49 protein-coding genes (2 of these 49 cut by a window edge) are annotated in these 57,671 nt (G+C 41.2%); 9 read left to right on the top strand and 40 right to left on the bottom strand.

Translation table 11 applies throughout. The annotated features are described in order from the left end of the window. The 3 genes in view from thrC to thrA are tightly spaced (each overlapping or abutting the next) and all read right to left on the bottom strand, a layout consistent with a single transcriptional unit that may run on beyond the window. On the bottom strand, positions 1 to 536 hold the 5' end (the start) of the coding sequence (thrC, locus tag Q8W26_RS01340) for a threonine synthase (protein WP_101213093.1). 742 nt of this gene lie to the left of the window's left edge; the window shows 536 of its 1,278 coding nt (coding positions 1-536); it begins with the start codon at positions 534 to 536; its stop codon lies off the left edge, out of view. Then, entirely contained in the window at positions 523 to 1,485 is a 963-nt protein-coding gene (gene thrB / locus Q8W26_RS01345) for a homoserine kinase (protein ID WP_101213092.1), read from the bottom strand. The genes thrC and thrB overlap by 14 nt, the downstream gene beginning before the upstream one ends. After that, positions 1,486 to 3,957, bottom strand: coding sequence for a bifunctional aspartate kinase/homoserine dehydrogenase I (gene thrA / locus Q8W26_RS01350; RefSeq protein WP_101213091.1), 2,472 nt, complete (start codon positions 3,955 to 3,957; stop codon positions 1,486 to 1,488). A gap of 523 nt (positions 3,958 to 4,480) precedes the next feature. On the opposite strand from thrA, the gene aceK reads away from it, so the two are divergent. Then, on the top strand, positions 4,481 to 6,214 hold the full coding sequence (gene aceK / locus Q8W26_RS01355; RefSeq protein WP_101213090.1) for a bifunctional isocitrate dehydrogenase kinase/phosphatase: 1,734 nt from the start codon (positions 4,481 to 4,483) through the stop codon (positions 6,212 to 6,214). Positions 6,215 to 6,267: 53 nt separating this feature from the next. Continuing rightward, the gene (locus tag Q8W26_RS01360; protein ID WP_101213089.1) at positions 6,268 to 6,753 is read left to right on the top strand and encodes a peptidylprolyl isomerase; all 486 of its coding nucleotides are present in this window, start codon (positions 6,268 to 6,270) and stop codon (positions 6,751 to 6,753) included. A gap of 100 nt (positions 6,754 to 6,853) precedes the next feature. Here the strand turns inward: Q8W26_RS01360 and Q8W26_RS01365 are convergent, their stop codons facing one another. From Q8W26_RS01365 to Q8W26_RS01375, 3 genes are all read right to left on the bottom strand, one after another. Further along, a complete protein-coding gene (locus Q8W26_RS01365; RefSeq protein WP_101213088.1) occupies positions 6,854 to 7,423 on the bottom strand; it encodes a DUF4136 domain-containing protein in 570 nt (189 codons plus the stop codon). Between the two features lie 23 nt (positions 7,424 to 7,446). Next, complete coding sequence (locus tag Q8W26_RS01370; RefSeq protein WP_101213087.1) at positions 7,447 to 7,920, bottom strand: hypothetical protein; 474 nt, start codon at positions 7,918 to 7,920, stop codon at positions 7,447 to 7,449. A gap of 132 nt (positions 7,921 to 8,052) precedes the next feature. After that, positions 8,053 to 9,069, bottom strand: coding sequence for an extracellular solute-binding protein (locus tag Q8W26_RS01375; RefSeq protein WP_101213086.1), 1,017 nt, complete (start codon positions 9,067 to 9,069; stop codon positions 8,053 to 8,055). A gap of 99 nt (positions 9,070 to 9,168) precedes the next feature. Between Q8W26_RS01375 and Q8W26_RS01380 the strand changes: the two genes are divergently transcribed. Continuing rightward, positions 9,169 to 11,568 carry an EAL domain-containing protein gene (locus Q8W26_RS01380; RefSeq protein WP_305471979.1) on the top strand — a complete coding sequence of 800 codons (2,400 nt, stop codon included), beginning with the start codon at positions 9,169 to 9,171 and terminating at the stop codon, positions 11,566 to 11,568. Positions 11,569 to 11,607: 39 nt separating this feature from the next. Here the strand turns inward: Q8W26_RS01380 and Q8W26_RS01385 are convergent, their stop codons facing one another. Further along, positions 11,608 to 12,075 (bottom strand): GNAT family N-acetyltransferase, encoded by a 468-nt coding sequence (locus Q8W26_RS01385; RefSeq protein ID WP_370694250.1) that lies wholly within the window; start codon positions 12,073 to 12,075, stop codon positions 11,608 to 11,610. A 280-nt stretch (positions 12,076 to 12,355) separates the two neighbouring features. Between Q8W26_RS01385 and Q8W26_RS01390 the strand changes: the two genes are divergently transcribed. Both Q8W26_RS01390 and Q8W26_RS01395 read left to right on the top strand, forming a co-directional pair. Beyond that, a complete protein-coding gene (locus Q8W26_RS01390; protein ID WP_101213084.1) occupies positions 12,356 to 13,591 on the top strand; it encodes a NupC/NupG family nucleoside CNT transporter in 1,236 nt (411 codons plus the stop codon). A gap of 114 nt (positions 13,592 to 13,705) precedes the next feature. Beyond that, a complete protein-coding gene (locus tag Q8W26_RS01395) occupies positions 13,706 to 13,906 on the top strand; it encodes a hypothetical protein (RefSeq protein WP_305471982.1) in 201 nt (66 codons plus the stop codon). 4 nt (positions 13,907 to 13,910) lie between these two features. On the opposite strand, the gene Q8W26_RS01400 is transcribed toward Q8W26_RS01395, so the two are convergent. Further along, the gene (locus Q8W26_RS01400; RefSeq protein ID WP_305471984.1) at positions 13,911 to 15,032 is read right to left on the bottom strand and encodes a hypothetical protein; all 1,122 of its coding nucleotides are present in this window, start codon (positions 15,030 to 15,032) and stop codon (positions 13,911 to 13,913) included. 95 nt (positions 15,033 to 15,127) lie between these two features. Continuing rightward, on the bottom strand, positions 15,128 to 18,715 hold the full coding sequence (locus Q8W26_RS01405) for a hypothetical protein (RefSeq protein WP_305471987.1): 3,588 nt from the start codon (positions 18,713 to 18,715) through the stop codon (positions 15,128 to 15,130). A gap of 574 nt (positions 18,716 to 19,289) precedes the next feature. Between Q8W26_RS01405 and Q8W26_RS01410 the strand changes: the two genes are divergently transcribed. Next, positions 19,290 to 21,968: a DUF5666 domain-containing protein gene (locus tag Q8W26_RS01410; protein ID WP_305471989.1), complete on the top strand. Its 2,679-nt coding sequence runs from the start codon at positions 19,290 to 19,292 to the stop codon at positions 21,966 to 21,968. A gap of 352 nt (positions 21,969 to 22,320) precedes the next feature. After that, a complete protein-coding gene (locus Q8W26_RS01415) occupies positions 22,321 to 24,504 on the top strand; it encodes a S9 family peptidase (RefSeq protein ID WP_101213079.1) in 2,184 nt (727 codons plus the stop codon). 83 nt (positions 24,505 to 24,587) lie between these two features. On the opposite strand, the gene Q8W26_RS01420 is transcribed toward Q8W26_RS01415, so the two are convergent. After that, positions 24,588 to 25,502, bottom strand: a complete 915-nt coding sequence (locus Q8W26_RS01420; protein ID WP_101213078.1) for a phospholipase A — start codon at positions 25,500 to 25,502, stop codon at positions 24,588 to 24,590. Positions 25,503 to 25,618: 116 nt separating this feature from the next. On the opposite strand from Q8W26_RS01420, the gene htpX reads away from it, so the two are divergent. Next, the gene (htpX, locus tag Q8W26_RS01425; protein ID WP_101213077.1) at positions 25,619 to 26,488 is read left to right on the top strand and encodes a protease HtpX; all 870 of its coding nucleotides are present in this window, start codon (positions 25,619 to 25,621) and stop codon (positions 26,486 to 26,488) included. 129 nt (positions 26,489 to 26,617) lie between these two features. After that, positions 26,618 to 27,343 carry a paraquat-inducible protein A gene (locus Q8W26_RS01430; protein ID WP_101213076.1) on the top strand — a complete coding sequence of 242 codons (726 nt, stop codon included), beginning with the start codon at positions 26,618 to 26,620 and terminating at the stop codon, positions 27,341 to 27,343. Here Q8W26_RS01430 and maiA read toward each other — a convergent pair. The 30 genes from maiA to Q8W26_RS01580 all read right to left on the bottom strand — a co-directional run. Continuing rightward, positions 27,340 to 27,981 (bottom strand): maleylacetoacetate isomerase, encoded by a 642-nt coding sequence (gene maiA / locus Q8W26_RS01435; protein WP_305471993.1) that lies wholly within the window; start codon positions 27,979 to 27,981, stop codon positions 27,340 to 27,342. The two genes, Q8W26_RS01430 and maiA, sit on opposite strands and share 4 nt — an antisense overlap. A gap of 53 nt (positions 27,982 to 28,034) precedes the next feature. Next, entirely contained in the window at positions 28,035 to 29,594 is a 1,560-nt protein-coding gene (gene tyrR / locus Q8W26_RS01440; protein ID WP_101213075.1) for a transcriptional regulator TyrR, read from the bottom strand. Positions 29,595 to 29,733: 139 nt separating this feature from the next. Beyond that, positions 29,734 to 30,684, bottom strand: a complete 951-nt coding sequence (secF, locus tag Q8W26_RS01445) for a protein translocase subunit SecF (RefSeq protein ID WP_101213074.1) — start codon at positions 30,682 to 30,684, stop codon at positions 29,734 to 29,736. A 10-nt stretch (positions 30,685 to 30,694) separates the two neighbouring features. Continuing rightward, a complete protein-coding gene (secD, locus tag Q8W26_RS01450; protein ID WP_101213073.1) occupies positions 30,695 to 32,527 on the bottom strand; it encodes a protein translocase subunit SecD in 1,833 nt (610 codons plus the stop codon). A gap of 14 nt (positions 32,528 to 32,541) precedes the next feature. Continuing rightward, positions 32,542 to 32,871, bottom strand: a complete 330-nt coding sequence (gene yajC / locus Q8W26_RS01455) for a preprotein translocase subunit YajC (RefSeq protein WP_101213072.1) — start codon at positions 32,869 to 32,871, stop codon at positions 32,542 to 32,544. A gap of 54 nt (positions 32,872 to 32,925) precedes the next feature. Continuing rightward, entirely contained in the window at positions 32,926 to 34,050 is a 1,125-nt protein-coding gene (gene tgt, locus Q8W26_RS01460) for a tRNA guanosine(34) transglycosylase Tgt (RefSeq protein ID WP_101213071.1), read from the bottom strand. Positions 34,051 to 34,179: 129 nt separating this feature from the next. After that, entirely contained in the window at positions 34,180 to 35,226 is a 1,047-nt protein-coding gene (queA, locus tag Q8W26_RS01465; RefSeq protein ID WP_101213070.1) for a tRNA preQ1(34) S-adenosylmethionine ribosyltransferase-isomerase QueA, read from the bottom strand. 149 nt (positions 35,227 to 35,375) lie between these two features. Further along, positions 35,376 to 35,774 (bottom strand): DUF2802 domain-containing protein, encoded by a 399-nt coding sequence (locus tag Q8W26_RS01470; RefSeq protein ID WP_101213069.1) that lies wholly within the window; start codon positions 35,772 to 35,774, stop codon positions 35,376 to 35,378. A 29-nt stretch (positions 35,775 to 35,803) separates the two neighbouring features. After that, the gene (locus Q8W26_RS01475; protein WP_101213068.1) at positions 35,804 to 36,295 is read right to left on the bottom strand and encodes a chemotaxis protein CheW; all 492 of its coding nucleotides are present in this window, start codon (positions 36,293 to 36,295) and stop codon (positions 35,804 to 35,806) included. A gap of 29 nt (positions 36,296 to 36,324) precedes the next feature. Next, on the bottom strand, positions 36,325 to 37,080 hold the full coding sequence (locus Q8W26_RS01480; protein ID WP_101213067.1) for a chemotaxis protein CheW: 756 nt from the start codon (positions 37,078 to 37,080) through the stop codon (positions 36,325 to 36,327). A gap of 24 nt (positions 37,081 to 37,104) precedes the next feature. Beyond that, on the bottom strand, positions 37,105 to 37,887 hold the full coding sequence (locus Q8W26_RS01485; RefSeq protein ID WP_101213066.1) for a ParA family protein: 783 nt from the start codon (positions 37,885 to 37,887) through the stop codon (positions 37,105 to 37,107). Between the two features lies 1 nt (position 37,888). Then, complete coding sequence (locus Q8W26_RS01490) at positions 37,889 to 38,860, bottom strand: OmpA family protein (protein ID WP_101213065.1); 972 nt, start codon at positions 38,858 to 38,860, stop codon at positions 37,889 to 37,891. After that, a complete protein-coding gene (locus tag Q8W26_RS01495; protein WP_101213064.1) occupies positions 38,850 to 39,602 on the bottom strand; it encodes a flagellar motor protein in 753 nt (250 codons plus the stop codon). The genes Q8W26_RS01490 and Q8W26_RS01495 overlap by 11 nt, the downstream gene beginning before the upstream one ends. Continuing rightward, complete coding sequence (locus Q8W26_RS01500; RefSeq protein ID WP_101213063.1) at positions 39,595 to 40,728, bottom strand: chemotaxis response regulator protein-glutamate methylesterase; 1,134 nt, start codon at positions 40,726 to 40,728, stop codon at positions 39,595 to 39,597. The genes Q8W26_RS01495 and Q8W26_RS01500 overlap by 8 nt, the downstream gene beginning before the upstream one ends. A 47-nt stretch (positions 40,729 to 40,775) precedes the next feature. Continuing rightward, the gene (locus Q8W26_RS01505) at positions 40,776 to 42,977 is read right to left on the bottom strand and encodes a chemotaxis protein CheA (protein WP_101213062.1); all 2,202 of its coding nucleotides are present in this window, start codon (positions 42,975 to 42,977) and stop codon (positions 40,776 to 40,778) included. Between the two features lie 13 nt (positions 42,978 to 42,990). Further along, positions 42,991 to 43,728: a protein phosphatase CheZ gene (locus Q8W26_RS01510; protein WP_101213061.1), complete on the bottom strand. Its 738-nt coding sequence runs from the start codon at positions 43,726 to 43,728 to the stop codon at positions 42,991 to 42,993. Between the two features lie 20 nt (positions 43,729 to 43,748). Next, positions 43,749 to 44,135 (bottom strand): chemotaxis response regulator CheY, encoded by a 387-nt coding sequence (cheY, locus tag Q8W26_RS01515; protein ID WP_101213060.1) that lies wholly within the window; start codon positions 44,133 to 44,135, stop codon positions 43,749 to 43,751. 38 nt (positions 44,136 to 44,173) lie between these two features. Continuing rightward, positions 44,174 to 44,896, bottom strand: coding sequence for an RNA polymerase sigma factor FliA (locus Q8W26_RS01520; RefSeq protein ID WP_101213152.1), 723 nt, complete (start codon positions 44,894 to 44,896; stop codon positions 44,174 to 44,176). Beyond that, entirely contained in the window at positions 44,886 to 45,728 is an 843-nt protein-coding gene (locus Q8W26_RS01525) for a MinD/ParA family protein (RefSeq protein WP_101213151.1), read from the bottom strand. The genes Q8W26_RS01520 and Q8W26_RS01525 overlap by 11 nt, the downstream gene beginning before the upstream one ends. A gap of 36 nt (positions 45,729 to 45,764) precedes the next feature. Continuing rightward, a complete protein-coding gene (flhF, locus tag Q8W26_RS01530) occupies positions 45,765 to 47,306 on the bottom strand; it encodes a flagellar biosynthesis protein FlhF (protein WP_101213059.1) in 1,542 nt (513 codons plus the stop codon). A 13-nt stretch (positions 47,307 to 47,319) separates the two neighbouring features. Continuing rightward, entirely contained in the window at positions 47,320 to 49,425 is a 2,106-nt protein-coding gene (flhA, locus tag Q8W26_RS01535; protein WP_101213058.1) for a flagellar biosynthesis protein FlhA, read from the bottom strand. 318 nt (positions 49,426 to 49,743) lie between these two features. Then, on the bottom strand, positions 49,744 to 50,874 hold the full coding sequence (gene flhB / locus Q8W26_RS01540) for a flagellar biosynthesis protein FlhB (protein ID WP_101213057.1): 1,131 nt from the start codon (positions 50,872 to 50,874) through the stop codon (positions 49,744 to 49,746). Positions 50,875 to 50,904: 30 nt separating this feature from the next. Beyond that, positions 50,905 to 51,690 (bottom strand): flagellar biosynthetic protein FliR, encoded by a 786-nt coding sequence (gene fliR, locus Q8W26_RS01545; RefSeq protein ID WP_101213056.1) that lies wholly within the window; start codon positions 51,688 to 51,690, stop codon positions 50,905 to 50,907. Between the two features lie 2 nt (positions 51,691 to 51,692). Beyond that, complete coding sequence (fliQ, locus tag Q8W26_RS01550; protein WP_101213055.1) at positions 51,693 to 51,962, bottom strand: flagellar biosynthesis protein FliQ; 270 nt, start codon at positions 51,960 to 51,962, stop codon at positions 51,693 to 51,695. A 24-nt stretch (positions 51,963 to 51,986) separates the two neighbouring features. Beyond that, positions 51,987 to 52,721: a flagellar type III secretion system pore protein FliP gene (gene fliP, locus Q8W26_RS01555; protein ID WP_305472006.1), complete on the bottom strand. Its 735-nt coding sequence runs from the start codon at positions 52,719 to 52,721 to the stop codon at positions 51,987 to 51,989. Beyond that, positions 52,721 to 53,137: a flagellar biosynthetic protein FliO gene (fliO, locus tag Q8W26_RS01560; RefSeq protein WP_101213053.1), complete on the bottom strand. Its 417-nt coding sequence runs from the start codon at positions 53,135 to 53,137 to the stop codon at positions 52,721 to 52,723. Before fliO ends, fliP begins: the two co-directional genes overlap by 1 nt. After that, positions 53,097 to 53,483, bottom strand: coding sequence for a flagellar motor switch protein FliN (fliN, locus tag Q8W26_RS01565; protein WP_101213052.1), 387 nt, complete (start codon positions 53,481 to 53,483; stop codon positions 53,097 to 53,099). The genes fliO and fliN overlap by 41 nt, the downstream gene beginning before the upstream one ends. Before the next feature lie 12 nt (positions 53,484 to 53,495). After that, positions 53,496 to 54,521, bottom strand: coding sequence for a flagellar motor switch protein FliM (fliM, locus tag Q8W26_RS01570; protein ID WP_101213051.1), 1,026 nt, complete (start codon positions 54,519 to 54,521; stop codon positions 53,496 to 53,498). Positions 54,522 to 54,600: 79 nt separating this feature from the next. After that, entirely contained in the window at positions 54,601 to 55,143 is a 543-nt protein-coding gene (fliL, locus tag Q8W26_RS01575; RefSeq protein WP_101213050.1) for a flagellar basal body-associated protein FliL, read from the bottom strand. A 71-nt stretch (positions 55,144 to 55,214) separates the two neighbouring features. Next, a protein-coding gene (locus Q8W26_RS01580; RefSeq protein ID WP_101213049.1) for a flagellar hook-length control protein FliK crosses the window boundary here: on the bottom strand, positions 55,215 to 57,671 show its 3' portion. 138 nt of this gene lie beyond the right edge of the window; the window shows 2,457 of its 2,595 coding nt (coding positions 139-2,595); its start codon lies off the right edge, out of view; it ends in the stop codon at positions 55,215 to 55,217.

Consider the following 57,671-nt stretch of genomic DNA (forward strand, 5'->3'; position numbering starts at 1 on the left):
GCGTAAGTATGAATGTTTTTACCTAAGGTACAGAATAACTTTTCTTGGAGAACGCTAATCTTCCCTTTCGGGTAAAGTACCGCAACATTGATATTATCTAGCCCATAAAAAGCATGCGCAACAGCAGCACCGGTATCACCAGAAGTCGCCGTTAAGATCGTCGCTTTCTCATCTTTGCATAAATGATTTAAACACTGAGCAAGAAAACGAGCGCCAAAGTCTTTAAACGCTAATGTCGGGCCATGCGTTAATTCTAATGCATAGGTTTGATCTTTAACTTTTTCGACCGCCAATGGGAAATTAAATGCGCTGCGTACCATGCTTTCAACAGTATCACTGCCTAGTTCATCACCTAAAAAGGCATCTAAAATATCAACACTTCGACTAACAAAGTCTTTAGCTAATAGCTCATCAATATTACCTAACGTAGGAATATGGCTTGGAAAGAATAAGCCTTGATTGTCTCCTAATCCTAACTTAACTGCTTGCGCAAAAGTTACACGTTGTTCATTCTTTTTTAAATTATACAGTTCCACGTAACGCCTCCCTACGGGCACCTAGAGTATCTAGTTTACAGATATGGCTAAAGCCATCATCATTTTGAATATAGTTTTGTTGTAAATAATCTTGTAATTGCTGTGCTTTAGCTAAATCTGTTGTTACCGCAAACAGTGTTGGACCACTACCACTGATTCCGCTGGCCATAGCGCCTAATTCAAGCATCGCATTCTTACTTTCGACAAAGCCTGGGATTAATGGGGCACGCACTGGCTCAGCGATAATATCCACCAGCAAGCTCGCTGCCAAGTCACTATTACCTCGGTGGCTGGCGTCAATAAATGCCGCTAAGTTTTGACCAAATTTAAGTGCTGTTTTTAACTCCACTTGGTTTGGCATTAATGCACGCGCCTCAGCGGTTGAGACTTTCGCACCGGAAAAAGCCACAACCCAATACCAATCATCGAAGCTTGGGATAGTTGAACATAATACATCATCACGTTCTACCATCAGCTGTAAACCACCAAGGTAACTTGGCGCGACATTATCAAAGTGAACGCTTCCGCTGATTTGTCCTTCTAATTGCCCCATCAGTAACAATAATTGGTTTTTAGATAATGCGTTATCATAAAACTCATTAAGGCCATAAAGAGCCGCAACCACAGAGGAAGCGCTAGAACCTAGACCACTGCCAACAGGAAGTTCTTTCTCTAGCACAAGGCTAACGCCTTTAAATGGTTTACCTAACTGAGTTAGCTCTTTTTGGTAAGCAACGGCACAATCGTACAAAATATTTTGCTTCGGGTCGCTTGGCAACTTATGCGCAAACTTACCAATGGTGCTTACCTCAATACCTTGCTCTACCTCGGCCAAGCTAACGCAATCCCCCAGCAAGCTACCATCAATTGGCGCTAATGCGCCGCCAAGAACATCAAAGCCAACACTGACATTGCCCATTGATGCTGGCGCATAAACTCTAATAGTCATTTAAACCTCTCGTTGCCACGCTAAAGTACGTAGCATATCAGCAAAAACTCCTGCTGCTGTTACCGCGTTGCCCGCGCCATAGCCACGTAACACATAAGGAAGTGGTTGATAATAACGTGAATAAAATGCCAGCGCATTTTCGCCCCCTTTAACACCATATAATGGCTCATCACTCGCCACTTCCTGAATTTCTACTTTACAGACACGTGTCTCATCTTCGCCTTCAATACTACCGACATAGCGCAGTACCTTGCCCTGCTCTTTTGCTGCTGCAATTCGCTTAGCGATCATTGCATCAGCTTGCGGAAGGTTAGTCATAAACTCCGAGATAGAACCCGACGCGTCAAAGTCAGCAGGTAACACAGACTCTACTTCAATGTCTTCAAGTTCAAGTTCCATGCCTGACTCACGGGCAAGAATAAGGACTTTACGCGCAACGTCCATACCACTTAAGTCGTCACGAGGATCGGGTTCTGTAAAACAATTCTCTTTAGCGATGGCTGTTGCTTGCGATAACGTCATTCCCTCATCAAGTTTGCCAAAAATAAATGATAATGAACCAGACAAAATCCCACTAAAGCGATTTAGCTCGTCACCTGCACTTAGTAAGTTTTGCAGGTTATCAATCACTGGCAAACCAGCACCGACGGTTGTCTCATATAAAAAGCGACGACGCTTAACCAGTGCCGCCTTGCGTAATTGGTGATAGTAATCCTGTGAAGCTGTATTCGCCTTTTTATTTGGCGTCACCACGTGGAAGCCAGCTTCTAATAACGAAACATATTGATCTGCAATCGTTTGACTACTTGTACAATCAACCACTAGCGGGTTAAGCAAGTGATTTTCTTTAGCAAAACTAATCAGCTTATGCACATCATAGCCTTGCTCAGTTGCACTTAGCTGTTCTTGCCATGATGCGGTGTCTATACCTTCCGTTGTTAATAGCATTTGACGTGAGTTAGCCAAACCACATACACGAATTGCGATGTTCTTTTTCGCCAGGTACGCCTGCTGATTATGAACCTGCTGTAATAGTTCTTGGCCAACGTTGCCACAACCCACTAAAAATAAATCGATGTACTGTAGTGAGTTAAAGAAGCGTTGATGACACGCTTTGATGGCACGAGGACAGCGATGTTGGTCGACCACTGTCGAAATTGAACGTTCAGAAGAGCCTTGTGCAATAGCAACCACATTCACACGCGCTTGAGATAACGCTTGGAAAAATTTAGCTGCAACCCCTTGCACCGTTTTCATTCTGTCACCGATTAGCGAAACGATAGCCAACTGGTGACGAATTTCAAGCGGTTCGAGTAAATCACTACGCAATTCTAATTCAAACTCAGCTTCTAATGCATTTTTAGCCACTAAGTGATCTGACGACGGTACACAAAAGCTAATACTATATTCGCTTGACGATTGGGTGATAAGGCTAATTGAAACACCCGCTAAAGAAATAGCTTCAAAAATACGACTCGCCATACCGACCATGCCTTTCATGCCTGGCCCTGAGACGCTGATCATTGAGATATCATCAAGGTTAGAAATCGCTTTCACTTGATTCTCATCATCTTGACGTGTTGCTGAAACGAGTGAACCCGGCGCATCAGGGTTAAAGCTATTTTTAATTAAACACGGGATATGATATTGAGCGATTGGTACAATTGTTTTTGGATGCAAGACTTTAGCACCGAAATAAGATAGCTCCATTGCTTCTTGGTAGCTTAGTTGCTCGATTAACTGAGCATCTTTAACTAAACGCGGGTCGGCATTATAAACACCATCGACATCAGTCCATATTTCACAACAATCTGCGCGCAAACACGCCGCTAAACAAGCTGCTGAATAATCTGAACCGTTACGACCTAAAGTGACAACTTCACCTTCACTGTTGACCGCGGTAAAGCCCGGCATTAACCAGACACGAGCCGTTGATAAATCTTTAGCGTCCATAGTGGCACGAGATGCTTCGATATCAACTTGAGCTTCTAAATAATTCGAGTCAGCATGCATAAACTCTTTTGGGTCAAGGATGTCAGTTGATACGCCACGAGCGGTTAATAGCTGAGCCATTATTGCAATTGATAAACGCTCACCAACAACTAATAACTGTGCGCGAATATTATCAGGGCATTGTGCCAGTAATTTAACACCGCTTAAGCTGCGAGTTAATAATTCAGACTCTTGTTGCCACACGGTATCAACCGCTGTGCGGTCAAAAGCGTCATACTTATCGGCAAGCCCAGAAACAATCCCCTGAAAGGTAGACTCGACACGCTCGAGCGCTTGAGAGTCAGACTCACCAGCACTGTTACGGTCAACCGCCTCAACAATGTTATTGGTTGTTTTACCCGGTGCTGATAGCACCACAGCTAATTGATCTTTGCTACAACGTTCAACCAATATGTCGGCTACACGCTCAACTCTTTCTAGGTCGGCTAAACTCGAACCACCAAACTTCATCACTCGCATGTCATCTCTCCCAAGACGTATCCCATCAGTGCCTTGCTATGCAAGTTACTCACTTAAAATTTCTACAACAGTAAAAAACTAATCCAATAAAGATAAAAAAACCCGCGTCTGTTAGGGCGCGGGTTTAGCTGTGTTTAATGTGTTATAAACGCGCTCACCCAACCCGCCGGATAATAATTCCGGTGGTAATGATAATGTGGGTGGTCAGGTTACGTAACATATTAAAAACACTTTCAAAAACGATTGGCTATAGCATGGCTATAATACGCCGGAGTGTCAATCACATTTCATTAACAAATATGACGACTTTAGTCTAAACAAAATACACATACTGAAACATCAACTAAATATTCGATTTATTTAGGATAAAATCAATCAGTTTACTCATAAGATTCATCCTAATTTAGGATTTAAATCCTCGTAAGTATCATTCATAGTAAGGAATTTGACGAATGTCGATTGCATTTGAGCACTAGACATGAGACAAATTAAAACAGCTGTTTAGTTAAACCAAGGAATTTTCATGGCCATCATCGAAGCCACGTTACTCGCCGATACGATTCTCAAAGGATTTGAGCAAAGTTATCGTAAGTTCGGTCAAATAACCCAAGACTCCCAACATCGCTTTGAACAAGCTGATTGGCATGGGGTTCAACATGCTTCGAAACAACGTATTACTGCCTATGACTCGATGATATCTGATTTATCCTTGCATTTATGCTATCAATTAGAGCAGCCTGATGTGTCAACCGAATTCTGGCAAAGTTCTAAAGCTCATTATAGTAAGCTAATCAAGGGACACCCGCAGGCTGAACAAGCAGAAACATTTTTTAACTCCATATTCTCACGCCTATTTCGGCATCGTGGTATAAGTGAGCGCCACCTTTTCATTAAAACGAGCTGTCAAAATACGCTCCATTACGACCGTAATTCGCTTTGCCACATCGTGCCTGTCGAACAAATCATTTCAACGTGTTTATTGCAGTTAGTTGATAAGTTCAAGTTTAATCTTCCTTGGGAGGATTTAGACCGCGATATAACCCTGATCAGGAAACAATTACAACCTTTTGTGAAAAGCTGTGAGTTTGACAGTATCGAATTAATTAAAGCTGTTTTTTATCGTAACAAAGCGGCATATCTTATCGGCCGAATGCGTGGAAAAAGAGACCGACCTTTTGTGCTTTCGATATTAAATAACGAGAAAGGTGCGCTCTATTTTGACGCTCTTTTAACAGACTGGGATGATATTAGTATCATCTTTGGTTTTGCCCGGGCTTATTTCATGGTCAACCATCCAAAGCCATCACAATTAGTAGCTTATCTACACGAACTGATGCCACACAAGCCAATTTATGAATTATGGGCTTCATTGGGTATTCTTAAACACAGTAAGACAGAGTTTTATCGTCAATATATTGAACACTTAGAGAATAGTGACGACCAATTCGTACTCGCTGAAGGGATTAAGGGCATGGTGATGTCGGTGTTTACCCTACCTTCCGCTGATATTGTGTTTAAAATTATTAAAGATAAGTTCGAACCGCCAAAAACCGTATCAAAGAAAATTGTTAAAGAGAAATATCAACTCGTTAAGGAACATGACCGCGTCGGGCGAATGGCCGATACGCAGGAGTTTAGTAACTTTAGTTTTCCACGAGCCCGTTTTTCTCAAGAGCTACTCGATGAGTTGCTCAAGGTTGCGCCGTCAATTGTGGAATTGACCGATGAACAAGTTATTATTAAGCACCTATATACTGAGCGAAGAATGATCCCGCTCAATATGTTTTTACGAAAAGCCAACGAACAACAAATCACTAAAGCGATTGATGAATATGGTAGTGCCATAAAGCAGCTCGCCGCTGCAAATATCTTTCCCGGAGACATGCTGTTCAAAAACTTTGGCATGACACGTCACGGCCGCGTTATCTTTTATGATTACGATGAAATATGGTACATGAGTCAATGTAACTTTAGAGAGATCCCCAAGGCTACGACCTATGAGCAAGCTATCTCAGATGAGCCTTGGTACAGCGTGGGTGAATTCGATGTATTTCCTCAAGAGTTTGCTCATTTTATGCTAGGGCGTAAAGAAGTTAAAAAGAGTTTTATGAAGCGTCATCCTGAGCTACTCGACCCTGCCTATTGGCGTAAACTCCAACAAAATATTGCGACAGGTACCTACGCCAGTGTATTGCCATATCGTCGTCGCCAACGATTAAGTCGAAAATCAAAGCGAACAATGATAAACGCTAGTTAAACGGGCTCAAATTAAGGTAAACTTACGAGAATATTTACTTTAGAGAAAATCTCATGCAAATCGAAAAAAATATCGTGGTGAGCATCCACTACCGTTTAACAGACGACAACCAGCAGGAAATTGAAAACTCATTTGGTGACATCCCAATGAGTTATCTGCACGGTCATAACACAATGATCCCTGGGTTAGAATCTGAGTTAGAAGGTAAACAAGCTGGCGATAAGCTAAATGTTACCGTAACACCAGAAAATGGTTATGGCGAATACAGCGACGGTTTAAAGCAACAGGTTCCTGCTGATGCTTTTGCTGGCCTAGATCCAGAGCCAGGCATGCAGTTTACAGCAGACACTGACCAAGGCCCAATGCCTGTGACAGTGGTGGATGTAAATGAAGAGTTTGTTACTGTTGACGGGAACCACCCATTTGCTGGTCAAACATTGCACTTTGAAGTTGAAGTTGTTGAATTACGTGACGCAACACCAACAGAAATTGAACACGGCCACTTACATGGCCACGGTGATTGCGATCACGATCACTAACCTGATTCAAGCCACAAAAAATGTGGTAGAGAACGCAATAAAAAAACCTTGCTGACGCAAGGTTTTTTTATTTAAAAATATCGTTCAGCCTTTCTATTAATTACTGGAATTGCGGCGGGAAGTTAACCAGTACTTTTTGTACCGCCTCATTAATTTTTTGCTCACGTTTTAACGGTGTTGATTTTTCACTTAGACGCGATTGCTCGGCCCCGCGCCAAATCAGTTCTTTGTTAGCTGAAATGAAATCAACAATCAATGTACCCGCTTTATACTCTCTTTGAGCACTATTTAAGTTCATGTGCCAATTTAAATGCGAGTGATGATAGCCATAACCAAAGCTCCAATAATAAGGATGGGTTGTCGTTAAATCGCGTTCACGTTTCGTATCTATCACTGTTTGATAGTTCACCATCACATCAGCTTCGTTGGGTGCAACCTTTCGAAAACCTTTACTCTGTAACTCCCTGTCTATCGCTGTAACTATCCTTTTTTGGTTAATATCACTGGTATAAAAATTATCACCATTATCCTGCGATTTTGACTCTACCACCCATGCATATGTGTTAATTTTTTCAAAATTAACACTACGATCATAATCATAGTTTGGTGTTGATTTACAACCAACCAACATTAAAGCAACTATTATAAGTAACCATTTAATCTTAATCATTTTTTATTTAACCTCTATACCTATTAAACCACAGGGTAACTTAACTGACGCTGTATATCGACTATAGCCGGATAGCGTCCAATATATCCTTTGTCAATATCATCTTCAAAGGGAGCTCGATGTAATCCCCCCTTGTCACCGTATTGCCGAGCCAGCCAATGATTAACTTGCCTAATCGACGGATACAGTAATGGTGTAAAATTATGATGGTTTTTGACCAACAATTGACAGTGATGTTCAGGCTCTCCCGTTTCAGCATTCCATTGTGGTTGATGAGATGAATTTGCAACTCGTAGTAAAGACAAAAAGCCAATACCGTGACCATGAATACTGTTAAAGGTAGGTGCGACAATCGTTGCACCTTTACAAGTGAGAAACACAACCTCAGAGTCTGTGACTTTTAAGACTTTTTTAATATGACTTCGAGAGTGACCCGTTTGATGTAGAACTTTATTAACTAAAGCAATCCAGTCCCGAGCATGAAACTCTTGATGCATAAGAGACTCCTAACCTTTCTTTTACTGCATTAATCATAGTAATGCGTTATATCGATAATGTAACATATTATCTAAAAGAAATAGGGGCTTAGATCATTATATTTAATGTTATCGCTCTGGGTAACTTCACGTTTACCAATGACTCTTACTAATCATTTCATTAGCCAATTGATGATATTTGGTTAGATGTAACACAGCATCAGCATCGCCAGAGAGCGCTCCCCAAGATGATAGCAATCCATTAGGGTTAACCCCTTGCCTAATTGGGTACTCATAATTTAATTTAGCGTAAAGCGCTTGCACTCGTTTTGTTGTTAGAAATTCGATAAACTGCGTGGCATTTTTTTTATTTTTAGCAGCCTGAGTTATCGCGACACCACTAATGTTAATATGCGTTCCAAAGGCATTATCTCGCGGAAAAATAATGCCGACATTAGCATAGGCTCTACGGTCAGCAGGTTTCTTACTGGCAGACAGCATCCCATAATAATAGCTATTGGCTATCGCGAGATCACATTGACCATTACTGACCTTTCGTATTTGATCTCGATCCCCACCGTGTGGGCGCATGGCTAAGTTCTTCACAAACATTTTAATCCAATTCTCACTCCACGCTTTACCGTAGTTATAAATGAAACTTGCGACCAAAGAACGGTTATAAAAATGTCCTCCTTGGCGAGCACAAATTTTACCTTGCCATTGAGGGTCTGTTAAGTCTTGATAACTCGTAATAGCATCAATAGCCACTCGCTCCTTCGAATAGAAAATTGCTCTTGCTCGTACTGACAATCCTACCCAGTGGCCGTCAGGATCTCTTAATTGCTTAGGTACATTTTCTAGGATATTGTTCGATGGAATAGGCTGTAATAAATTGAGTGTTTTTGCGCCCTCTAATCGGGCAACATCCGAAGTCAATAGCACATCAGCAAAACTATCTTCACCGTCTTTGATTAATCGCTGCAATAGAACGTCTGCCTTTCCGCTAACAACATTCACTTTAATGCCCGTTTCTTGGGTAAACTGCTCAATAATAGGGTTAATTAATTCAGCCTGACGAAATGAATAAACATTGACTACCTGATCTTTGGCCATACTAAAACGAGGCAATAGTGCCCCCATCAACAACCCAACACATACTAATCGATACATTAAAAACCAAAAACACAAATGATAATAGTTTGCATTTAATCATTTTTACTTTATGATGTACAGCATTGATTTTCGGTCACATCAAATGCAGGAGAATGAGTGATTGTAAATAAGTGGATGTCTCTGTTGAGTCGTTATTACGTAATATTATTAATGTGGATATGTGGTTCTGCATTATCTTTTTCTGTATTTTGGACCGTTATTTATTATGAGTCTCAATATAACTATCATGTATTTGAAGCCTCTTTCGAAGATAAAGTAACAAACCTAAATCGCTCCATTTACGCTATCGAAAAGATTTTCTTAGCGACGGATAGTTTGCTCACTATTGCCCCAGATCTTAGCAAAGAGAGTTTTGCCAAGCTCATTAATACCGAAATGCTAACTAATACAGGGTTAGAAGGCGTACAGTGGGCTCCTTTAGTCAAAGAGTCTGAACTAACACAGTTTGAACAAAGTGTTCGGTCAAGTGGTATTTTTGACTATCGTATTCATTTCCCCTCTGCGCAAAGTGCTTGTGATGACCTAAGAACATCACAAAGATTTCCTGTTTTATACTCCGAACCTCAAGATAGTTTAGGGCATGAGTTAGGGTTACAACTTGGTCATAGCTGTTCAGTTTCAGTCGCCATGCAAAATGCTTTACACACTCATAGCATGGTGAGTTCAAGTTTTAAGGATAAAAATGACGATATTGGCGTTAGATTATTAAAACCTATCTTCGATAGTTCAGGCGATCATCGAGGCTATATCAGCGGTATCATCATGCTCAATCAGTTCATTGATACCTTGTTTAGTGAGTTAACGCTTTCTCATGATTATCGGCTCGTTATCTATAGTGATCAAAATAAGCAACACTTACTATATGACTCTTCTTGGTACCAAACATGTGATACCTGTACTAACCATGAGATTAGCCAAAACTTAAAGAAAACCGTACCTTTTGCCAACCAACTTTGGCATATCGAGTTTTCCAAGCACAACGTTGATTCGAGAGCTAACGCCTATGCACTAAGCGGGGCGAGTGTCGTGATTTTTTTAACCCTGTCATTAAGCTTCTATGTCTGGATGAGTCTTAACAGAGTCCGCTGGGCAAACCAGCTTGTTAGCGAGAGAACTAAGTCTTTACGTTATCAAGCAAACCATGATGAACTGACACAGCTCTATAATAAGCAGGCACTAAGTCAAATTTTGCAACAGCGATTACACGGTGTAAAAGAGCAAGAATTTACTACTTTTAGCGTGCTATTCATAGACCTAGATCACTTTAAAAAAGTTAATGACACCATGGGGCATTTAGTTGGTGATCGCTTACTACAACAAGTAGCTGATCGCTTACGAAACAGCGCTCGTGAATTAGATGATATTTTTAGATTTGGTGGTGACGAGTTTGTGTTAATCATTCATGGTCATCACTTTCCCAATGAAATAACAAAGATTGCACAACGCATCCTTAACAACTTAATTAAGGAATATATTATCGATCAGCGACAATATTGCGTTGGTGCTAGCATTGGTATTCTTGAAAATATCAAACCTCATACAAAGTATGATGATGTCTTAAGAAATGCCGACATCGCGATGTATGAAGCCAAAAGACAAGGTCGCGGGCAGATTATTTCTTATACCAATGAAATGTACAGACGATTGGTTGATAAGCAGCAATTTGAAACGAGTCTAGCCAAAAGTATAAAACATAATCAACTTGAACTTCACTTCCAACCCATTGTTTCAGCCCAAGAGCAACTATGTGGATTTGAGGCTTTATGCCGCTGGCAGCACCCAAAGCATGGTTTAATAATGCCAAATCATTTTATTGAAATTGCAGAAGAAAACGGTTTTATTCATCAATTAGGCTCATGGGCAATTAGCCGCGCGTGTGAAAAGCTAGCACACTGGATTGAAGAGTATGGGGAAGATCATTGCCCTTATATCAGCTTAAATGTCTCACCGTACCAGTTGACTAAACCACACATTGTTACACAAATAAAACAGGCTCTTCACAGACATCACATACCCGCAAACTTACTTGCAATTGAACTGACTGAATCGGCACTTATTGAAAATAAAGAAATGGCCAAACAGCACCTGCTAGAGATCCGTCAACTGGGTGTCAAAGTGTTACTTGATGACTTTGGTACCGGGTTTTCTTCGTTATCATTATTACAGGATTTTCCCATCGACGTATTAAAAATTGATCGGAGCTTTATACTTGGCATTATCAGTGATAACCATGAGTCAAAAAAATTGGTTAGAGCGATTATTAAGATGGCAACGGCACTTAATATGACAACAATTGCTGAAGGAGTCGAAGACTCGGTCACTATCGAGTGGCTCGCTAAAAACGGTTGTGAACTAACACAAGGTTATTACCACGCCAAGCCGCTTGATAGCACAAACTTAGCCCAGTTTATGAGCCAACGTCATTCAGCTAGAACAAAAAATATAAAGAAAACGCCTTGCTTTAGCACATGCCTGCAACCATTACCAACAAGCTAATTGACGTGGCTTTTAAAATACCCCGTTCTGATTAACCGATTATGTCGACATTGCTATATGGGGAATATCATCTTCTAAATATTCCTCTGATACAGGGTTAAAACCGTGTTGCTGATAAAAGGATTGCAAATGTGTCTGTGCAGAAATCTTCACTTGTAGCTTTGGCCAATGCTTGGCAGTTAAAAGTAAAGACTCCTTAATTAACTCATGCCCCACTCGCTCACCTCTTACGCACGCTTTAGTGACCACACGACCTATACTGGCGTGCCCGTCATAAGATACTCCCGGAGCCAGAACTCTGCTATAAGCACACAATGTTAACTGCCCCCTTTCATCTGATTGGTAGCCCAACAGGTGAAGCGTTGAGTCGACAGTGTCTTTGTCATCCAAGTCCTGGTAAAAACATGTTTGTTCCACAACAAAAACTTCCGCACGCAACTGAAGTAATTGGTAAAGTTGATGTGTAGTGAGTTGCTCAAACGTAAATACTTGCCATTGAATAGCCAAAGTGCTTCCTTAATTTTATCATTATAAAACGGTGTTACTGTAACATACTCCAATGCACTTTTTCCGACACAGTATTTAACAAGTTCGGAGTGTATTTTTGTGAAGCTATTCAAGGATTCATCAATAAAAAAGCAGATAGTCAGATTTAAATTGTATAAGTGGTTACTATAGCCAGCGCACCTAATGCTAAATAAGGCAATTTATTGCTATCTAATAAACAAACAGGCATTATCTGCGCCACATTTTTTATAACTAAACTCAAACCCACGGGGAATATTGAATGAGTGTTTTAATGGGCATTATTGGCATCATCAGCTTAATAGCAATTGCCATACTCCTTTCGGAAAACCGTAAAGCAATTAATCTAAAAACCGTCATAGTTGCTTTTCTCATTCAGGCAAGTTTAGGTGCATTCGTACTATACATCCCTGCTGGGCAAAGTGTACTCGAAGGAATCTCTGGCGCCGTACAAGCGGTTATCGATAGCGCTCAAGCTGGCTTAAATTTCCTCTTTGGTGGATTAGTTAGTGGCAAAATGTTTGAGCTATTTGGTGATAACGGCTTTATTTTCGCGCTTCGAGTCTTACCTATTATCATTTTTTTCTCATCGTTTATCGCTGTACTTTATTATTTAGGCATCATGCAAAAGGTTGTGCAAATTTTTGGTCGCTTACTACAAAAAGCGCTTGGCACTAGCCGCACAGAGTCACTTTCAGCAACAGCCAATGTGTTCGTAGGCCAAACAGAAGCGCCATTGGTAGTGCGTCCTTACATCGCAGGCATGACGCGCTCTGAACTATTCGCCGTCATGGTTGGTGGCTTAGCGTCAGTAGCAGGGTCGGTTCTCGCTGGTTACGCCTCGCTAGGTGTCGAATTAAAATATTTAGTTGCCGCCTCTTTTATGGCTGCGCCGGGTGGTTTATTAATGGCAAAATTAATTGTGCCTGAAACCAAAACGCCTAAAGATGAATATAAAGAAGATGAACAAGAAGAAAAGCCTGCCAACGTAATTGATGCAGCGGCCTCTGGCGCGGCGTCAGGCTTACAGTTAGCGCTCAATGTTGGCGCAATGTTACTTGCCTTTATCGGTTTGATTGCCTTAATGAATGGTATGGTCGGGTACGTAGCGGGATTAATGGGCCATGAAGATATCACTATCCAGTTATTGCTTGGTTACGTGTTTGCGCCATTAGCTTTCTTAATTGGTGTTCCTTGGCACGAAGCTGTCCAAGCGGGTAGCTTCATTGGACAAAAGCTAGTGATCAATGAATTCGTTGCTTATATTGACTTTATGAATATGCGAGAGTCATTGTCGCAACAATCACAAGCAATCATTACCTTTGCATTATGCGGTTTTGCTAATTTATCTTCGATTGCCATCTTACTCGGTGGCTTAGGCGCTATGGCACCGAGTCGTCGTAAAGAAATTGCAACCTTAGGTTTAAAGGCAGTTGCAGCGGGTAGTCTGTCGAACCTGATGAGTGCAACACTAGCAGGTTTATTCTTAGCGTTATAATAACGCTTAGCAAGTATAATTTCACTTAGGGAGCCTCGGCTCCCTTTTTAATTCTTTCCACCGATTAAAAACTCGCTATAATGATAACTCCTTGCTTTAAAGAGCTTAAACATTATGAAGTCTATTTTATTATCGCTAACTACCATTATCTTCCTTGCTGGCTGTGCCAGTACTGCCGAAACAACAGATACCATCGTCGATAAGACACAATCGGAGCACTGTAAGGCGCTACGTAAAAAAATTGATGACCTCAAAGGTAACCCTGTGCGCCGCACAACGGCGAGAGAGTATTACCAAAAAGACTGTTTACAATAAGCACCTACCATCGAAAAGCCAATTGGATTGCTAACTGCATTGTTTGTTCGATGTTTAGCCGGTTGGCTTTAAGTAACAGATCCCATCTAGCCGTTTGATACATAATTGTCGGCGTCTGATACTTCATATCATAAAGTACTGAAAAATTACCTATTCCCAGCGCTGTACTCAACCCAAACTCATAAAAATTTAAGTCTCCCTGTACTTTGGCATTCAATAAATAACTAAACCGCTCTCCTTGATAAGCGGCCGCGAACAGCACTGTTTTTGGTAGCTGATAACTAACATTCTTTTCTAGTTCAACACCACGATACAGTGGTAAAAATGATTGATAGCCTTGATCATTAACATAAACATTATCAGTACTGACTCGCCCTTGGCTAAAACCTAACTGATTAACTTTATATTTTGAGTACAAATCGTTAATTGACAGCGTTAGGTCGATAGGGCTCAATGGATTCCAAAAGAAACTTATGTCGGTAGTAACGCCTTTTCCTCGTTCCTGCCAATCATCATTGTTTGGACGCTTTAGTAAATTGTTATGAGAGTAAACCTCGTCGAGATGTAATTGGCCATTAATCTCATCGTTCAAATTCAGCTCAACTTCTCCTGATAATCGACTACGCCTTAAAGCATCTAACGACCATAAACCAACGTCAACGGTAACTCGAAACTGATCATCACCAAAGGTATAGCCCCCAAACACACCAGTAGCTTGCAATTGCTCCATTTGTAAAGATACTGGAAATCGTTCTCGATGAGGAGCTTGTTGTTGCTCGATAAAATAGTAAGCATCGCTTGTTTGTTTAGTTGTTGAGAGAAAATAGTCTAGGCGTTTAGCAACACCAATATGATAATGTTTCGCCTGGTATGCCAGACTCATACTATTTTGGCTAAAAGCTTGATCAGCCCGAGACTGAGGCTGCTCTTTCCACTCATCCTTAAACAATTGGCTCACCGGAACAATATTACTGAACGAATGGCTCGTCAACGCCAACTCAAAGCGAGGCTCTTCAAACATTAGCCATTGCTGTTGAGTCATTTTAGGGTTAGCGGCTTTGGCATCATTTGGCGAACCAACAAAAAAAACTAAACTGCACAGTATAAAAATAACAAGTCGACTCACTAACCACTCCTTTTGATAGAGACAATAAAAAAGCTGCCATTTACAAAGAAATGACAGCTTACTCTAATAATTTATTTTAATGCAAATTTAGCAACTTACAGGCTTTCAACTGTGCCATTAGCATAAATAACTAATAGCAACTTACCTCGCATGACCACCTCAGCGGCTTCTTCACCATTAACGGTAATGATACCTAAAGTCACTTGCTCATCAGCGTCCGTTTGCTCAGGGACAGTTAAGACTACAGAAGTTCCTTGCTCATTAGCAATTGTCACTTGTTGTTGCTCTGTTGTGATATAACTGATCGTAAATGTACGCTGTGCATCTTCACCTGGGAGCTGGTAAGTCGCCGTTAGATTTAATTCACCATCTTCAAGAGCGGTGCGTTTACCATTGAGGGTCAAATTAACGTCATAATCGGCCAATGTTACACCAACCGACAATGCTGCATTAACATTTAAAAACTGATCTTCTGACTCTAAGCCTGATACCTGATCCGGCTCAGTAATCCAAGCATCAAAGGTATGGCTAGAGCCGGCAACCACATCATCCGCATTAATATAACCTTCGGCAACTCCAACACCTTGGAGATATGTTTGAATTGATGACCAGTTATATATGTGATTAGCGACAGTCAACGCTGAAGAGATTTCATATGGACTCATGTAATGTAAGTAGTTGTCATTACTAAAGGCATTATCAAAACTATCAGTGGTGTAGCAGTTATCTTGCTGCGGTATCACTAAATCACCATCGTAATCAATTAATAATCCATCTGCATTAAAGTCATCGCCCCACAAATCACACACTTCAACACTATCTGCTGACGAATCAGCATCTATACTCAGAGGGGTGTAAGTAACCACTCTCGCAAAATACGGCATATGGTAGGTAACTGTAACCCTATCATCCTTTAAACCAATATCATCTGTTTGTGATTTAATCGTGCTAAGCTCTAGCATCTCATTATAATCGTTGCGCATACGTTGGGTTAACAAAAAGTTAGCAGGCGACTCTAAGTCCAACTGCAAAGATGAGACTAAACTTTGCTCTAAATTTAATGTGATCTCATTGGCATCAGCACTCACATCTAGCTGATAAGCATCAGCTAAAAGCTCTTCACTCAAATACGTATTCAGCGTCAATGAATCTCCGTTAGATAAGCTACTTAATTGCTGATAATCATTAACAGATAAGATGCCAAAGTCACCATTATATAATGAGCGGCCACTGGTTCGGCGATCTTTAAACATTGACAAAGATGAAGTCACATCCATCGGTGCATTACCATTTAGGAATTGATTTCCTGCAAAATAATCATTTGCTGTCGCATAAGTTGAGAAGTCCTCCTCAGAAAACGACACCATCTCTCCATCTGGATATTCAAACTCCCAAGTATTGGTGAAGCTTGGAATAGGCTGATTATCATCAGTCATCGGACTGTTTTTGTCATAAGAACGACTAATCGTATAGGCTCTATATTCGTTAGCAACGCCATCGTCTGTGCTATCAATTGGGCTAACTTTTTGACTATAGATATAATCAGTGTCTTGATGGGATGAATGGTAAGCATAAATGTATTCATCGCCTAAAGCGGTACTATTAGTTCGGAAAGATAATGTCCTTTCAAACCCTTCACCATACCGTGCTTTTGGATTCTCATCAGTGATGGTTAACATTTCATCCCAATGACCCGCATTAGCTCCGGGAGTAAACGTATAAGTAAAAGTTTCACCGCCCTCTAGCGATTCAACAATACTTCGACCATCTTGTGATACCGTCACTTGATAGTTTTGCTCAAATTTACGACCGTAATGGGCCAGGCCAGCCGCTTGGTACCCTTGTGCATTATCACTATCAATTGTTAATGTAGCAGAGATCCTATCACCTGCGAGTGAACTGAACTCACCACTTAGAGAGATATGTTTTGGGAGAATGTCATATTCTTCGATGATTTGACTTTCGCCCTCACCTACTTGCCATTCTGAAACAACTTTTGGTACTAAAACAGGCATTACTTGAGTTGATACTTTACCCGTGAAGCTCAATGGGTTAGTGACTATTTCTGTAGCTAACTGCGTTAGCGTCACTTCAAGTGAAACCTCTCCCGCTGACGGCATTGGCACTTCACCCATTTCTAGCTGTGCTTTCGTTACAGCCTCATCAAATGACACTTTTAGCATACTGCCTGTTGCAAGAGTAAGTTTAGCCCCTGTGCTTTCAAGTTCACCACTGAGGTTTAAACTCACTGACAGTTGATCTTCACTTTGCTCTAGTACAATATCAAGCGTCGCTTTTTCGCTACCTTCTGTCGCATTAACCATAAATTGATAGTTTTCAGGATCAAAGGTTACTGTACCTGTTGCACTTGATGTTGTACCTGTTAACCAGTCTGCTAATTGAAAAACCGTACCAGTAGCCGTACCTGCATCCATTGCCATCTGAATATTTGAGATCGCAACACCGAGAGTCGACACTAAAGTAAATTTCTCTACTTCAGCATCAACCATCAGAGAAGCGTCTTCTGAAAGCTTAATTGCTGCCTCTCCTTTAGTGTCAACGTCTTGACCACTTGCTTTGTTTAAATCAAATAAATTAGCAAATACTCGAATGTCCTCAATTAATCCAGCCGCAATATCAACGTTACCACCTTCAATAATTTTATCTGAGATCGGTGTAATACGGCCATCGTCATTCGCTTGTTCTTGCTTTACAACAGCCTCGTTAGTCAAGTTAGTCGCACGTTGGCTTAACGATTCAACCAACGCAGTTGTTTCAGCGTTATCAAAATCTTTTTGAATATTTGCAACCATATAATGTGCTAATGAACTGGCCAAAGACAGCACATCACTTAGCGCCAGTTCAAAGTCATCATCGTCATCTTGATTAACTAAAAATTCACCATCATTATCTACTAAATCTTGAGCAGCCTGAGCTAATTTCTGAGATTGTGTTGCTCCGTCACCTCCAGCAAATAAAGAGCTAGCGATAGCCGCATTAATTAAGCCATATTTCAGTTCATTTTCATTATCCTCATCAACAATATCTTGGGTACTGTTAATATTTGTTGGGGCTAATGTATTAATATCACCGATGATACCTAAGGTGTTACCAACCTGGGATAGTGTTGTTGTAATCGTTGATGCATCAATAGTTTCTTTCGACTCGATTAAAGATGAAGCAAGGTGAGTTACAGCAGAAACGTTAAGCCTTACCGGCTCAACCACATCCTTATCAATATGTGAAATAGCGCTTAAACTAAAGTCTGGGTCATTCGTACTTAAATTAATCTTCCCACCGAATTCAACCTCACCACAGCCATCTTGAACATCACATAGCATTTCAGTCGGAGTTGTCCCTCCGGTAATCGGAGAAATAACGACTTTAAGAGGACCATCGTAATCAAGTAAAGTCACTGTGTAATTTCCATCTGCGTCAGTGATTATTTCTGCATCTTCTAACTCATCCTCAGTCAACATAACCGCTTCATTATTCACAAACTTATAAGGTGTTACACGAGCATTGCTCAGTACACCTTTTATTGCAACACCAGTAACAACTGTTTTCACAGGCGCAGGCCCTTGATCAGGCTGTGATGTTACCACATCTTTTTTATCAGAATCTCCACACGCAGAAAGCGCAGCAGAAATGGCGAGACAAACTAAGGCTTTTCTAAACTTCATTTCACTTTTCCCTAAACTGAATTAAAACACAGTGTATTTTATCGAAGTGCCAAAAGTGGCTGGATTTCGAGCTTAGCAATTTTAATAGACAATGAAAACAGTTTAAAAACAAATCAACTTGTAGTTTATTTAATCTAACTTTTTGAGAATGGCCCAGAGGTATAATTAACGCACTTCAACCACGATAAAAGCCGGCCTCATTAATTATCAAATAGTTACATATCACTACATAAAATCAGACTGACTCATGCTAAAACCAACGATTGCTCAATGAAAGAAAAGGCAGCGCACTAAAACCTAATTGGATAAACCAGCAAGATCAACTATCTCTTTCTTTTTTCAACGTTAATCACACTGGCACCGTCATATATCTGCAATAAAACTGTCACAAAAAGATCATAATTATTCCCTTTACACCTGACCTCCCCTAGACATATTATGTCGCCGACTCTAGACATATTATGTCTTGGCAGTGAAATAATATAGAGCTATATCCATTTATGATGGGTGGATATAGCTGTTTTTATTTCGAGGTGAACACACATATTATGCGCACCTCCCTTTTGGAGTACTTATGAAAAAGTATAGTAAGAAATACTTAAGCCTAGTCACTGCAGGCAGCCTTTTGTTAACCGCTTGTGGCGGTGGTTCTGACTCAGATAATAACCCCACAGAACCAGAAAAAGGCTCTCTTTCAATTGCCATTAGCGGCCTTCCGACCAATACATTAGCTAATATTGAAATATCGGGACCAGATAGCTTTAAACAAGTCATTACTGCAACAACAACAATCCCTGAACTAGCCCCGGGTACCTACACGATTAAAGCATTAGAAGTCAGTAATGATAGCTTACGTTTTATTACCGCCGAAGCCGGTACGACTATCGATGTCCGTAGTAACCAAACCACACAAGAACTCATACAGTATGGCGTTCCACAAATAAGCCAAGGTGTCGTGTCGGGTTTTGGTAGTGTCTATGTCAACGGTACTCGCTATGACACCAGTGAAAGCAAATTTACCCACAATCATCAAGCGTCTGCTGAAGCAAGCCTCAATGTGGGTATGCAGGTAACAGTGACTTCTTTAAAGGCTGATGATAACACCAGCCCGATGGCAACATCGATTGAATACTTGGCGCATGCTCAAGGTGGCGTAACTCATATCGACCTTTTCAATAACTCTTTTGTTATTTTAGGGCAAACATACATTGCTAATGAGTTAACGGTATTTGAAGATATTACATTTGATCAAATCAACCTAAACTCAATACTAGAAGTGAGTGCGACAGAAAATGCTGACGGACAATTTATTGCCACTCACATAGCCTCGAGTTCTGAACAAGATGAGCAGCAGGTACAAGGCACCATAACCAACCTTGACTCGATTAAGACGACCTTCACATTGGGAGCATTAACTGTTGACTATAGTCAAAGCGAGATCGACGGTGAACTCGCTAATGGTGCCATCATTGAGGTAAAAGCCACCAACTCACCAGTTAATAATATACTGATTGCTGATGATATTGACGTTAACGAGCAAACAACACAAGCTGGCGAACTCCTTGATATCACAGGTATCGTCAAAGCCTTGTCAGCTCAAAGCTTAACCGTAGGACAATATCAACTTAGCTTTAATGATGACACTGAATTTACTCATGGCGAAAAAGAAGAGCTGACTGTCGGTACTAAAGTAAACCTGATAGCGGTAACTTCAGGCGATAACAGTGCTGTGATTAAAAAAATTCAACTTGATGAACTTACCGAGATCGAAATCAGCGGACACGTTGAACTTACCTCTGACGATTCATTTACCCTTGCAGGCCAAAATTTCACAGTCAATAGCTTTACTCAGTATGAAGACGACTACCTCAACAATCGTCAATTTAACTTTAAAGACATTACTATCGGAGACTATCTAGAGGTTGATGCCTACCAAGTCACCGATGGTCTCCTTAGCCAGTCGATTCAACGTAAAGCGATAGAGACTAATACACTAGACATTGATGGAGCCGTTGATAGCTTTACTGAAACAACTATTACCATCAATAAAATTACGATAGCGACCAGTAACCTGTCCGAGTTTGAAAACTCCGCAGGCCGAGAAATCACACAGCAACAATTTTTTGAACAACTTAACAAAGGGCAGCAAGTTGAAATCGAAGCGGCGAGCATCAATGGTGAGTTAACAGCGATTGAAATTGAAATGGAGTCATCTCAACTTGATGAAATCATTTCATTTGAAGGCGTAATCGACACATTTGACTCGAGCGAACACTTTACGGTCAACGGTCATTCGCTAACAACCTCAACGCATACACAATATGACGACGGTGTAAAATCGGATCTCATACTAGGGGCTCAGGTTGAAATCAAGGGGCGAAAGAATAATGATGGAGTAATCTTAGCGACAGCAATTGAGTTTGAGTCTGATGCAAGCGACCTTGAGATTGAAGGCGCTATTGATTCATTAACCGAGCAATCTTTAACGGTTGCTGGCAATGAGATTACTATCAATGACTCAACGATCTATGAAGATGGCCTTCGTGGTGACCTTGCAATTGGAAAATACATCGAAGTAGATGTTGCTGTTGAAGCGTCCGGATTACTAACAGCCACTAACATTGAATTTAATCCGCAAGATGAAGATGTTGTTGTAGGCTTTATCACTGAAACTCAAGGTGAGTACCAATTTACTATTGGCCAACAAGTGGTGACCTTCGATGCTGAAACTGACTTTGACAATGGCGTTAACACCCAGCTTGCAGTCGGCTTAAAGGTTAAAGTGTCAGGTTCATTGGATCAAGAAAACATCTTAGTTGCTGAAGAAGTTGAGTTTGAACAACTTCAACAGCAAACAGTTGAAGGGGCCGCTAGTAATTTTGCTCAAGGTAATCATTTCTCTATCGGCAACCAACAGGTTGAAGTAAACAGTCACACTCAATATATTGGCGGCGGTTTAAGTAATATTGATAACGGTGTCGTCATAAAAGTGGAAGGTTTTATTAACGTTCAAGGCTCTGTGACTGCTGAAAAAGTAACCTTTGAACAAGAGCAATTAGTAAAAATCGATGGCATCGTCAGCAGCTTTACTGATACAACAAGCTTTAGCATTGGCACCCAAGTTATCATAACTTCAGCTGAAACCGAGTTTGATGATGACAGTAACTCATTCACCCTAGGCAGCAACCTATCTATCGAAGGTTATTTAGATAATTCTAATGTCCTTCATGCCACCAAGGTTTCTGTCAACTAAACAGTAACCGCCAAGCGCAAGCCTGTAGCAACAGGCTTGCTTATGCTCCAAAATAAACTGATGCCGATACATTCGGCCGCACCACACCTCTTTTTGTTAAACTCACAAAAAATCGATGCTCATGGCCTCTAAAGGTTAGTCTTTAATAACAATCCCCCACTTTAAGCTTGCCTAGCTCGAAACTCCCACTTAGTGGCAGTGAATCATCAAGCTTAGTTTTTGAATGTAATCGCAGAAAATGAGATCAATGTAAGCAAATTTATTACAAAATATTACAGTTGCTCAGATTTAGTTTTTTACTACCAATCAATAGCGTACACTGCCTTATGTTTAGTCATAAAAAGAGTTAACAATGAAAACAACAATAACAAAATTAAGCTTACTAATGGCGCCGCTATTAGTTTTAAGTGGTTGTAATATTAACGACAGTCAAAGCCAAACAACCCAACAAGTCACTCAGGGAAGTATGAGTCAATTACAGGCGAATATTAAAGCGCCTGTTGCCAAGAAAGTGTCGCACCCAATGGAAATTCACGGTCATAAGCGAAATGACCATTACTATTGGATGCGTGATGATGAACGTAAAGATCCTGAAATTTTAGCGCATTTAGAAGCTGAAAATACTTATACTAAGCAAATGTTAGCTCACACAGAGTCGTTACAAGCGCAACTATTTGAAGAAATTAAAAGCCGCATTCAAAAAGATGATAGCTCTGTGCCCGTAAAACATGGCGGTTACTATTACTCATCAGAAGCATCTGGCGATAGTGAATACAGTAATCATGTGCGTGCGGACGATTTTAAGGGTACTAATAAAACCATTTTACTCAACGTCAATGAAATGGCCCAAGGCCACGAGTATTACGCAATTAGTGGGACAACGATCAGCCCAAACGATCAACTACTAGCATACGGTGAAGATACCGTAAGCCGCCGTATCTATACGTTGAAATTTAAAGATTTATCTACGGGTAAATTACTAAATGATGAACTCAAAGGAACGAGTGGCAATATCGTATGGGGCAATGATAATAAAACCGTCTACTACATTAAAAAAGATCCGCAAACACTGTTAGGTTATCAAGTATTTCGTCATACCTTAGGCACGAGTCAAAGCAAAGATGAACTGATTTATGAAGAAACTGACCTGTCATTCTATACTTACTTAGCTAAATCAAAAGATGGCTCAACTATTTATATCTATCATGATAGTACCGAATCTAGTGCCGTATCACTAGTTGATGCAAACAACCCTAAAGCAATGCCACAGCCATTATTAGCCCGTGAAAAATCTCATGAATATTCGGTGGAAAAGTTAGGTGAATGGTTCTACATCAACACCAACTGGCAAGCGGTTAACTTTCGCTTAATGAAAGTACACCAAGATAAATTAAACGACAAATCACAATGGCAAACGGTTATTCCCGCCAATGACAATGCCAAACTCGATGACTTCACTTTGTTTGATGATCACCTAGTTTACGAACAACGTGAAGATGGCCTAACCCGTGTCACGGTGCGTCAATTATCGACAGGTAAAGAGCATAAATTATCTTTCAATGATCCTGCGTTTCGTCTAAGCATGTATGGTAATAACCAACATGATGCATCAACACTACGCTTATACTACTCAAGCATGACGACGCCAGCTTCTCATTACGATTACGCATTGACTTCTGATGATCGGACACTATTAAAGCAGACTAAAGTGTTAGGAGACTTCAATCCCGATAATTACCAATCTGAACGAATTAGTATCACTGCCAGAGATGGTGCAAAGGTTCCCGTTTCTATTGTCTATCGTAAAGATAAATTTAAGCAAGATGGCACTAATCCGTTACTTCAGTATGGCTATGGCTCTTATGGCACCACCATTGATCCTAGTTTCTCATCTGCCCGCTTAAGCTTATTAGATCGCGGATTTGTATACGCTATCGCACATGTTCGTGGCTCTCAGATGCTAGGGCGTCCATGGTATGACGACGGTAAGAAGTTAACCAAAATGAATACCTTCAATGATTTTATCGACGTAACTAAAGGTCTTGTTGCACAAGGCTACGGAGATGAAAAGAATATCTTTGCCTCTGGAGGTAGTGCCGGTGGCTTACTCATGGGTACAGTAATCAATATAGCCCCAGAGCTATATAACGGTATTGCAGCAAGTGTCCCTTTTGTTGATGTGGTAACGACCATGTTAGATGAAAGTATCCCCCTAACCACTAATGAATTTGATGAGTGGGGCAACCCAAAAAATAAAGCCTATTATGATTACATGCTTGCATACTCGCCTTACGATCAAGTGAAAGCACAAGACTACCCGAACATTCTAATCACGACAGGCCTACACGACTCTCAAGTTCAATACTTTGAGCCGATGAAGTGGGTAGCAAAACTACGTGAGTTTAAAACTGATGATAATGTTTTGGTATTTAAAACAGATATGGAATCAGGACACGGCGGTGCATCAGGCCGCTTTAAGCGCATCCATAAAGCTGCATTACAGTACTCTTTCTTCCTAGATCTAGTGAAGAAGTAATCACTGATAAAGCCTAATAAATTGGTAGAAACTAAAAAGGCTCGAAGGGTTCACCCTTCGAGCCTTTTTCATGCTCAGTATCGTTATAACCAGTGAGCTACTGCAACACCTAAGCTAATGGTTTTATTCTTTTGGTTGTAATCGATCAAGCTTTCACCATAACCATCAAAATATTGTACATAACCTCGTACGTTATCACTCCAACGTAGTGGAAAACTGTAATCTAGCGAAATGCCATGGCGGCTATTTCCTGAGAGAATATTACGCAACTGCAACGATACTTGGTGAGGGCCAGATTGATAAATCGCAGTCACATCCCCATGCCCCATGTAATCGATCAAATCAGGATTATCATCTTCATCAGCATCTTCACTTAAGCGACGCCATAAGCGAAAATCTACAGCAAGTTTTTGATCATCCGATAGCACTTTCTTTAATTGCGCAGAGCCGATAATCCGGTTCCAGCTTCGTGACAGGAGTTCACCACGGCCATTAGATTGATGATTAAATCCTGCACTCACTTTACTGATGTGCCAACCGTCATGCCCAGCACTGACAAAACTTTTCTCAAACCACACTTCAGGCTCATAATTGCTTTCACGAAAGGGGGAGGAGTTTTCTGTATTATAAAGCTGCCAAAAAGATTTTTGAGTATAAGCAAACCACACATCAACATCACTTGAAAAAACATCTAAACGAATCGGGTGTTTAAAACTAAACTGAAATTTAGCTTCCGTTTTGTCAGCGTCAAGACCTGTATCGATACCAGTGACTAATTGATCAGCACGGTTTTTATTATAAGAAAACAGCATAAAATAGTTTGGCTTATACGTTTTTAACCCCCCAGCAAATAAAGTAGCTCCTTGCTGGCCCTGCTTATCAAAACAGGCAAGGCGCTTACTATCTTTGATTATTTTCTCGCAATCGTCTTCAGCGGCAACCCCCACACTGATACAGCTCAGTACAGTTGCGAGTAATATCGAGCAATACTTTCTCATTAATTATCCTAATTGAAAAAAAATCTCGCGCAGTATAGCAATATTTTCAACTAGCTACTTGAAAAATAAAATTACGGACATATTATGTCTACATCTCTTATTTTTGGAAATTTAAAATGAAACGTATAGGTTTATTTCTCTTAACCAATATTGCAGTAATGCTGGTACTTAGTATCGTGTTAAGCATTATCTTCAGTGTCTTTGGTCTAGATCGGTCAAGCATGGGTGGTTTACTGGTTCTTGCCTGTGTCTTTGGTTTTGGTGGTTCATTTATTTCACTGTTAATGTCGAAATGGATGGCAAAAAAGTCAACGGGCGCTGTTGTTATCGAAGAGCCTCGTAACTCAACAGAACATTGGTTAATTGAAACCGTCGCTAAACAAGCAAAACAAGCCGGCATAGCTATGCCAGAAGTAGCCATCTATCCAGCCGAGGACATGAATGCATTCGCTACTGGGGCTAGTAAAGACAAAGCGCTTGTTGCTGTAAGTACGGGCCTGCTAGAACAAATGTCCCAAGATGAAGTGGAAGCCGTTTTAGCCCACGAAGTCAGTCATGTTGCCAACGGCGATATGATCACACTGGCATTAATTCAAGGCATCGTGAACACCTTCGTTATCTTCGCCGCGCGTCTAATTGCAGGCGCAATAGATAGCGCAACTAAAGATGAGAACGGTGAAGGCGGTTTAGGCACCTTTGCTTATATCGGTGTTGTATTTGTACTAGAAATGCTGTTTGGTGTATTAGCAAGCGGAGTCGTTGCTTACTTCTCTCGAAAACGTGAGTTTAGTGCCGACGCTGGTGCTGCAAAGTTAACATCAGCAAGTCAAATGCGTGCAGCTTTAGAGCGCTTAAACCGAGGAAACGAGAGCCAAATGAATTCAACCATGATGGCATTTGGTATCAATGGAAAACGCAGCTTTGCTGAGTTTTTCATGAGTCACCCTCCAATTGAAAAGCGAATTGCAGCTTTAAACAATCTATAAAAAACGAACAATCGAACATTGTCTAAAAGCGCCTGATATTCAGGCGCTTTTTTGTTGCACTGTGACTACACTCACTTTCCTTAATGTGTCACACTAAACTCATTATTTACAGATTAAAGGCTTGGTCTAATGAAGCGAACATGGCATGTGGGATTAAACTTCCTTTGGCTTGGCATTACTATAATGCTGTTCATCGGTATCACTCAACCAATGTTCACCTTTACTCATTTCTATTTTTTCGATGACACCTTCTCTTTATTTAATGGTATTTTCCATTTGTTAAAACAACAGGAGCTTATCCTTTTTTTCCTTCTCTTCGCTTTTAGTATCGTGATGCCAAGTTTAAAAATGTTGCTACTGCTTTATACAATAAATGCACGCTCATTATTTAACATCAAACAGCAGCGCCGCTTAAATAAAATTGCACTAGTTGGCAAGTGGTCAATGCTTGATGTTTATGTGATTGCAATGATTGCAGTGACGGTAAAGTTAGGCATGATTGCCACTGTCACCATTCATTCAGGCTTGATTATTTTCACCACAGCGGTGGTGTTGAGTATGATATTACCCTTACTCATTAGCTATGCCTTCATCCACAATAAAAGTTCTGATATTTCTCAGTTAAAGGTGATTAACGAGAGAAGTGAGCACTTACAAATAAAATTAACCGAGCCGCAATTAACCGAATTACTAAGTACGAATAAGTTAGAGAATTTACCTCGTGAGGTGATACTGCATGCAGATAATTTAGTGGATGTTTTTGATCATCAACACCAGTGGCAAGCGAAGGGTAAAGTCAGCGTTGGTCAGGATCAACGCTGCTATTTAGCACTTTACGCTAATCGAGTTGATTAACTCGCATCGGCTTGATTTTCCGGAACCGCTAGGTCGAATGCGCTCAATGCCAAACAATTTTTTTCTATACGCTCTAATGTAGGAAATGCACTAAGATCTAAGGAAAAACGGCGTGCATTATACATTTGAGGGATCAAACAGATATCCGCCAGAGTCGGCTTATCACCGACACAAAATTGCCCTGCCGTTTGCTGCAACTTCGACTCTAGCGCTTTAAAGCCAACCCCCATCCAGTGATTCATCCACTGGGCTTTATCATTCGCATTAAACTCAGCTTGATGGCCTAAATGCTGGACCACGCGTAAATTATTAAGCGGGTGAATATCGCAGGCAATATCTTGTGCTAACGCGCGAATTTGGGCACGTTTTTCTAAGCTTGAAGAAAGCAATTGGTGTGAACCATATTTCTCATCGAGATATTCGATAATCGCTAACGATTGTGAGAGTATCAATTCGTCATCAATTAACGTTGGTACCAGATGAGTTGGGTTTAACGTTACATAATCGTCATGGTGCTGCTGGCCGCCATCTTGGACTAAATGAACGCTATGATGCTTATGCTCTAAGCCCAGTAAGTTTAACGCAATACGTACTCGATAAGCAGCACTAGAGCGCCAGTAACCATACAATGTAATCATTGATTTCCCTTATTATAATTCTAATCAATTCACTAATTAACAAGCTGTTAATATCAGTTATTTTTTGTTTTACTTATCCCATATTCACGAAGCTTGTTCGCAATCGCAGTATGAGAAACCCCTAGCTTTTTAGCGAGCAGACGAGTACTCGGATAAGCGGGGTATAAGCGTTTTAACAATGCAGCTTCAAATTGTTTGGTTGCACTGTCTAACGTTCCTTCAAACTCACCGTCAAAATACCCAAAATCACTGCTATATGATGGTAGATTCAGATGCTCAGGTTGTAACTCACTAATTTGCTGTGATTGGCTAACAGCACGATAAATAATATTCTTTAACTGTCGCACGTTACCCGGCCAACTATATGCCTCAAGTTGCTCTTTAGCGCTAACAGATAAACGACACACCAATGAAGATAGCTTAAGTGCATAATACTCTAAAAACATCTCGGCAAGAGGTACGATATCTTTACGTCGTTGAGTTAATGGTAAAATTCTAAGACTCAGCACATTAATTCGATAGTAAAGATCCTCTCTAAAGCACCCTTCCTGCGTTAAGGCTGCGAGATCTTTTTGTGATGAACAAATGATGCGTATATTAACCTTTACTTCATCATCGCCACCCACACGGCGAAAACTGCTCGATTCTATTAATCGCAAGATCTTAACTTGCATTAATGGAGTCATCTCGGCAATTTCATCAAAGAATAACGTGCCACCATCAGCCTGCTCCACTAAACCAGCTTTCCCTTCAACTCTCGTTCCCATCGAGTTGGCCGCGTAACCAAACAATTCAGACTCTGCAACCTCATCGGGAATAGCCGCACAGTTTATCGCGATAAATGGCTTCTTGTGGCGAGGGCTCTGGTCATGACAAGCCCGAGCGATAACTTCTTTGCCGGTTCCCGTTTCTCCCTGAATGAGTAAGGGTGCATCAAGCATGGCATGCTGTTTTGCTTGCTCAACGATTTGCTTCATTGGCTCGGAGCAAGCAACAATACCAGCAAAGGCATCTTTATTGCCGCTTCTTAACGCGTTGTACTGTCGGTCGATACGTTGCGATGAACGAAACATCACAACTGCACCAGCTAATATTTGTTCTTCATCGGCATCAGGAAAATAAATTGGCATCATTTCGGCGAGATACTCTCCGCCACTAATTTTTACACGACTAGCCATTGCTGAGACTTCCTCACGCGCCAGCCATTTTGAAAAAGAAAAGCCCGTCACCCAAGTGGATAATGGTTGATTGAGGATTTGTTCTTCATCGTGCGCAATCAAACTCTCGCCAGATTGGTTCACTCGCGTGACAACACCTTTCATATCTATAGAAAATATTGGGTCCGGAAGATTCTGTAATAATGTCAATAAACCATAGCGCTCTTGCTCAGACGGCATTAGTGAGACACTACGAACATCATTAACGCCATCAATTTGCCTAATCGCCGCTAATAGCTTTTGGAAACTTTCAAAGGCTATCTTCGGAAAGTTAACATAAATACGACCATTCTGATCGGCATCAATTGACCGCAGATTTAAATCAAAACTGCTTAATAACCCTAAAACTTCTTGGGCAATTCCTAAACGGTTTTCACAAATAACTTCTAAACGCACAGCAGACTCTTAAGTGGACCTTCAATAGACTAAAGTGTAAACCTTTCTTTACTAAAGATGCAACAAAAAAGCCAGTAACATAAGTTACTGGCTTAAAAAAGTCGACTTTAAGATAACTCTACAAAGAGTTATCTATTAATTATGGCATCATATCGTCGTGTTCTTCGCCTTCTTTCTCAACTTCAACAGGCATGAGGTCTTCTTTAGTAATACCTAAAGAAAGTGCCACAGATGAAGCAACATAGACAGAAGAGTAAGTACCGATAAACACACCAAACAATAATGCTGTCGCAAAGCCATGGATTAACGCACCGCCTTTAAAGAATAAAGCCAATAGTACAATAATAGTCGTTAATGAGGTAATTAATGTACGGCTCATAGTTTGGGTCAATGAGATATTAATCACTTCACTCGGCGTACCTGTACGTAGTTTACGGAAGTTTTCCCTAATACGGTCAGATACAACGATGGTGTCATTTAATGAGTAACCAATAACCGCAAGAATTGCTGCCAATACGGTTAAGTCAAACTCAAGTTGCAAAAATGAAAACAAACCAATCGTAATGAAAACATCATGCGCTAGAGCAATAACGGCACCTAAAGCAAAACGCCATTCAAAGCGCATTGCAACGTAGATCAGAATACAGATCAGCGCTGCTAGCATTGCTAAGCCACCCTTCTCTGTTAACTCATCACCCACTTTAGGACCCACAAACTCAATACGACGCATTGATACTTGCTGACCTAGTTGCTCATTCAACGTGTCTAATACTTGACTACCAATGGTTTCAGCTTTGACGTCATCGCGTGGCGCTAAACGTACTAAGACATCACGCGGACTACCAAAATTCTGTACTACCGCATCATCAAACCCATTGACGGCCAAGACTTCACGCACTTTCTGTAAATCTGCATCCTGAGCGAAACCAACTTCGATGACAGTACCACCTGTGAAGTCTAAGCCTAAGTTAAGTTTATTCGTAAAGACACTAAACACACTTAAAGACATCATAATTACAGAAAACACTATCGCTAGCTTACGCAAGCCCATAAAGTTAATAGCGCTTTCACTTTTAAAAATCTTAAACATACGCTATCACCTAAATAGAAAGTTTATCAACACGTTTGCCACCAACCCAAAGGTTAACAACAGTTCGAGTTACAACAACGGCTGTAAATACCGATGTAATAATACCGATCGATAATGTTATTGCGAAGCCTTTGATTGGACCAGCACCAAACGAGAACAAGATAATCGCAGCGATTAATGTTGTGATATTGGCATCAAAGATGGTAGATATCGCAGCATCATAACCATGATGGATCGCTTGTTGCGGTGTTCTGCCTGCAGCAAGTTCCTCACGGATACGCTCAAAGATCAATACATTGGCATCAACAGCCATACCGACCGTTAATACGATCCCCGCCATACCTGGTAAGGTTAATGAAGCACCTGGAATCATCGACATCACGCCAATAATCAGCACTACGTTTGCCGCAAGTGCAATGTTTGATACCACACCAAAGCCACGGTAATAAACGAGCATGAATAATAATACGCCAGCTAAACCTAATACGATTGCTGTTGCACCTAATTCAATATTCTCTTTACCTAAACTAGGGCCAACGGTACGCTCTTCAACAATTTGAATTGGCGCACGAAGTGCACCAGCACGTAAAAGCAACGATAACGAACGAGCCTCTGCTGGAGAGTCTAAACCAGTAATACGGAATGAACGCCCTAATTGAGTAGTAATAGTGGCAACACTAATTACTTCCTCGACTTTTCTTAGTATTTGCTTACCGTCTTTATCAACTTTACCTGTTGGCTTGTATTCAATAAATACTGTCGCCATTGGTTTATTAATATTACGCTTTGATGCTTCAGAAATTTTATTTCCGCCTTTAGCATCTAATTTAATATTAACTTCAGGTTGAGCATTTTCACTAAAACCAGACGATGCATCAGTGATATGAGTACCACGTAGCATTACCTTTTTGTATAGAACAACACTACCGCCTTCACGGCGTTGATACACTTTAGAGCCCGCAGGAACACTCCCAGGTGAGGCTTGTTCATTCACCATGTGGAACTCAAGTGTCGCAGTTGCACCAAGAAGCTCTTTCGCTCGAGCAGTGTCTTGAATACCCGGAAGCTGAACAACGATACGATCTTCACCCTGACGTTGTACATCAGGTTCTGCCACACCTAGCTCATTAACACGGCTACGAATAATGGTAATATTTTGCTCAACAGCCGCTAATTTTATTTCGCGAAGTAGCTCTGGGCTCATTGTAGCGCGAATAGATAGTGGAGCTGATTTTAATTGAACAAAGTTAGTTGTCGCATAGCGACCTTTAAGCAGCGTTAACGCTTGCTCTAACTTCTCTTCGTCACGGAATTTTAATAAAACACCTTCAGATTGAAGGCGAATTGACTGATAACGAATACGCTCTTTACGTAAGTCGGTTTTATAGTCTAAAACCATTTGCTCACGAGAGGTTTTTAATAAGTCTTTCATATCTACTTCCATTAAGAAGTAGATACCACCACGTAAATCTAAACCAAGACTTAATGGTGAAGCACCCATAGCAGCCAACCAACCAGGAGTTGTTTGCGCCATATTTAATGCAACAGAGAACTTATCGCCTAATAACTCGGTAGTTAATTCACGGGCTTTTAGTTGTGATTCTAAATCGTTCAGACGGACTAATATTTGACCATCTTCTAATACAGCTGATTTAATCTCTAGCTGTTGCTCTAACTTGCTTTTAACCTGTTCAAATGTAGACACTTGAACTTCTGACCCACGCACCCCAGAAATTTGGAGTGCATGATCAGGTTCATACAAGTTAGGTGCCGCAAATAGAAAACCAATTAGTACCGTTAAGGCGACTAATAAGGTTTTCCATAAAGGGTACCTATTTAACATGCTTATTCCTTAGCCTATAGAGACTTCATTGAACCTTTTGGTAATACCGCTGAAACGTAATCTTTTTTCACGGTAATTACTAATTCTTCACTAATTTCTAGTTGAATGTATTCGTTTTCTTCAGCGATCTTAACGATCTTACCGATAATACCGCCATTAGTTAGTACTTCATCACCTTTAGCCATCGCTGACATTAGGTTTTTATGCTCTTTCACACGCTTTGCTTGTGGGCGGTAAATGATGAAATAAAACACTAAACCAAACACAGCTAACATGATTAAGCTGGTAAATTCTCCACCTGGAGCTGCTGCCGCATCATTGGCAAACGCATTAGAAATAAACATAACTTCCCCTTTTGTTGTTATTTAAATTGTAAAATGAAACTGTTAATAAATTAATTAGAAATCTAATTCTGGTACTTCTTTGCCCTGTCGAGCATAAAACTCTTGAACATAGTCTTCGAGTCGGTTTTGCTCAATAGCATCACGTAACTCTTGCATCACACGCTGATAAAAACGTAGATTATGAATGGTATTTAAGCGTGCGCCTAAAATCTCATTACATTTATCTAAGTGATATAAATAACCACGGGTATAGTTTTTACAGGTATAGCAGTCACACTCACTATCTAACGGCGAGGTATCATGCTTATGTTTAGCGTTACGGATTTTGACAATTTCTGTGGTAGTAAACAAGTGGCCATTTCGTGCATTACGTGTCGGCATAACACAATCAAACATATCGACACCACGACGAACGCCTTCGACCAAGTCTTCTGGCTTACCAACCCCCATTAAATAACGAGGCTTATCTGTGGGTAATTTAGGTAGGACATGACGTAAGATACGGTGCATATCTTCTTTAGGCTCACCAACTGCTAAACCACCGACAGCGTAACCGTCAAAGCCAATATCAGTTAAACCTGCTAATGAAACATCGCGTAAATCTTCATAGACACCACCTTGAACAATACCAAAGAGTGCATTTGGGTTTTCTAGTTGATCAAATTTATCACGAGAGCGTTGTGCCCAACGTAATGACATTTCCATCGAGTCTTTTGCCTCTTCCCATGTGGCAGGGTAAGGCGTACACTCATCAAAGATCATCACAACATCAGAGTTTAAGTCGTATTGAATCTCCATAGATACTTCAGCATCCATGAAAACTTTCTCACCATTAATTGGTGATCTGAAGTGAACGCCTTCTTCGGTAATTTTACGCATTGCCCCTAGGCTAAAGACTTGAAAACCGCCCGAATCAGTCAATATCGGTCCTTGCCAATTCATAAAGTTGTGTAAACCACCATGTTCACGCATCACTTCCATACCTGGGCGTAACCATAAATGGAATGTGTTACCTAATAATATTTCGGCCTTACTATCACTTACTTCTTCAGGGGTCATCCCCTTCACAGTGCCGTAAGTACCTACTGGCATAAACGCCGGTGTTTCAACGGTACCACGTTCAAATTGTAATTGACCGCGACGCGCGCGTCCGTCGGTGTTCTTTAACTCAAATTTCATATTAAATCCCGTCAGAGAAACAGTCTGACATTTCTTTCATTACTCTAGATGTGAAGCCACCCCTACTGTTTTTCAAGGGGGTAGCAATGATATTTCTACCGCGCTAATGCTTTAGGCGTTTTTTTCGGCTTAACTTTGTTTCTTTTCTATAAACATTGCATCACCATAACTGAAGAATCGATACTCTTTTTCAATGGCATGGTGATATGCTTTCATTACATTGTCATAGCCAGCGAATGCACTAATTAACATAATCAGCGTTGATTCTGGTAAATGAAAGTTTGTCACCATGGCATCAATCACTTTAAAGTCGTAACCAGGATAAATAAAAATATCACTGTCATCATAAAATGGTGCAATCAACTCACCGTCTTCTAATGCCCTGTTTGCAGCACTTTCGATGGATCGCATCGATGTGGTCCCAACAGCAATCACACGAGAGCCAGCAGCTTTAGTCGCTTTTATCTGCTCGCACACCTGCTCAGAAACTTCAATATACTCTTTATGCATTTGATGCTCGGCAATCGTTTCAACACGTACGGGTTGAAACGTACCCGCACCAACATGCAAAGTGACAAAGGCGATATTAGCCCCTTTGTCTTTTAATTTTGCTAATACTTGGTCATCAAAATGAAGGCCAGCAGTTGGGGCAGCAACCGCACCAGGATTCTTGTTATAAACCGTTTGATAGCGCTCTTTATCACTATCTTCATCAGGACGGTCGATATAAGGAGGCAATGGCATGTGGCCAACTGACTCTAAAACTTCTAATACACCTCGGGCATCATCAAACTTTAATTCAAACAACGTATCGTGACGAGCGACCATCGTTGCCTTTACATCACCATCAAGAATAAGCTCTGTACCAGGTTTTGGTGTCTTTGACGCGCGAACATGAGCGAGTACACGATGCTCATCTAACATTCGCTCAACGAGCACCTCAATCTTTCCCCCAGACGCCTTGCGACCAAATACACGTGCAGGGATCACACGAGTATCATTAAAAATAACTAAATCACCAGGGTTTACTTTGTCGATAACATCAAGGAATTGACCATCAGTAAGCTCACCACTATTGCCATCAAGGCCTAATAAACGGCTGGCACTGCGTTGTTCTTGAGGGTAACGAGCAATTAACTGCTCAGGTAGTTCAAAGGAAAAGTCAGATACTTTCATTACTAAAAATCTTTAAAAAAACATATGCGGCGCTAGTCTATTATCGCGCTGTAGAATAAGCAAGCAAAGGGCGTAGTTTTTGCGAGGTCTTACTAAATTTAAAGCCTAAATAATGATTCTCATTATTTAGGCTTTATTGACAAGGGGAATTACTGACTGTGCAGAGAGACTAATAGCTCAGCTTCGGCTCTTGGCAAGTCACATTGTTGCATTAATTCTTCAACGGTAGCGCCAAGCTCTACCATCTTCATGGCCTGTCCATAAAGCTTAGCTTGTGGGTCACTACTTTGTTGCTGCACTAGTTTATCTTGCCGTTCCATCGCCTGTTGCAGCTTGCCTTCAACTTGTTGTACACGAGAACCAACGCCTACAGCACCACAGCGCATCTCATGTAGCTCACTCTTAAAACTGGCAATTTGCCGCTGCTGTTCTTTAAATAGCAGTTTAATTGCACAAACTTGACGTTGCGTCCGCTTATAGACCCACCAAATTACTAGGCCCAAAATAGCGGCAATGGTTAATGCCGCTATAGCAATAATTTCTATCATTTATATTTTTCCGATAGGCGCATTACTGCTTAAAATGATGCCATATCATCCCATTCGTCATCACTCAGTAGCTTATCTAAATCAACTAAGATAAGAAGCTCATCATCTCGGTTGCAGACACCTTTAATGAACTTAGCACTTTCATCCGTTCCAACGTTTGGCGCTAATTCAATCTCTGAAGCTTTCATATAAACCACTTCAGCAACGCTGTCGACTAAGATGCCAATCACTTGCTTATCCGATTCAATAATAACAACACGGGTGTTATCAGTAATATCAGCAGGCATCAGACCAAAGCGTGAACGAGTATCAATAACAGTTACAACACTACCACGCAAGTTAATAATCCCTAACACATATGATGGGGCACCAGGCACTGGAGCGATGTCACTATAGCGAAGTACCTCTTGAACCTGCATTACATTAACACCATACGTCTCATCTTCTAAACGAAACGTAACCCATTGCAACACTTCGTCATTGTCGACTGTATTGATTGATAATTCAGTTTCTGTATTCATTCGGGTCATTCCTCATTTTCTTTGAGCGATTATATCGACTCGTTTTGCTCAAATAATTCTATTAATGCATCTACGGATAATAAACCACACATCCGTTCTTTGACCGTACCAGCCAGCCAGGGGCATCTTGATAGCTCAGGACGCCATTTAATCTCATCATGGGTTAACTCGCTACTGTCAACTAAGCTATCACAAGCCAACCCCCAATTACTGTCACCTAATACAATAATATACTTATAATCAGTTGATTGTTCTAGTTGTGATTGATCTTTCTCAGGTAAAAGATACAGTGCAGTATCAATCACATTAATATTATGACCACGCTCTATTTGTATTCCTTTAAACCAATTCGGCTTACCGAATAGCTGATTGGTTTTCTTTAAAATATGAATCCCTTTAAGTTTAATTAAAGGGACTGAAAACATATATTCCCCTACCGTGAAATACAAAACGGGGAAGCGCTCATCAAGTTCTTGTTCTAAGACATTCTCGAGATGCTGCTTCACCTCAACAGCAAGTTCAACTTCTACCTCTGATTCAACCTTAACAACTGTCGCCGTGTTTTGCTGTGACTTTGCTTCAGGCTCCTCTTCAATAACAGGACTCACTTCATCGAGGATTTGTAAATCAATCAGATCTTTGTCAACCTCTACTTGAGGCGCAGCTTCGCTTACTTTAGCAAGCAATCGCTCCAATGGCTGGGTTTGAACCGCTGTATCTTCCGGTTTCTCGTCAAGTAATGTTGAGAAATAATCAGCCACAGCCTTAGTTGAACGGTTATCCATTTTTTACCTTAAACGTACTACAAATTAGCTTTCAGAAGCTTCTTGTGAAATTAATGTATCTAGTAATAAGCCATAAGCCACCACACCTCTGCTACGTGGGGCAAATTGCGGTAAAGGGATGTTCCTTTCACTCGCATCGCGAAACTTTGTGTCTATAGGAATAACTTTATCCCAAACACGACTCTCAAATTTCACTTTCATCTGTTCGAGTGCTTGAACACTCGCTTTAGTTCGACGATCGAACATTGTTGGAACAATAAGGTAATTATAGTGGTTACTATTAGAGCGTTGCATAATTAATAACGTTTTTATCATGCGCTCTAAGCCTTTAAAGGCCAAATATTCCGATTGCACCGGTACTATAATCCGACTACTACAGGCTAGTGCGTTGACCATGAGCACACCTAATACTGGAGAGCAATCAACCAATGCATAATCATAATCATCTTCTATGCCATGAAGAATCTTTTTTAAAATTAGTCCCATCCCCTCACGGTGACCCAATTCACGATCTAATGTTGCAAGAGCCATAGAAGATGGAATTAAATCAATATTCTCAACCTGAGTTTTTTGAATAACACGCTTGGTGAGTCTTTGGGTAAATTTTTCTGGGCAAGTGAATAAGTCATATAGAGAGTAATCAAGTTCATCACAATCAATGCCTAGCGAGAACCCCATAGAAGAGTGCGGATCAATATCAACCAATATAACCCGTTTGCCGCGTTTAGCCAGAAGGCCAGCGAGTGTCAGTGCTGTGGTTGTCTTTCCAACACCGCCTTTTTGATTGGCAATACTCCAAACTTTCACACTATAACTCCTGTGTTCGGGTCGTAACAAGCACCCCACCATTAGGTAAATCAATAACCTGAATGGAATTGGCTCCGCTTTGGCCAGAAATATTACTCGCCGAAGAAGCTTCCTCTTGAGGCTCACTAGTCGTTAATACCTGAGGTGTGGGTTTACGCCAACCGAACCGGCTAATCGCAATAACGACACGGCGGTTTCGCGCTCTATTTACAGCAGTATCATTAGCATTCTTAGGCTTATATTCACCATATGCTTCTATGGCTAATCGTTGTGGTTCAACATTCAAACGTTGCAATTCTTGTACAATAGCACTAGCTCTAGCAGATGACAGTTGCCAATTCGATTGAAACTGCTCATTATTGATTGGTTGATTATCTGTATAACCGCGGACGTGAACAAAGTTATTTGCAGGGGCAATAGTATTAATAACTTTAGCTAAGACCTCCTTTGTTTCATCTCGGGTTGCTGCACTACCGCTATCAAATAGTAAACCACTACTGAACTCAATTGTTAACCAATTATCATCCTGTTCTATTTTAGCGTAGCCATCCTCTAAAACCTCAAGTAAGTCTTCGGCTAATTTCTCTTTCATCGAAGAAAAGGGCGTACCTAATAATTTGGCATCAGTTTCAACTAGCTGACTATCACCTTCTACAGGTTCAGTACCGACTTCTTGAAGGAGGCCCTTATTGTATTGGTCCATTTCAGAGATTTTATCACCAGAAGTAAGAATTTCGTCACTGCTATTTTGTTGAACACTACCCTGACTGCCTTTTTTATCATCTACAAGGTGTAAAATTTCACCTAACGAATCTGATAAAATTGTATGTTTTTCTTCTTTTACTAACGCAAAGGCATATAAAACAACAAATAAGGCAAAAAGCAGTGTCATATAATCGGCATAAGACACTAACCAGCGATCCAAGTGCGTATCGTCTGTTACCCCACTACTTCTACGTCGGCTATTTAGCATACGCGATCTTATAAGCCTCTAGCCGTCGCTCAATACTGTTAGGGTTTTCTCCACGGTTAATTAGGAGGACCCCTTCTAAAATCATTTCATAATAAAGAGCGGTTTGAAAAACTTGACGACGTAACTTGTAGTGAATTGGTAAATAAATGAGGTTGGCAAAGCCGACGCCATAAATGGTCGCAACAAAAGCCGTTGCTATACCACCACCTAATTGAGTCGGTTGATCTAAGTACTGCATAGATTGAATCAAGCCTAATACAGCACCTAAGATGCCTAATGTTGGGCTATAACCCCCCATTGCCTCATACACTTTAGCACTATGACCATATTCATCTCGTTGAAAGTAAATCCGGGTTTCAATAGTTTCTCTAATGTGTTCAACTTCCGCACCGTCGATTAAGAGCATCAAACATTCTCTAATCAACGGATCTTTTTCATTATCCAATTCATTTTCTAACGGTAAGAAGCCTTCCGCACGAGAGATGTGCCCCCAGCGAAGCAAGGTATTAATACGCTCTTCAACGTCATACTCTGGCGGAAAAACCACCCATTTAAGCATGGTAAAGCTACGAACAAATTGATGCCATGGCGTTTGAATCATCACCGCGGCAAGTGTCCCTACAAGCACTATCAGTAAGGCTGGTCCATTATAGAGTGTGGCTAGCGCCCCCCCTTCTAATAATTGTCCACCAAGAATAGCCACAAAGGCTAACACCAAACCAAATATGCTTAATCTATCCATGCAGCATCTCTTTTACTAAACTTTCACCAATGGTCTCAAGCGGTAAAACTTTGCTAGTTAATCCAGCACGTTTTACCGCTTGAGGCATACCATAGACAACAGAGGTCGCTTCGTCTTGCGCCCAGACCGTTGCTCCTTTGGTATTTAATAACTTAGCCCCATCACAGCCATCAGCCCCCATACCAGTAAGTACTAAGGTCATGACATTCCCTTCATGATTTTTAGCGATAGAAGCAAAGCTAACGTCAGCGCAAGGTTTGTAGTTTAAATGGGAAGGGCCTTCAGTCACTTTAAGTCGGTTACCTCGCTCAAAAAGCATCTGCATACCACCAGGGGCAAGATATGCATGACCAGGCTTAACAATGTCACCATTGGTGGCTTCTTTAACTTTAATTTTACACAAACGGTCAAGCCTTTCAGCAAAGGCACCTGTAAAAGCCCCTGGCATATGTTGAACAAGCAAGATCGGATAAGGGAAATTTGCTGGCAACTTGCTCAGTACCGCTTGGAGTGCTACCGGACCACCAGTAGACGATGCTATCGCAAGCATGTTATATCGTTTTCCACTCGCTTTAGTAACGCTAGCATTACGGTCAACGGCTCGGCTATTGACCCGATTAGTCGTCGGGGTTCGTTCTAGTGGGCGCTTTAGTGGGGTTGTAGTCGTAGACCGTAACGAACTAGGTGGCGGTCTTGATGCAGGGCTAGCTGCAGGACGTGTTCGAATGGTACGTCTTGCAATGGCTTTGATTCTTTTGGTAATTAGCTCTGAAGCGACCTTTCCTGAACCAGCTATTTCTTCAAACTTTTTAGGTAAAAAGTCAGCTGCACCGGCATCAAGGGCATCTAATGTGGCTTTCGCTCCTTCATGGGTCAACGATGAAAACATTAGAATTGGCATTGGCTGTTTAGACATTATCTCACGAGTCGCATCAATGCCATTCTTAACAGGCATCTCGATATCCATCATCACTACGTCCGGCTTTAACGATAACGCCTTTTCAACACCTTCTTGACCGTTCTTTGCATAGTCAAGTACTTCTAAACCATCGGCTTTGGTGACAATCTCACCAATACATCGTCTAAAAAAATGTGAATCATCAACGATTAATACTTTGATGCCCATATAAACTAACCTCTTATAACTTTCTTTATACTTTTAATAATTGAAAGTTATGCATATTGTTTTAATAAACTTCCTATATCAACAATCAAGGCGATACTACCGTCACTTGTTATTGTTGCACCAGATATTCCTGGAGTTCCATGAAGCAATGCACCCAATGGCTTGATAACCACTTCTTCTTGACCAATTAACCCATCAACCACGAAGCCAACGTCTTGTTGACCAATTTGGACAATAACAACATGCCCTTCTGTTCTTTCGTGACTAGGGTCATAGCCTTTACTTAACCATTCATCGAGATAAAACAATGGAATTGCCTTATCACGGACTACAACAACCTTACGACCATCAACAATGTTTGTTTTAGTTAGGTCAAGATTAAATATTTCGTTGACCGCTGCTAAAGGCAACGCAAAGGTTTGCTCGCCCAATTGAACCATTAGTGTCGGCATGATTGCTAATGTTAATGGCACTGTGATTTTTAATGTCGTCCCCACACCTTTTTCAGATTGAATCTTAACGGTACCATTAAGCTGGGTAATCTTTGTTTTAACAACATCCATCCCCACACCGCGACCAGAAATATCAGAGATTTCAGTCTTGGTTGAAAAACCGGGCGCAAAAATTAATGCATAAGCATCTTCATCACTCATCCGTGCAGCAGACTCTTCATCAAGTACACCACGAGAAATTGCGATTGATTTTAACTTTTCAGCATCCATACCAGCACCGTCATCAGTGATGGCGAGCAAAATATGGTCACCCTCTTGTGAGGCTGATAATACGACAGTACCGTTACGTGGTTTACCATTAGCTTCACGATCATCCGGCATCTCAATACCATGGTCGACCGAGTTTCTTACTAAGTGAACTAGCGGGTCTGCAAGCGCTTCAACTAAATTCTTATCTAGATCGGTATCTTCACCCTCCATCGTGAGAGTGATATCTTTTTTAAGTGTTCTCGCCATATCTCGAACGACTCGAGGGAAGCGCCCAAAAACTTTCTTAATCGGCTGCATGCGAGTTTTCATCACTGACCCTTGTAGATCAGCTGTAACATTATCGAGATTAGCAACCGCTTTAGACATTTCCTCATCGCCACTGGTTAAACCAAGGCTAACTAACCGATTCCGAACTAATACTAGCTCACCAACCATATTCATGATCTCATCGAGCCTTGCGGTATCAACGCGAACGGTTGTTTCTGCTTGTGGTGTAGCAGCTGCTTTTTTCGGCGCAGTTGCGGATGCTTTCTTCGGAGCAGCGGCCACAGGAGCCTTTTTCGGTGCCGGGGCTGGTGAAGGTGCTGCTACAGTGGGTGTCGCTTGCGAAATAGCTTTAGGTGTTGGTTCGTTCTTTTTAGCCGCCTGTAGCTCATCGAGTAGTGCTTCAAATTCTGCATCATCGATTTCATCATCTGTCTTTGATTTCGCTGATTCAGCAACAGGCTTGGTGTGTACCTGGTTTACAGTATTTTCAACTGAAGATGGCGAACCCTTTTCACCATGAAGCTGATCGAGGAAAGCTTCAAACTCTTCATCTGAAATTTCTTCGGAGTCCGACGATGCTGGAGTGACTGAAGCTTTAGCAGCAGTTGGAGAGCCAGCGCCATGAAGCTCATCGAGTAAGGCCTCAAATTCATCATCGGTAATTTCGTCATCAGAAGCAGGAACATCAGTGGACTCATCCTTAACGATAGGTTGTTTCTTACCTGCCTCTAGCTCATCTAATAATGCTTCAAATTCATCGTCAGTTATTTCATCGCCATTACTTTCGACAGCAACTGTCTCCGGCTCTGGTTCAGGTTCAGGTTCAGGTTCAGGTTCAGGCTCTGGTTCCGGTGCTGGCTCTTCAGCACTTTCCGGTTTGCTTAGCCTTTCAAGTTCTTCAAGTAACCGAGGCTCCGCAGGGCTTAATTCTTCGCGTGCTTTAACCAAGGTAAACATGTCGTTGACAGTATCAAGACCCTCAAGAATGACATCCATCAACTCTGGCGTGACACTTCGTTGACCTGTTCTTAACAAATCAAAGATATTTTCAGCGCCGTGACAAACATCAACAAGCTCTTTTAACGACATAAAGCCTGCACCACCTTTGATGGTGTGAAAGCCTCGGAAAATAGCATTTAATAAATCAGAATCTTCCGGGTTATTTTCTAGCTCAACAAGCTGTTCTTGTAAAAGCTCTAATATTTCACCCGCTTCTATCAGGAAATCTTGGAGTATATCTTCATCAACATCAAACGACATAGTTTGCGTCCTTTTAAAATCCTAGGCTAGAAAGCAAATCATCAACATCATCTTGTCCTGAAACAACATCATGCTGTTTTGATTTTGCGACAACGGGCCCTTCAGCTTCAATACAGTTATCAACGCGATCTAATTGCTGTTCGTCATCGTAATGACCAAATAGCTTTAAAATACCAATCAAATTCTCTTCAACATCTTTTACTAAATCAGTTATTTTGTGAAGTACTTGCCCGGTTAAATCTTGGTAACCTTGAGCGAGCACAATGTCATTTAGCTTGGTATTTAATTGTTCAGCATCGTTAACTGATTCTGAAAAATACTTATCTAAAGTAGTACAAAGCATCCTGAACTCATCCACTTTAATCTTACAATCTTTCAAACGCTCCCAAGATGGTAAGATCTCATTAACTGTGGCCTGATGCTTCTGAGCTAACGGAATACACTCATCAACTGCATCCATTGTTTGGTTTGCCGCTTGAGAGGTCATCTCAACGACATAAGACAGACGTTCTTTTGCATCCGGCAATGACGATGAAACAAATGATGAAAAGCGCTCATCAATACTCATATTACTCAATGAGTCGTGCAGTTGACGAGTTAACTTGCCGACACCAACAAAGATGTCTTGCTGCATTTTATGGCTAGCTTGTTCAATAATTTCATTAGCAGACGCAACCTGCCCCTGCTCTAACGCAGAAACAAGTGATTTAGCCTGCTCTAACGAGATATAAGAATTCTCATTATCAGTCATAAGAATATCCGTGTTATAGCTTAAGATTCAATTCGTTGAAAAATCTTATCAAGCTTTTCTTTTAATGTCCCAGCAGTAAATGGTTTAACAATGTATCCGTTTACACCTGCTTGAGCCGCTGCAATAATTTGTTCACGTTTTGCTTCTGCCGTTACCATTAATACAGGTAGATGCTTTAGCTTTTCGTCAGCACGAATATGCTTTAACAAATCAATTCCTTGCATACCTGGCATATTCCAGTCGGTCACTACAAAGTCAAAATCACCTTCTTTAAGCATAGGTAGTGCAGTCGCACCATCATCAGCTTCTTGGGTGTTTGTTAAACCAAGATCTCTTAATAAGTTCTTAATAATTCGTCTCATTGTTGAAAAATCATCAACAACCAGTATTTTCATGTTTTTATCCAAAACGCTCTCCACTATTCAAACTGCAATTCCTTATGCAATCAGCTCCAATTATTTAAACGCCCTTTCAGACGAACCATTGCTTGCGAGTGAATTTGACTCACTCGTGACTCACTCACATTTAAAACTTGCCCTATTTCCTTCAGGTTTAATTCTTCATCGTAATACAATGATAAGGTTAACGCTTCCTTTTCAGGTAACCCTTTAATCGCTTCAGCTAATGCTGTCTGAAAACGTCCAGACACAGCATGGGAATAAGAGTCATCCGATTCAGCCTGTCCATCAACAACCAATACATCTTCAGACACACCCAGATCGTCCATGCCGATTATTTTTCCTGATGCTATATCATTAAGCATTTGTGCATATTCGTCTAGGTTAATTCCTAATTTTTCTGCAATTTCATGCTCTTTAGCATCCCTTCCGTGCTCTTTTTCTACCTCGTCGATTGCTTTTTGTACTGCTCGACTATTTCGGTGTACCGAACGAGGAACCCAATCGCCACGTCTTATTTCATCAAGCATTGCACCGCGTATTCTTATACCAGCAAAAGTTTCAAAACTTGCACCTTTAGAACCGTCAAAGTTTTTCGCAGCTTCGAGTAACCCGATCATTCCTGATTGAATTAAATCGTCTAGCAACACACTGGCAGGAAGTCTTCCTTTTAAATGATGTGCTATTTTTTTCACTAGACCAGCATGAGCTATCACTAACTGATCATTGTTCTGAGATGTTTGAGCGTATGCCGCTGCTTTACTCACCAGAAACGTCTCTGTTATTAGAACGGTTATCAACTAATTGCTCAATAAAGAACTCCAGATGACCGCCAGGCTGATTTGGTATAGGCCAACTTTGCACTTTATTAGCTAAACTTTTATATGCTAACGATGCTGGTGATTGAGGAAACAGATCTGTTATCAGTTTTTGCTTTCTCACCGAGCGTCGAACATTCTCATCAAATGGAATCGTTGCACATAACTCTAAGGCCACATCCAAGAATCGATCCGTTACTCTTGTAAGCTTAGCAAATAATTCCTGACCTTCTCGTAAATTACGTACCATGTTTGCAACAACTTTAATTCTAAACACACCATGCTCACGTGATAATAGTTTAATTAAAGCATATGCATCAGTGATTGAGGCAGGTTCATCACAAACAACTGCAATTACATCTTGAGAAGCTCGAGCGAAACTGACCACCATGTCAGAAATGCCTGCGGCAGTATCAACAATTAATACATCAAAGTCATGGCGCATTTCACTGAACGCACGAATCAAGCCAGCATGCTGGGCAGGCTCAAGTTCAACCATCGATTGTGAACCCGATGTCGCAGGAATGATACTTATCCCCTGTGGACCATGAACAATAATATCATCGAGCTCGCACTCACCTGATAACACATGTGACAGATTCTTTTGCACGCGCAAGCCTAACATTACATCAACATTAGCTAAGCCTAAATCAGCATCCAGCACCAAGGTTCGTTTACCTTGTTGCGCAAGAGCCGCTGCAAGATTTAACGACACGTTGGTTTTACCAACACCGCCCTTACCGCCAGTAACTGCAATTACTTTAATCATTTTTGGTTGAGTCATTTTTCTTAAACCGCTTGCTTGATCCACTTAAATTGCCTATCTATTAAAACTGGAGAATGATGAAGAGTCATTATTTGCTGTCATTTTATCTTGAACCTGACTTAATTGCTCTATCACATTGTTAATTAAACTATTGAGATCGGCTACACCTATATCTTCAGGCACTCGTTGCCCATTTGTCAAATAACCAATAGGTAATGAATGGCCAATCGCCACACTTAAAATTTCACTTGCGCCAATAGCTTCATCCATTTTAGTGATGATACAGCCTGCTAATGGCATTTTTCTAAACTGAATAATAGCTTCCTGCAGTACTTTACGCTGGGCAGTCGCCGGTAAAACCAAATAACTTCTGATATTGACATGACTGGAGTTCATCAGGGTCGCAAGCTGTTCACTTAAACGTAAATCTCGTTGCCCCATACCAGCAGTATCTATTAGCACGAGTCGTTTTTGACGGCATTGGTAAATCGCATCGGCTAGTTGCTGTGCATCTTTGGCTACTTTAACTGGACACCCTAGAATTTTTCCATAGGTATTCAACTGCTCATATGCGCCAATACGATAACTATCTGTCGTTATCATCGCGATTTGGTCACTACCATATTGCATTGCAAACCTTGCAGCAAGCTTTGCCACTGTGGTCGTTTTTCCAACACCTGTTGGACCTAATAACGCGACGACACCACCTTGCTCAAGTACGTCATTATTCGTTGTCGAAATACGTTTGAGCAACGTACTAGCAATAATTTGTTTCGCCTGTTCAAACGTAGCGTCAGGACGCACATCAACAACCAGTTGCTGCGCAACATCAGCCTCAAAACCCATATCACAAAGTTCTGCAGTAAGCATGGCTCTTAACGGGTCTCGACGATTAACATCTTGCTCCATCAGCCCACTGACTTGATGTTGCAATAATTGTCTCATTGATGCCATTTCAGCACGCAACTCTTCAATGGCGGGGTTTTCTTGTTGAATTGCTGGTTCGCGCTCATATGCCTGACTGGTCGCCGTCTGTGGCGATATTGAAGCTGGCTTTTGTAAAGCTTGCGCCCATTCAGGCAGGTTATCCGCGACAGTATTTGGCAATGTAGCTGTGACAGGTTCTGTTGGCTGGTTGTCAGCTGAACTTGCGCCCTGCCCAGACATTGCATTAATTGGCATTTGATTATTTGCTATCTGCTGTGCTTGTTGCTTAATTAAACGCTGCTGAAACCCTGATAGTGACAGTTGATCATCACTTGGCTGGCGACTATTATTGCTCTGTGAGTTCCCTGCGCCATATTGTTGCATAGCAATTTGTGCTTGTGCCTGTGCAGAGAAATTAGCCACAGGCTGTTCAGCTTGCTCAAAACGATCTGCCATAACTTCGCTTGGAGCAGCAACTGTCTGTGACGAAGCAGGTTTCGGCGAAGCTTTAGGTAATACTGCGTTATTGTCTTCATCAACTGCAGCAACAATCTCAACACCGCCATCAACTTTTTTGTTAGACATAATTATCGCATCAGGCCCTAACGCGATCTTGATTTCATCAAGCGCTGAGCGGATATCTTTTGCGACAAAACGTTTAATCTTCACCGTTATTCCTCAATTATTGCCCTACCGAACTAACAACTTTAATTTGCTTGTCGTCTGGAATTTCTTGATAAGACAATACTTTTAATCCTGGTATCGTGTTTTTAACAAACCGTGATAATGTTGATCTTAATACACCTGAAGTCAATAAGATAGCAGGCATTCCCTCTAATTCTAGCTGTTCTGTGGCAGTTGCTAAAGATGTTTGTAATCGTTCAGCCAAACCAGGCTCCATCCCAGCGGCGTCTCCACCAGTAGCCTGCATAGATTGGTGCAACATCTGTTCCAGATCTGGCGCTAGTGTTATAACAGCTAATTCAGACTCTACCCCATTGATTTCTTGGACTATTAGTCGTTTTAACGCGATCCTTGCCGCCGCAGTTAAAACGTCAGGCTCTTGACTTTTTGCGCCATATTCAACAAGTGTCTGAATAATTGTTCGCAGATCTCTTATAGGCACGCCTTCGTGTAGCAAGTTTTGCATCACTTTAACAACGACACCTAATGGCAGAATATCTGGCACAAGACCTTCAACTAACTTAGGGTATTGACGCTGCAAGATATCTAGCAGGTTTTGAACTTCTTCATGTCCTAATAACTGCGATGCGTTATTAGTCAATAATTGACTGATGTGTGTAGCAACAACTGTTGCAGGGTCAACCACAGTATAGCCTAGCGTTTGCGCATGTTCCCGTTGCTCAGGCATGATCCATACCGCCTCTAAGCCAAATGCCGGATCCGTTGTTTTAACACCATCAACTTGACCAAAAACCTGACCTGGGTTGATTGCTAGTTCACAATCATGTCGGATTTCCGCTTCACCGATAGTCACGCCCATTAATGAGATTCGGTAGCTATTCGCATTTAAGTCCAAATTGTCACGAATATGTACTGCAGGAACTAAGAAACCATATTCCTGAGATAATTTCTTTCGGACCCCTTTAATACGCGATAATAATTCACCGCCCTGACCAACGTCTACTAACGGAATCAAACGATAGCCTACTTCAAGTCCAACAACATCAACTTGATTTACATCATCCCAACCCAACTCTTTAACCGGTTCAGTCGCTTTGGGCACTGGCTTTCCGTCAGGACTGGTCGCAAGCTCACCTTTTGCTTGTAGTTGATGTTGCTTTTTATACAAGAAATAACCAATTCCTAATGAAATAAACGCCATAGATAAAAACGCAAAATGAGGCATTCCCGGTACGATACCCATTACGAATAATAAACCACCAGAGACTAATAAGGCCTTTGGGTTACCCAACATTTGGCTATAAACGATAGTACCCATGTCTTCAGATTCATTTTGACGAGTCACCATTAATGCCGCGGCAATCGATAATAATAGCGAAGGAATTTGAGCGACTAAGCCATCACCTATCGTTAACAAAGTATAGATCTCAACCGCTTCACCAAAGCTTAAGCCATGCTGAACCATCCCGATGACAAACCCGCCTAAAATATTAATTACTAATATTAAGATGCCAGCGATTGCGTCACCTTTTACGAACTTAGATGCACCATCCATTGAACCATAAAAATCAGCCTCTTTCGTCACCTCTGCACGACGATCTCTAGCCTGATCTTGATCAATAATACCAGCATTTAAGTCGGCATCGATGGCCATTTGTTTGCCCGGCATTGCATCTAGCGTAAAACGAGCGCTCACCTCCGAGATACGTCCAGCCCCCTTTGTCACTACCGCAAAATTAATAATCACAAGAATAAGGAAAACAACTAAACCTACGGCATAGTTTCCGCCAATAACTACAGAGCCAAAGGCTTCAATTACTTTACCTGCGGCGTCTCCGCCTTCATGCCCTTCAAGTAACACCAGACGTGTTGAAGCAACATTTAATGCGAGGCGTAATAGTGTGGCAATTAAGAGTACACTCGGAAATGACGCAAAGTCTAACGGGCGTAGTGCGTAAATGGCGACAAGTAAAACAACAAGAGAAAGAGAAATGTTAAAAGCAAATAATGAGTCGAGCAGAAAAGTGGGCATCGGCAATACAATCATTGCTAATGTTGCCAACACGAGTAAAGGTGTTGCAATGCCTTTGAATATCGCCGAGTTATCAGAAGCAACTTGCGATAGTTTTGCTTTTAAATCCATTGTCTAATGGGTACCTACACAGATGACTATTAAATAGAGCAATACCAATAAATCACATTGGTATAACTATTAAGTAAACAACCCATAATAGCAATAAACAAGCCAATAAAATATATGATATAAATATTATTAACATAGAAATAACAAGCAATTAGTCAATAGTCAAGGACTCATCAACCTGCGTCAATAACTTGTCACAGTCAATTTGGTGTTGTGTGAATATGAAAGCGTTGTCGCAACAACCACATACAACAATTATAGAGAAATACCACGTCATCTCAGCATTCTAATTGACCACTTAAGTGATGGTTAAATAAGCTAATGCTTCAGGTCATCTGGAATGTCGAATTCATTAGGGAGTTTAGTCGGCCTACGCCCTTTTCGTTTTTGAAACTGCTCTAATTGAAAAACATAAGCTAAGACTTGAGCAACAGCCCCAAACAATCCATCTGGAATTTGCTCATCAATTTCAGTTGTGTGATATATAGCGCGGGCCAATGCGGGGCTAGCGACTAGCGAAACATTATTTTCTCGCGCAACTTCTCTGATCCGAAAAGCAACTTGATCGACCCCTTTAGCGACTACAATTGGTGCTCGGCTTCCCTCAGTATCGTATTTCAATGCTACAGAAAAGTGAGTGGGGTTGGTAATAACCACATCAGCATCTGGGACATCTTGCATCATTCGCCGTTGAGACACTTCACGCTGTAGCTGACGCTGCCTGCCTTTAACTTCAGGCTTACCTTCAGTGTTTTTAAACTCATCCTTCACCTCTTGCAGTGTCATCTTAAGCTCTTTTTTATGTTTAAAGATTTGATAAGGAGCATCGATCACTGCAATAAGTAATAATGAACTACACAAAATAATAAATATCCACAATAGGATATCTAAGGCTTCAATCACATTAAGGGGGAAGTTAGTTTGACTTAATTGTAAGATACTGGGGAAATAAAAGGTGAGTAAAAGCCAAGCGAGTGTTGATATAACCGCAAATTTCCCTAAAGACTTTAATAACTCAACGAGTGCCTGAGTACCAAACATTCGCTTAAAACCCTGAACGGGACTCATTTTTGATAGTTTTGGCCTAGCAGCATCAAAACTGAATGTAATTCCGCCAAGAGTGGTACTACCAATAAAGCCAAAAATAAACAGAGTGATAATAAAGCCAAGTAACGGCCAACTTATTAAAGTAAACACTTCAGCCCACATCAAACCAAACTGGCTTGTATCAAAGGCCTGTTCACGCTTGATGGTGAACATATTTTTCATCACATGATAAAGCGACATTGCAATCGCACTACCAAAAATATACATCGATGCAGCAGATGCAATCAGAACAGCAGCCGTTGCTAACTCTTTTGAACGCGGCACCTGCCCTTTGTCACGAGCTTGTTGCAGCTTCTTGGGGGTGGCCTGTTCTGTTTTTTCCTGACCGCTACTTTCTGCCATTTACGCCTCGTTATCTTAGCCAAACAACATTTAAAAATCACAACGAGTATTGATAACCTGACACATCATCTCAATACCTCGAATCCATTGCGAGTCAAAATGAGACATCACAGTATCCAATGTTAACCATAATACTAACAAGCCCGCTAACATGGTGACAGGAAAACCAATAGAAAAAATATTTAACTGTGGTGCAGCACGCGTCAAAATACCGAATGAAAAGTTAATCACCAATAGTGCAACCATCGCAGATATTGACATCGCCAATGCAGCAGTAAACATCCACACCCCCCATCGCGCCACTTTCTCAAAAGTCACTCGAGTCAAGCCATCAACACCCACCGGTAATGTATCAAAGCTCAAAACCACCATTTTGATCATTGCTAAATGACCATCCACTGCGAAAAACATCAAGGTAGCTAATAATAAAAAAAACTGACCAACAACAGGAACATTTTGACCCGAGCCAGGATCAATCATAGACGCAAAACCTAAACTGGTTTGCATACCAATGACCTGTCCCGCAACGACAAATGCTTGCATCACCAGCACAGAAATAAAACCTAAAGCAACGCCGATTAGCACTTGCTGTACAACAATAATAAAACTTGATATCGAAAACAGATCAACTTCAGGCATCGGGCCTAGCGTGGGTGCAACGACGATAGTAACAGCAACTGAATAAAGTAAGCGAATGCGTGTAGAAAGGTTTTTGCTACCGACACCAACCATCACCATAAACATGCCCGCGATTCGACAATAGGGCCAAAAGTAACTGGCTACCCACATCATAATCTCACTTTCATACAGTGTCATAATTAGCCAATAACCATCGGGATTTCTTTAATCATGCCAATAGTAAAGTCCATCAGTGTCTGCGTTATCCAATGCGCACCAACAATCAGTGTCAATAAGGTTACAATCAAACGCGGTAGGAAACTTAATGTTTGTTCATTGATGGATGTAGCCGCTTGGAACACAGCGACGATAAGGCCGATAATCAAACTTGGAACGACTATCGCCGCAACTAACAGCATCACAATATAGAGTGCATGCCTAAATATATCGACAAAAACTTCAGGTGACATAATGACTCCTTACAAGACTTTTCGTCACAAGCCGAAACTATTAGCTAATGTTCCCATGACTAATGACCAGCCATCAACCAAGACAAATAGCATTAATTTAAATGGCAATGATACAATCATTGGCGATAACATCATCATACCCATGGCCATCAAGACACTGGCAACAACTAAGTCAATCACCAAGAATGGAATAAATAACATAAAGCCTATCTGAAAAGCTGTTTTAAGCTCACTGGTAATGAACGCCGGAATAAGTACTGTCATCGGAGCTTGTTCTGGTGACGTTACGTCATTGCGGTTTGCAATCTCTAAAAAGGTTTTTATGTCACTATCGCGTGTTTGCGACAACATAAACTCTCGAATAGGCCCTTGAGCAAGCTCTAGAGCCTGTAACGCACCAACTTGCTCATTAACATACGGCTGTAAAGCCGTTTGATTAATCTTATCTAACACTGGCGACATTATAAATAAACTTAGAAACAACGCTAATCCGATAATCACTTGATTCGATGGCGACTGTTGCAAACCCAACGCTTGTCTTAAAATTGATAATACCACAACGATACGAGTAAAGGATGTCATCATAATAACGACGGCAGGGATAAAGCTTAACGCCGTCATTAATGCGAGTACCTGCAAAGTTATACTATAACTTTGCGTCCCATCATCATTAGGGATCACCGTAACCGCCGGTAAGCCAGTGTCTGCCAGTAATGACGGAGAGATAAATAACGCGATCAGTATTAGCGCAAAACGCATTATGACTTTTCCTTTTTCACAGCAGCTAAAATAGCACTAACATTGAGTTTTTGGTCCACTTTTGGTTCTTCATCGGTGATTTTATTTGGAAGCTTCTCAAGTAAGTTTACCTGTTGAGCCGTGACACCAAGTAGATATTGTTTACCATCGACTTCAACAACGACAACTCGCTCTTTTGTTCCCAACGGTAAGTTTGCAACCAAGCGAATCAAACGTTGACTTGTTGGACTTAACTTTAGTTTCTTCACCATAAAAGCTAAGGCAAAAATCAAACCAAGCACAATAGCCAAAGAAGCTATCATATTTAGATAGTCTGGAGCAGCTTGTTCTGCAGCGTATGCCGAAGAACATAGGCCAGCTGATAAAAATAATACCTTAGCGCAATTTTTTAATACGTTCAGTTTGACTAATAACATCTGTTAAGCGAATACCAAATTTATCATTTACAACGACCACTTCACCATGAGCAATCAAGGTGCCATTAACCAACACATCCAGTGATTCACCAGCCACACGATCAAGTTCAATTACCGACCCTTGATTTAATTGCAACAGGTTCCTGATAGTAATGTTTGAGCGTCCAACCTCCATAGAGATTGTTACAGGAATATCTAAAATAGCATCTAGCTTTTCGTTTCCTGTCGTGCTTTCACCACCAGCACCGTCCCCATCCAGTTGTTCTAACTCTACGGGTTCGGCATCTTTAGACTCTTGTTCAGCTTGTTCAGCGAGGGCATCAGCCCAATCATCCATATCACTCATTATGACATCTCTCTATTCTTTATCTTCAGACACTTTTCGTTGAAGTAGTTGAAACTCTGATTTTTGCGATTCTGGCCGAGGAATAATTGAGGTCACCTTTAAACCATAATTATCATTTACTTGGCCTAGCTTACCACGAAACGAAGGAAGCTCCTCGGCTTTTATAACAAGCTCATCGGGCATTTCAAATGGGATCACATCACCCGCTTTCATTTCCATGATTTGACGAAGTGTGAGATCAATTTCACCAAGATTGGCTTCAAGCTCAACTTCAACATCCATGATCTCGTCTTTTAGTGCCGCACTCCAGCGTTGGTCTGTATCTTCTTTATCGCTTTGTACACCAGCATCGAGCAACTCTCGGATTGGCTCAAGCATCGAGTAAGGCAATGCGATGTGAAAATCTCCGCCACCACCATCGAGTTCGATATGAAATGAGCATACAACAATAACTTCTGTCGGGCTCACTATATTAGCCATTGAAGGGTTCACTTCAGAGTCTAAATACTCAAACTCAACATCCATCACCGGAGCCCAAGCTTCCATATAGTCTTCAAAAACTATTTTTAACAATAATTGAATAATTCGGCGCTCAGTAGGCGTAAATTCACGGCCTTCTATTTTCGCAGGGTAACGGCCATCCCCACCAAAAAAGTTATCAACTAAAATAAACACTAAACGTGCTTCTAGCGTGATTAGGCCCGTGCCTTTGAGAGGGCGAAAACGGACCATGTTTAAACTGGTAGGCACAAACAATGTATGAATATATTCGCCAAACTTCAGCATCTGAACACCATTGATTGATACTTCAGTAGTGCGACGCATTAAGTTGAAAAGACTGATCCTCAAGTGTCTCGCAAACCGCTCGTTAACCATTTCAAGCGTTGGCATACGACCACGTACGATGCGATCTTGTGAAGAAAAATCATACTCCGCAGCACTATCACCGCCGCCACCTTCATCAACTTCATCTTCATCGACATCGTCAACACCATGAAGTAACGCATCGATTTCATCTTGACTGAGTAGATCGTTCACACTATATCCCTACCTGAGTTACCGGCAAACGTGACGGTAACTATTAATAAAAAATAACAAACCGCTGTAAAGCAGCAATTTATTGCATTACAAAGCCAATAAATAGCACTTGTTCTACCACTGAGTTACCAACAATCGGCTCTAGCGCTTTTTGAACCGCTTCTAGAGCGTTTTGTCTTAACTCTTGCTTACCAATATTTGTTGATAGTTTTTCTGCATTTGAACTGCTAAAGACAGTTAATAAAGTATCTTCTATCAAAGGAATGTGTTTACGCGCTGCAGTATCATTTTCTCCACCACGTACCAATAACTGAACTTTAATTTGAACTAAACGGTCGCGGCCATAGCCCGGCACATTAAAAACAAATGGTCGTGGCATTCCAACATAGAAAGCATCACCAACAGTAGCTTCTTCAGCTTCTTGTTCTTCTGGTTCAACTTCCTCGCCTGGTAAAGTCTCTCCATCTACCATTTCAGTCGTAGGTTCATCGCCTCCCATCAAAAAGAAGTAAGCACCAGCACCGCCACCAATCAATATAATTAGTACTGCGGCAATGATAATTATCATTTTCTTTTTGCCGCCCCCTTGGGCTTCTTCATTTTCAACTGCATCATCTGCCATGATATTTCCTCACGATAAAAATTTTGTTAAAACTAACATAAATTACTTTTTGATCCTATGAAGATATTACCTTAAGCATAATAATCTATGCCATTGGCAGATTGTTTATGCAATGTAAGGGTCACGGCACTCTGGTCAGACTCAAAATCATCATCGCTTTCACCACCTTGCCACGCGTCATGTTCATTAGAATCACCCTGTTGTTGCTGCTGAACATCACTTTGGTTAAGCGCAATACCTTGCTCTTGTAGCATATCTCTGAGCTTAACCATTGCTTGTTCTAACATATCTTTAGCCGTTGGATTTTGCACTTGGAACTGAACGTTCAGTTGATCTTGCTGCATTTGAATACGCACTGACATAGCACCGAGTTCTTCAGGGTCTAAGTGAATGACTGCATTAGACACACCTCCATTTGCCATCATCGTAATCCGTTCTTTCAATTGTGTCGCCGCAAACTGCTCATGGAGTGGTAATTTTTGCTGCAATTGCTCAGATAGCTGTTTTGGGGTTAATGGCTGAGATGGAGTCGACTGTGTCGATAGCTCTTGTTGATCAAGTCTAGCATTAACCGCAGAATTAGGTTGTTCGGTATTAGTAGCCGCAATTTGCGCCTGACGCCCCTGCGCATCAACTTGTTTTAATAATGATTCGAATAAAGACTGTTTTGTGGCTGGAGTCGTGGCGGCCTCTGCCACTTTAACCTCATCCGTTAATGATTGTTCTTCACTGGCTAATTTAAGCTCATTATCAACAGCACTACCTTTAGCCTTTATTACTTGTTCCCCTAAAATAGGGCTAGCAACTGCGTGTGCGGCTATTTTTGAAGTGCCATCTTGTGCTGTGGTATTAGCAGCTTGATTGGCCGTTTCAACCACCGTTTCTCCGCCAGTTAAGGTACTGAGTTTAGATTGATTAATTTGATTAAGCAGTTGTTGAGCAGCTTGAGTCCCCTTTTCAGCGGGCGTAGTAGAAGCATTAGCAACATCTGCCACTCGTAGACCGTTGTTAACCAAATTAATATCGTTTTCATCAATAGACGACTCTTGCGAATCCATCACTACCTCAGTGGTAAATGCGACCAACTGACTCTGTTGTTTAGGCGGCAGTTGCATTATCACATTGGTTAATTGTTGCTTAACATCGGTTATATTGGTGTCAGATTGCGGCTGCTTTAATGCCTGGTTCATGGCTTTTTCCAACGCAGAGATTTCAAAAGGCAACCCCTTCTCGCTAGACACAATCTGTCCATTTCTAACCGGCTCTAAAGCTTCAAGTTTAGCAATCACTTGTTCCAATGCTTTCTTTAATTCTGGCTTATCGGCTAATTGCCCAGACATAGCCTCTAATGTATTAACAAGCTGTTTGATTGGTGTCGTATCAGCCCCTACGCTGTCATGCCCGTGAGCACTTTTTGCAACAGATAAGGGTTGACCGCTCTCCCGACTATCATCACTCTCAACCAGACCCGGTTCACTGCTCTTACTCTCTTGCTTGCCAAGCATTGGACTGTTAATTACTTCACCACTGGCTTTGACAGAGCTATCATTAGATGCTTCTTTTGAGCTCAAGGTGGCAGCGGAATGTTCAGCTACTCTCTCTTTTGTGTCGACTTGACTGGCAATATCTCTTTGAAATTGAGTGTCACCTTGAACTTGGGTCGTTTGTTTCTGCTGAGTTTGAACACTTCCAGTTTCACCCTCTTGGCTTATCTCTTTTGAACGCTCTTGTTCGTTGGTGCGATTAATATCATGAGCGGCCTGAGTTTGCTTCGTGGGTTCTTGTCTATCAACAGCCTGCTGCTCAGATACTAATGAAGGTGACGCTCCTACGGCTGAGCGTTCGGTCACCGATTCGTTTTCCACTAAAGGTTGACTCTTACTGAACTCAGAGGAGACTTTCTCTTTATCAGTAACCAATCCCTGTGCATTGTCTCGAATGTCAATAGAGTTCTGTGTAACAGCTTGAGATTCAGTATCCGATTTTCCAACGTGTTCATACTCATCAGACGCTTTATCCATCTTACTTTCATGAGATGTCACCGCTTCACTTTCAACAATAGCCTTATTCGTTGCTATGATACCCTGAGTCTGAGGTTCGATACCCTTATCTTGACTGACGCGAGTCATTGACGGTTGCTCTAGTGAAGGCTCAGCGCTTTCTTCGATTATTTGAGCCTCTGTATTTTTTTGCTCAGTAGAAGGTGTCATTCCCTGTCTGGCTGGCGCGTCATCCATCGATGAAGTGGGTGCAGTTACAGCAGGTGCTGTTTGATTTCTTGCGCTCTCTTCATCAAATTCTTTGTTAAGATCTACGTCGGCAAGATATTTATCAATAATTTCCTCAGCAACTTTCTCACTTTGCTCAGACGAAAGGCGCTGCTCTTTATTTTCTTTATCGGCTGGTGGCTGAGTCTGTTCTGCGTTGGTATTCTCAGTTTGAGACGTTGATTTCGTGCGACCAGAACCACTCTCAATCTCTTGGTTAAGAATATCAGAAAATGAGACATCATCATGTTCATTACTAAC

The sequence above is a fragment of the Psychrobium sp. 1_MG-2023 genome, assembly GCF_030689115.1.
GTDB lineage: Bacteria > Pseudomonadota > Gammaproteobacteria > Enterobacterales > Psychrobiaceae > Psychrobium.

Bases quoted from the DNA above. Each gene is read 5' to 3' on its own strand.
- Q8W26_RS01410 (WP_305471989.1), top strand. From the start codon at position 19,290: ATGAAAAAGTATAGTAAGAAATACTTAAGCCTAGTCACTGCAGGCAGC.
- aceK (WP_101213090.1), top strand. From the start codon at position 4,481: ATGGCCATCATCGAAGCCACGTTACTCGCCGATACGATTCTCAAAGGA.
- Q8W26_RS01500 (WP_101213063.1), bottom strand. From the start codon at position 40,728: ATGGGCATCAAAGTATTAATCGTTGATGATTCACATTTTTTTAGACGA.
- maiA (WP_305471993.1), bottom strand. From the start codon at position 27,981: ATGATTACATTGTATGGTTACTGGCGCTCTAGTGCTGCTTATCGAGTA.
- Q8W26_RS01430 (WP_101213076.1), top strand. From the start codon at position 26,618: ATGAAGCGAACATGGCATGTGGGATTAAACTTCCTTTGGCTTGGCATT.
- tgt (WP_101213071.1), bottom strand. From the start codon at position 34,050: ATGAAATTTGAGTTAAAGAACACCGACGGACGCGCGCGTCGCGGTCAA.
- secD (WP_101213073.1), bottom strand. From the start codon at position 32,527: ATGTTAAATAGGTACCCTTTATGGAAAACCTTATTAGTCGCCTTAACG.
- Q8W26_RS01405 (WP_305471987.1), bottom strand. From the start codon at position 18,715: ATGAAGTTTAGAAAAGCCTTAGTTTGTCTCGCCATTTCTGCTGCGCTT.
- flhA (WP_101213058.1), bottom strand. From the start codon at position 49,425: ATGGATTTAAAAGCAAAACTATCGCAAGTTGCTTCTGATAACTCGGCG.
- Q8W26_RS01480 (WP_101213067.1), bottom strand. From the start codon at position 37,080: ATGGATAACCGTTCAACTAAGGCTGTGGCTGATTATTTCTCAACATTA.
- Q8W26_RS01420 (WP_101213078.1), bottom strand. From the start codon at position 25,502: ATGAGAAAGTATTGCTCGATATTACTCGCAACTGTACTGAGCTGTATC.
- thrA (WP_101213091.1), bottom strand. From the start codon at position 3,957: ATGCGAGTGATGAAGTTTGGTGGTTCGAGTTTAGCCGACCTAGAAAGA.
- Q8W26_RS01390 (WP_101213084.1), top strand. From the start codon at position 12,356: ATGAGTGTTTTAATGGGCATTATTGGCATCATCAGCTTAATAGCAATT.
- flhB (WP_101213057.1), bottom strand. From the start codon at position 50,874: ATGGCAGAAAGTAGCGGTCAGGAAAAAACAGAACAGGCCACCCCCAAG.
- secF (WP_101213074.1), bottom strand. From the start codon at position 30,684: ATGTTTAAGATTTTTAAAAGTGAAAGCGCTATTAACTTTATGGGCTTG.
- Q8W26_RS01510 (WP_101213061.1), bottom strand. From the start codon at position 43,728: ATGACTGATAATGAGAATTCTTATATCTCGTTAGAGCAGGCTAAATCA.
- fliR (WP_101213056.1), bottom strand. From the start codon at position 51,690: ATGACACTGTATGAAAGTGAGATTATGATGTGGGTAGCCAGTTACTTT.
- htpX (WP_101213077.1), top strand. From the start codon at position 25,619: ATGAAACGTATAGGTTTATTTCTCTTAACCAATATTGCAGTAATGCTG.
- Q8W26_RS01495 (WP_101213064.1), bottom strand. From the start codon at position 39,602: ATGGATAGATTAAGCATATTTGGTTTGGTGTTAGCCTTTGTGGCTATT.
- fliN (WP_101213052.1), bottom strand. From the start codon at position 53,483: ATGAGTGATATGGATGATTGGGCTGATGCCCTCGCTGAACAAGCTGAA.
- yajC (WP_101213072.1), bottom strand. From the start codon at position 32,871: ATGTTTATTTCTAATGCGTTTGCCAATGATGCGGCAGCAGCTCCAGGT.
- thrB (WP_101213092.1), bottom strand. From the start codon at position 1,485: ATGACTATTAGAGTTTATGCGCCAGCATCAATGGGCAATGTCAGTGTT.
- Q8W26_RS01470 (WP_101213069.1), bottom strand. From the start codon at position 35,774: ATGATAGAAATTATTGCTATAGCGGCATTAACCATTGCCGCTATTTTG.
- fliP (WP_305472006.1), bottom strand. From the start codon at position 52,721: ATGCGTTTTGCGCTAATACTGATCGCGTTATTTATCTCTCCGTCATTA.
- Q8W26_RS01505 (WP_101213062.1), bottom strand. From the start codon at position 42,977: ATGTCGTTTGATGTTGATGAAGATATACTCCAAGATTTCCTGATAGAA.
- queA (WP_101213070.1), bottom strand. From the start codon at position 35,226: ATGAAAGTATCTGACTTTTCCTTTGAACTACCTGAGCAGTTAATTGCT.
- fliQ (WP_101213055.1), bottom strand. From the start codon at position 51,962: ATGTCACCTGAAGTTTTTGTCGATATATTTAGGCATGCACTCTATATT.
- Q8W26_RS01365 (WP_101213088.1), bottom strand. From the start codon at position 7,423: ATGATTAAGATTAAATGGTTACTTATAATAGTTGCTTTAATGTTGGTT.
- Q8W26_RS01490 (WP_101213065.1), bottom strand. From the start codon at position 38,860: ATGCTAAATAGCCGACGTAGAAGTAGTGGGGTAACAGACGATACGCAC.
- Q8W26_RS01360 (WP_101213089.1), top strand. From the start codon at position 6,268: ATGCAAATCGAAAAAAATATCGTGGTGAGCATCCACTACCGTTTAACA.
- fliL (WP_101213050.1), bottom strand. From the start codon at position 55,143: ATGGCAGATGATGCAGTTGAAAATGAAGAAGCCCAAGGGGGCGGCAAA.
- Q8W26_RS01525 (WP_101213151.1), bottom strand. From the start codon at position 45,728: ATGACTCAACCAAAAATGATTAAAGTAATTGCAGTTACTGGCGGTAAG.
- Q8W26_RS01370 (WP_101213087.1), bottom strand. From the start codon at position 7,920: ATGCATCAAGAGTTTCATGCTCGGGACTGGATTGCTTTAGTTAATAAA.
- Q8W26_RS01395 (WP_305471982.1), top strand. From the start codon at position 13,706: ATGAAGTCTATTTTATTATCGCTAACTACCATTATCTTCCTTGCTGGC.
- Q8W26_RS01375 (WP_101213086.1), bottom strand. From the start codon at position 9,069: ATGTATCGATTAGTATGTGTTGGGTTGTTGATGGGGGCACTATTGCCT.
- Q8W26_RS01415 (WP_101213079.1), top strand. From the start codon at position 22,321: ATGAAAACAACAATAACAAAATTAAGCTTACTAATGGCGCCGCTATTA.
- fliO (WP_101213053.1), bottom strand. From the start codon at position 53,137: ATGTTATTAGTCAAACTGAACGTATTAAAAAATTGCGCTAAGGTATTA.
- Q8W26_RS01475 (WP_101213068.1), bottom strand. From the start codon at position 36,295: ATGAATACAGAAACTGAATTATCAATCAATACAGTCGACAATGACGAA.